Source organism: Paenibacillus sp. FSL H3-0469, assembly GCF_038051945.1.
In the GTDB taxonomy this organism is placed as follows: Bacteria; Bacillota; Bacilli; order Paenibacillales; family Paenibacillaceae; genus Paenibacillus_AQ.
Map to the genome: position 1 here is coordinate 979,386 of NZ_CP150302.1, position 57,527 is coordinate 1,036,912.

Here is a 57,527-nt window from a genome sequence, read left to right on the forward strand (position 1 = left end):
GCACGATCCGGGTTAGCGGCTTCTGAAGCTTCGCAGACTGTAGCAGAATCCCCTTCATACTATAGGACATGCCCGCATCAATAAGTGTAAGCTCCTCTTCTTCTTCGATCAAATAACAATTCACTGGAAAAATACTCGGCAGCCACGTTAACTGAAACAAATTGCCTTCTTGTGTTACTCTCATTGGTTCTCCCCCTCAAAACTAATCTTATTAGTTTAAATATAAACTAATAAGATTAGTTTTGCAAGAGGTATTTACTCTTACAAAATTGAAGTGATTTCATTTGATCCACTCGCCTTCGCAGTGCCCAATGTGATCGGTTTTTCGATTACATTCCGCCCACTCGCCTCCGCAGTGCCCAATGTAATCGGTTTTTCGATTACATTCTGCACACACGCCTCCGCCACGCCCAATGTAATCGGTTTTTCGATTACATTCCGCACACACGCCTCCGCAGCGCTCAATGTAATCGGTTTTTCGATTACATTCCGCCTAATCGCCTCCGCCTAGCCCAATGTGATCGGTTTTTCGATTATATTTCCCCCACGCATCCCTTTCCGGCCCATTATCCTTCAAATAGCAAAAACACCACCCGCAATGGATGGTGCCTCTCATCTAATATATATGTGTCAGCCAAACCGGCCCATAATATATTCCTGCGTCATCTGGTTCTCGGGGTTCGTGAAGACCTTCTCGGTCTTGTCGTATTCCACCAGGGAGCCGAGATAGAAGTAGGCGGTGTAGTCCGAGATCCGCGCGGCCTGCTGCATGTTGTGGGTGACGATCACGATGCGCAGCTCCTCCTTCAGCTCCTTGATCAGCTCCTCTACCTTACCGGTTGATACCGGGTCAAGAGCCGAAGCCGGCTCATCGAGCAGCAGGATCTGCGGGTTGACTGACAACGCCCGGGCGATACAGAGACGCTGCTGCTGTCCGCCGGACAATGCCAGAGCGGAATCCTTCAAGCGGTCTTTGACCTCGTCCCACAGGGCGGCGCGGCGCAGGCTGCTCTCTACGATTTCATCCAGTGCCTGCTTGCCCTTGATGCCATGATATTTCGGGCCGAAGGCGATATTGTCGTAGATCGATTTATAGAACGGATTAGGCTTCTGCCAGACCATGCCGATCTTTTGCCGCAGCTTGATTACATCCGTGCCTGTAGCATTGATATCCACACCGTCAATCCAGATGCTGCCTTTGGTGGTAGAGCCGGAGATATCGTCATTCATCCGGTTCAGTGAACGGAGAAAGGTTGATTTCCCGCAGCCCGACGGGCCGATCAAGGCGGTAACCGTATTCTGGGCAAAAGGAAGGCTAATCCCCTTCACCGCCTCATACGTACCATAATAAATACTCAGATCCTCCGTTTGAAATGATTCGCGCACCACTGGTTCCGCTATTCCCATCTCTTACTCCTCCTAAAAGTTCTGATAACATACACGTTCTGACTCTTCTGCGCAAAAATTCGCTTCGGAAGCCTGTGTCCTCTTCTGTCTAACAAGCCTAGCTCATTCTCTTGGATGCAGTAAGCTTGCGGTAGATGAATCTGCCGAAATAACGGGCAGCCAGATTGAAGATTAATACGGTCAGCACCAGAACGGCTGAAGCGCCCGCTGCAATCTGAAGTGCATCCGGTGCCAGGCCTTCACTGTTGACCTTCCAGATATGCACCGCCAGCGTCTCCGCCGGACGGAACGGATTGAGCGGTGAGGAAGGACTCAGCGGATTCCAGTTGCTGAAGTCCAGACGCGGACTGCTCATCCCTGCGGTGAACATCAGCGCAGCCGCTTCGCCGAACACACGGCCGGCCGACAGGATCGTGCCGGTGATGATGGTCGGCAACGCTACCGGGAGCAAGACTGATGTAACGATCTTCCACTTGGATAATCCAAGTGCGAAGCCTGCCTCCTTCTGCTGCTTAGGCACCGTGCGGAAGGCTTGCTCCGTAATACGCACCATCAGCGGAAGGTTGAAGAAGGTTAACGCGAGCGCACCCGAGATCAGGGAGAATCCGAGATTGAAGGTGTTGACGATCAGCAGGAGACCGAACAGACCCACGATGATCGACGGGAAGGAGGACAATACCTCCACGACCAGACGGATGAAGTTGGTCAGCTTGCCGGGGCGGGCATATTCCGCCATGAAGATTCCGGCACCCAGCCCCAGCGGGACCGTGATGATCAAGGTCAGCACGAGCAGGAACAGGGAGTTGAACAGCTGCGGCCCGACGCCTCCGCCTGCGCGGATCTTTTGCGGCGCCGAGGTCAGGAAGTCCCAGCTAATATGATTGAAACCGCGGATCAGGATATATCCGAGTAAGCTAACCAGGATGGCTACAATCAGCAATGCAAAGGTCACGATAACAACAGTGGCTATTTTATTCGCAGTTCTCGGCTTCAAATTTTATTTCTCCTTTCGAGCATTCTCACCAGCAGGACGAATACAAAGGTCATCAGCATCAGTACCAGCGCCATACTCCACAGCGCATTGTTCTGCGGTGAACCCATCGTTGTATTCCCCATGCCCAGCGTGATGACACTGGTAAGTGTGGACGCGGATTCGAACAGGGAGTGAGGCACGAACGGCGCGTTACCGATAACCATCTGCACGGCAAGAGCCTCGCCGAAGGCGCGGGCCATGCCAAGCACTACCCCCGTCATAATTGCCGGGAAGGTCGTCGGGAGAATAACCCGGGAGATCGTCTGCCAGCGTGTGGCACCGAGCGCAAAGGATGATTCTTTCAAGTTTTGCGGCAATGAAGCAAGCGCGTCTGCAGCCACGCTGGTAATCGTCGGCAGAATCATGACCGACAGCACTAGCGCGCCTGCAGCCACCCCGATGCCTTGTCCGGGCAGCGTATCCCGCAGAAATGGAACAATGACGCTTAAGCCTACGAAGCCGTAGACGACAGATGGAATGCCTGACAGCAGCTCAATGACCGGCTGCAGCAGCTTTTTACCCCAGCCCGGCACGATCTCTGTCATGAAGAGCGCCGCGCAGATGCTGAGCGGACTCGCGATCAGCGCAGCCAGCAGGGTAACCAGGAAGGAACCCGAGATGAACGGGAAGGCTCCATAGGAAGGTGTGTCTGCTTCTGGCGACCACTTCGTGCCGAACAGGAACTCTGAGACCTTGACCTCGCCATTCACGAAGTTGGCTACGCCTTTGGAGGCTACGAAATAAACCATGGATACAATGATGACAATGAGCAGCAGCACGCAAAAGGACATATAAATACGTCCGATTAAATTTTCTATATGATGTTTTTCCAGCCGCTTGTTAGTTGGTTGTCCCCTCAAGATGCTCCCTCTTTCTAAAGTGAAAAGAGAGGCAGAAGAACTCCGCCTCTAATCACATTAAAGTTTAAATCCAATCCTCACTTTGAACCGGTGAAGCTTATTTAGGTGTTACAGTACCTGCCACATCACGCGATACCTGCATTTTGGAAGCCGGGATGTAGCCAAGCTCTACAACGTCGCCAGTCTGTACTTCGTCCGTCAGGAAGTAATCCAGGAACGCTTTTACAGTCTCATTAGGTTCACCGTTAGTGTACATGTGCTCGTAAGCCCACACCGGATATTTACCGGCCACTACGTTGTCTACAGAAGGCTCAACGCCGTCATAGTTCAAGGTTTTAACAGAATCATCGAGATAGGACAGGGCCAGATAACCGATCGCTCCCGGTGTTTCGCCGATCATTTTCTTAACCGTACCGGAGGAATCCTCTTGAATCGAGCCCTTCAGGTCCTCTGTCTTGGTGCCAAGAGCAAAGCTCTCGAAGGTAGCACGGGTACCTGAGCTTGCCGGACGGTTGATGATCTGGATGGCCTGGTCTGCGCCGCCGACCTCTTTCCAGTTCGTGATTTTACCTGTGAAAATATCCACCAGCTGTTGCTTGGTCAAGCTGTCTACGCCTGCCTTCGGGTTGCTTACTGCCGCAATCGCTACAACCGCCACCTGGTGATCCACCAGTTCAGCCGCCTTCGCTGCATCCTTCAGCTTCTCTTCGGCGAATACGTCTGAGTTCCCGATATCGACTTGCTTCTCAGAGACCTGAGTCAAGCCCGTTCCGCTGCCGCCGCCTTGAACCTGAATGTCCACGCCAGCATTAGCATCCATGAATTTCTCAGCTACCTGCTCTACGAGCGGCTGAAGTGCTGTGGAGCCTGACGCCAGGACCGAACCGCTTAGCTTCGCACCGCTGCTGGATTCTGTGTTTGTAGCAGCCGGTGTATTCCCTCCGTTATTGGTTGTTGCATTATTTCCCCCGTTGTTTCCGTTGCCGCATGCTGAAATTGCCAGTACGCTTGTAAGAGCCAAAGCCATGATCCACGATTTTTTGAATTGCATTTGTTTTTTTCCTCCTAAAGGTTTTGTGAGTGTCTGCTGCGTTCCATCTGCTTCGTACAAAACTCACTTGGGAAGCATTATTGTGTCTATCAGCGTCTCTTCTGACTCTTCTTATTCTAGGACCCGTTCGTTAGATAAAAGTACTGAGTTTGTAAACCCAAGGATAAAAGTTATAATATAAATTGAGTAGTTGAATAGATAAAATCTATATCGAAACAACAATAGGGTTTTTTTTGCCCCATCCCCGGAGGAATCTTCATGAACCTTGTAAAGCTGCAAATCTTAGTTCTCATCGAAAAATATAAAAAGGTTACGGATGTAGCCGCCGAGATGAACCTTAAACAGCCTACCGTCTCCTTCCATATGAAAAGTCTGGAGAGTGAGCTTGGCGCTTCCCTCTTCCAGTACCGGAGCGGCCGGGTCCTGCTGACGGATGCCGGACGCGCCTTGTATCAATATGCGGTCCGCATTGTCTCGCTAAGCGCGGAGGCCGAGCGGACAGTCAAACAGTTCACCTCGCTTGCCTCGGGGAATCTGGAGCTTACCGCCAGCGATATCCCTGCCAGTTATCTTGTGCCCAAACTGCTGTCGCAATTCACACAGCATTATGACGGGATCGATGTCTATCTATCCGTACTTCCGGATGACGCCATCCGGGAACAGCTGCGCAGCCGGGAGATCCAGCTCGCCTTGCTGCACAGTGCAGAGGGCCAGGATGATACCTTCCATACGCAGGTGATTGCTGAAGAGGAGACGGTGCTGGTCTTTGCGCCGGAGCATCCGTTTGCCGGGGAGCAGGAGCTGACCGCCCAAGCCGTAGCCCGCGAACCCTGGGTGCAGCATGAGGCCGCCTCCTTCCTGCGCGGAATCTCTGACCAGTGGGCACAGCTTAATAATGTAAGGGTCTGGAACCATGCGGTGCTGGGCTCACCGGAGGCAGTCAAGGGGATGCTGTACACAGGCCGTATGGTAGGCGTGTTCTCCCGCTCAGGAATTGAGGCTGAAGTAGCGGCGGGCCGTCTGGCTTACGCCAAGCTGCCGGGAATACTTCCCGCTGACGGGTCTTTTGTGCTGGCTTGGCGCAAGGATTATACATTGTCTCCGCTCCAGCAGGCTTTCGCCGGGATGGCGGCGGGTTATGTACAAGTAGAAACGGCTTCGCCGTCCTTTTAAAGGACGGTACCGTTTCAGCGAGAAATAGAAGGATAAGTTATCGTGTGAAACCTATAAGTTCTTATATTTTGAAAAAACGGTATCCCCGGAGCGCCTGTGTAACTGCGCTAACGGGGATACCGTGTGGTGGTGAACCTTATTATCTTTTGACAGCGACCAGGGTGAAGGTCTTGGGAATTCCTTTATCGTACACATCCGACGACAGATTAGGCTCCTCCACCAGCTCTCTTATCACCAGTCCGCTGGCTGCGGCAGCCGTAACCAGCTCGCCCAGCGTCCAGCGCCGCCAGTAGACAACATTCGGCTTGTCCGCCTCTAAGGCTGCTCCTGAGGAAGGCATGTATTTGGAATAGGACACCTGCTTCTCTTCAAGCGCGGTATCAAAATAATCCCCGCTCACCTTATGCTTGCGGACCTTAGCCGTCGACCCCTTGGAGGAGATCAGCTTGGTCGTTACCGGATGGAAATCCCGCAGAACGAACGTCCCGCCCGGGGCCAGCAAGCGGTATGCTGTAGCCATGAACGGAGCCAAATCCGTAAAATAGTGAACAATCCCCATTTCGGCAAAAACCGTATCATAAGAGCCGTTAAGATACGCTTCCGGCAGCTCCAGGACATCCGACACGATATAGTCAAGCTGCACTCCGGCTGCCTGCGCGAGTTCACCGGCATAACGGGCATTGGCCTCCGAGAAATCTGCTACAGTCACCTCAGCGCCCAGCAGACCAAGCGCCACCGCTTTCATGCCGTTAGAGCCCATCAGGTTCATGATCCTCCGGCCCTTCACTTCACCGAGATAGGTATTCAGCGGATACAGCTTCCCCGCAGGGTCCCTGAGCAGCTTCTCCGCAGCCTCCGCAGGGGTTCCGAACCGGCTGGTCCAGGCCGCATAGGTATCCTCATTCCACAGCTCCTCGCTGGTAGGTGCCGCCTCCTTACTCAGGCCATCCGGTTCATTCTGATTCGGTTCATTCATTGCTTTCGTTACCCCTTTGTCTATGTTCTAAGAAATGTAATCAAAATCGCCTAGGAAGCGTTCGGCAGAGACTCCCGGAGCTTCAGCGCTTTCCTGCGCCCGGCATACAGATAGACGCCCAGTCCGGCCATGACCAGCACGCCGCCCGCCCATTGCAGGCCGCTAAGCTGCTCACCCAGCAGCAGGAACGCCAGAATACTCGCGCCGACAGGCTCTCCCAGGATATTCATCGACACAGTAGTCGCCGACGTAAATTGCAGCAGCCAGTTGAACAGGATATGTCCGAAGACGGTCGGCACCACCGCCAGCAGGACGAAGATCCCCCATTCCCGGGCCGGATAATCGAAGAACGGTGTGCCAGTCACGAGATTGTAGACGGCAAATACAGCGGCCGCAGCGATAAATACAATCAGGCTGTACAGATAGGACGGCATACGTGCCACCAGCTTTTGTCCAAGCAGCATATGTGCCGCCACTGCGACCGTTCCGCCAACCGACAGCAGGTCGCCCTTCAGATTCTCAGCAGACAAGCCAATGTCTCCCCAGCCGATAAAAGTAACGCCGAAGATGGCAATTGCCATCCCCATTATGGCAGAGATCGAGTTACGCTCTTTATACAGTATGTACGCACCGAGCATAATGAATAACGGCTCCAGCGCCATAATCATCGTCGAGCTGGCCACCGAGGTATAATTCAGCGAACCCATCCACAGCAGAAAATGCAGGGCAAGCATGACACCCGACACTCCCAGCAGCAGCCAGTCCTTGCGCCGCAGCTGAAAGAGTGCCCCGCTATAGGGACGGGCGAACGGCAGCATCAGCAGTGAGGTGAACAGCAGGCGGTACATCCCTTGGACCGATACGGGCGCGGAGGACCATTTAATGAAGATAGAAGAAAAAGAAATGGCCACAATTCCGATTACCATCAAGAGAGGCACGGGAACGGGCGGTTTATTGGTACGCATAACAGAACGCCCCTTCATAGGATGTAAGACTCATTATGTTAATTTAACGTAAATCGGTGAAAAATGCAGCTTTTTTTTGATATTCAGCACGTGAACAAAGGCAGAGAATCCGCCTCTGACGGGTTCCATGCCTTATACTTGTTCAAATATAAGAAATTATATGTTTCACACCATAGCTTATCCTTCTATTTCTCGCTGAAACGGTACCGTCCTATAAAAGGACGGCAAAGCCGTTTCCACTTGTCCTTATCCATGCAGCAGCGGAGAATACATCATCAGCGCGTGGTTCTCGGCCACCGCTTCGTCACCGGCCAGCTCTCCGCTATGCGTCAGCACTCTGCGCCGGATCGCGTTGCGCCGGATATACCCGCCCCACGGCTCCAGGCTGATGCGGTGCCCGTCTTCATACACTTCATAATGGTAGAGCTGTTGTCCTGCACAGCGCCATTCCCCGCGCAGATGAGTCTCATCCAGATGCAGCTTAAGCTGATAGGCATGCTCTGTATCATTGCGCAGCTGGAGATCCAGATAATTATAGGCACAGGTAGCCCCGCTGCCAAAGGGCTGGGTCCGCTGCTCATCGGGGAAGACATCATAGCTGTGCCGGTGCCGCTCGGTCACCGTCAGCGGGGTATGCAGCGTCATCCAGTAGATCAGATTGGACAGTTGGCAGAGCCCGCCGCCTGTGCCGGAACGGAACCCGCCGTAATGAAGCACCATTCCGTCCAGGTAGCCTTTTCTTCGTGTCGGTTTCCCGATCCTGCGCCAATACGAGAAGCTCTCGCCCGGTTGAATGACAAGCCCGTCCAGCTTCGCCACCGCGAGCCTCAGGTTCACGATTTTGTTGTGCTGAAGCTGCATATCCACATTACGCAATTTACGCAGCAGCGGAGTAGCATGACTGGCCGCTTCGTACGGCAGAGCTTCACTGCACTGTTCTGTAGCCAGGCGGCCGCTGGCTGTGATCCATTTCCAGTATCTTTTCCAGGTGAAATACCGCTTGCCTGCAAATAACCGCAGCTTGGAACGCCGGATGGGCTTCATAGCCTGCATCGTCATTGCTTATACCTCCCCCGTGTAGCTATTGTCCGATTCTATAATTATATTACCCTTCTACTCTGGAAGCTTCTCAGAGATTACCAGAATAAATGTAGCAAGCGGTCCGAGCAGCAACGACAACAGAAACCAGTTCATTCCGCTCCGGTTCTTTCCTTGCGCCAGTCCGGCATTAATCAGAGCCAGTGTACCCCAGCCTGCGTAATAACCATTCTCCATTATAATTCCTCCACTGTTTCCTGCAAATAGTAAAAGACCGGGCCTCCCTGCTCAGGAAGCCCAGTCTTAAGTATAGCTAATTTTTATGAGAAAATCTTACTTTCCACGCTTATTATGCCAGATCAGGGAATGCAGCTGCGGCAGCACCCGTGCACGGTTCATCTGCGGATCTGCAATGACTAGCTGGAACAGCCATTCCAGCCGCCCCAGCAGACGGCCTGAGATGTCGCCTTCCTCGGTGACGTTATCGTTGCCCGGCTGCAGGAACAGCGGAACCTCAGGGTACCTGAAATGTACCTTACGGGCATATTCATAATCCTCCTGGTTAAAAACAACCACCTTCAGACTGTGTGCAGCCTTGCCGTTATCAGCGACTCTACGCATAATTTCATCCAGCTGATCCCAGTCCGTCCGCATCCCGGAGCTGGGCGGCTTGGGGCTGATCGTCAGCACATCAACGTCGCTGAACCAGTCCTGCCACCTGCTGCCCTGCGTCTCAATCGCTGCCTGGATGCCGCGTTCGTGGAGCAGGGAGATGAACTCTCCCATGGCCTCCCCGATCAGCGCCGGGTTCCCGCCGGAGATGGTGACACAGCCGAAGTTCTCCCCGGCCAGCTCCAGCAGCCCGGAGAGAATCTCCTGCGGCGTAAGCATCGTCACTTTATCCTTGGCCGAGCCGTCCCAGGTGAAGGCGGAATCGCACCAGCCGCAGCGGTAGTCGCAGCCGTAGGTGCGGACGAACATCGTTTTGACGCCAATGACCGCGCCTTCCCCCTGAATCGTCGGGCCGAACATTTCAATCACAGGGATTCTACTCATGATCGCAGCCTCCATACAGACGGTAAGCCGGTCCCTCCTCAGGTATATCTGCCGCCAGCACTTCAGCCCAGGAGGTAGGAGTCTCCCATAGCTTCACCGAATACACCGGCAATGCCGCCCGTTTCAGCTCATAGGCAATGTAGGCTGACAGATTCTCCGCCGTGGTACGGAAGGAGAGCAGCGCGACTTTGGAGCCTGTCGAGAGTAGTGTCTCCAGCACAGGTTCATTGCCCATCGCCAGAAAAGCATGATCCAGCCGCCCAACTACCGCCTCCTGCACAGCCGCCTTAATATCGCTGAAATCGATCACGAAACCTTCATCCGACTGCCCTTCCTCAACGGACGGCACACCCTTCAGCACTACCTCAAGCTTGTAGGTATGCCCATGCAGATTGCTGCATTTCCCCTTGTGTCCGATGAGCTGATGGGCAGCATCGAAGGTAAAAATTTTGCAGACGGCTACTTCGCCCCGCATTATAGTCCCGCCTCCTGACGCTCTGCCTCATATTGCTCCAGACCGCGCTGACGCAGGAGACATGCCGGACAGGTGCCGCATCCGCTGCCAATGATCCCGTTATAGCAGGTCAAGGTCTGCTCCCGGACATAATCGAACTGGCCCAGCTCGTCTGCCAGCTTCCAGGTTTGCTTTTTGTCCAGCCACATCAGCGGGGTATGAATGACGAACTCCACATCCATCGACAGATTAAGCGTGACATTCAGCGACTTCACGAATACATCACGGCAGTCCGGGTACCCGCTGAAGTCCGTCTGGCAGACCCCGGTGATAATGTTGGAGTAGCCAAGCTGCTTGGCCAGAATGGCCGCAAAGGACAGGAACAGCAGATTACGTCCATCCACGAACGTACTGGGCAGCTCTTCTCCCTCACCTGCGGTAATGTCAATATCATCCCGGGTCAAGGCGTTGGGAGCAAGCTGGTTCAGCAGCCCCAGGTCCAGAATATGCTGCTTCACGCCGAACCTCGCGGCAATTGCCTTGGCGACTTCAATCTCGGCCGCATGGCGCTGATTATAATTGAACGTGACCACCTGAACCTCCTGGAACTCCTGCAATGCCCACGCCAGGCAGGTCGTGCTGTCTTGGCCGCCGCTGAAGACGACTAATGCCTTTTTATTTACCATAATGATCTCTCCTCCTGATGGCTCTGTGAAGCTGGTTCCTGCGATTAACGGTTGTCCACTTTCTCGGGATACAGATCATGATTCATCAGCCGGTGCCCGGCCATCGCCTCATATTTAGTTCCCGGACGCCCCCAGTTGCAGTAAGGATCGATGGAAATGCCGCCGCGCGGTGTGAATTTGCCCCACACTTCGATATAACGCGGCTCCATCAGCGAGATCAGATCATTCATAATAATGTTGACACAGTCCTCATGGAAATCCCCATGATTGCGGAAGCTGAACAGATAGAGCTTCAGTGACTTCGATTCTACCATTCGGATATCAGGAATGTACGAGATATACATCACCCCGAAATCCGGCTGACCGGTCACGGGACACAAGCTGGTGAACTCGGGACAGTTGAATTTGACAAAATAATCGCGGCCGGGATGCTTGTTATCGAACGCCTCCAGAATCCCCGGATCATAGCCGAACTTGTACTGCGTGCCTTGGTTGCCCAGCAGGGTAACCTCCTGCATTTCCTCTTGCGTTCTACCTTCTGACATGACAAAAAACCCCTCTCTTTTCCCTAGGCTCATAGCCTGAACTGGAAAGAAGAACGAGATTTCGAAAACCTGGCTCTACTAAGATAGCTTAGTTTTTTATAGAGGGAGTTCGCGAACCTCTCCTGCGCGCGGCGCAGATTCCTTCTTTATCTTGGTGCGTCTTGAACTATACCATGATTGCAGCGGGCTTGACAACCCTCACAGCTGATCCAGAATCAGCGAGCACAGCAGTCCCATAGCAGCGATGAACCCCGTGAGCGGTCCCCCTTCTTCATAGGCTTCGGGCATCATGCTGGAGGACACCATGGCAATAATTCCTCCTCCGGCAAAAGAGGCAATCACCGCTTCCGTATAACTGCTTGCGTGATCCATGAACGCATACCCCGCCCCTGAGGCCAGAGTGGAGATAGCGAGTACGCCGAGCCACAGCAGCATAATCTTGCCTTTGCCATAGCCGTCCTGCTTCAGTCCAGCCGTGCTGGATAAGCCCTCGGGAATATTGCTGATGAAGATGGCAATGACCAGCAGTACGCTAACGCCCTGACCCGCAATGAGACTTGCTCCGATCATGATCGATTCAGGAATTGCATCCAGTACCGTTCCGGCGAAAATAGCCAGACCTCCGCCCTTCGCGTCGCTCTTCCCTGATGTGGCTCTGGCTGAGCGCTTACGTCCGGCTCCGCCCTTGCGCGAGATCAGCCAGTCGAACACCGTGAACACCATTGCTCCGGCGGTGAACCCGATAATCGTCGGGGCCAGGCCGCCGTCACTGGCAGAATCCTCTAACAATTCATACGCCGCCGCGCCGATCAGCACCCCGGTACCGAACGCCATAATGAAGCCGATCAGCTTGCTTCGAATCTGCAGGAATAAGGCCAAGAGAGCCCCAATCAGAACTGCCGAGCCGGAGACTGCGCCCCATAACAATGCGTTTCCCATTCGATTCACCTTCTTGATAGGATATTGGCATCCTTACAATGCATAAGAATAGTTTACACACGAATGAAGGAAGGCAAACACCCTGCATAGTACCACTGATATATATATGGGCAGCAAATTGTACGGATTCATTTGCACTCAAAGGGGTAACTTAGAATTAACAATCTCTTATTAACCGAAGGATGGGATCATACTATGGAAGCAAACGTACAGAAGCTTATAGACTGGCTGGAAGCCCGCAAGGATACAACACTGGTCATCGAAAAACGGGAGCTGGACGATCTCGACACTGTCCATTTCAAGCTGGAGACCGTTGACTACCGGAACGCTGACGATGTCATTGATGATTATCTGGACAGTGCGGTCATTCTGCGCGGGACAGGCAATACCCTGAATGCAGATGGAGAGCTGGTGCCCCTGCCGCAGCCGGGCTATGAGCTGGCCGTAAGCGGGCTGCAGCTTCATGAAGTGTCCGAAGCCAAGGTGGATCTGCAGACGGGCCGGGCGAAATATTCGCTGGCCGTAAGCTGATTATACGGCGGCTAACGCCGTAAGAATCGAAAGAGGGTGCAGTGATAAGCCAACTTTCCGGCTTAGAACTGCACCCTCTTTTCAAGAAAACTATCGCCTATAATTCTTCCCCGATAATCTCCACTTCCGTCTCCAGCTCCACATCGAACTTGTGCTTCACCGCTGAGCGAACATGCTGGATTAATCCAATATAATCACTGGCCGTAGCATTGTCGGCGTTGATAATGAAGCCTGCATGCTTGCGTGACACCTCAGCACCTCCTATGCGCGTACCCTGGAGTCCGCTCTCCTGAATCAGCTGCCCCGCGAACCGGCCCGGCGGCCGCTTGAATACACTGCCGCAGGAAGGATATTCAAGCGGCTGCTTCGATTCCCGCAGATAGGTTAACTCATCCATAGACGCCTTAATCGCAGCAGGATCGCCTGGAAGCAGCTTGAATCTCGCCTCCAGTACAATATACTGTCCGCTGGCGAAGATGCTGCTGCGGTATCCCCATTCCAGCTGATCGCCGTGCAGGGTGAGGAGCTGGCCGTTCTGATCAATCACGAGCGCACTGTGCAGCACATCCTTCACTTCCCCGCCGTAGGCTCCCGCATTCATATACAGAGCCCCGCCTACCGTGCCGGGGATGCCGCAGGCGAATTCCAGACCGGTCAGCTTCTGCTCCAGCGCATAGCGCGAGACATCGATAATCTTCGCCCCGCACTGCGCATAGAGCAGCCCGTCACGGATGCCCATCTCTGACAGATCCGAGGTCTGGAGCACGATGCCGCGGATGCCTCCGTCCCGGATAATGACATTGGAGCCATTGCCGAGAATCGTAAGCGGGATCTGATGATTATGGGCATAGGCGTAGATGCTCTGGATCTCTTCATATGTAACTGGAACAGCCAAGATATCTGCTTCGCCGCCCATGCGGGTATAGACCAGATTCTTAAGGCTCTCCCGGCGTTTCAGTGAGCCTGCGGTAACCAGCGGCTGCAAATCCTCATATATGTTGTCAATATTCATTCTTCATGCTCCTACTCTATGAACAAGATAATGGTGGGGCTCATCGCCGGGCAATCACGCTTCAGCAACCACAACTTTATCAACGAACAGGCTCCCTTGTCAATGACAGGAGCCTGTTAAGAAGCTGCATACAGCATTATTATGTTTCGAAATTCCCAATTATACCCTATTCACCTGCTGCGCGCCCGGAACGGAATTCCTCCCGCCGTGCGGACCGCTCCTCCTCCTTCATCCGGGGACAGGTATAACACAGCCGCCCTCCCTCAGTCCGGTAATACATACAGCAGCGGTTACGCATCTGAACCGTCTGCTCCGGGTCCGTGAGCGATTCGATTCTCCGCACCTTCACCTGGAAAGGATTCCGCGGCATCCCGAATACGGCAGCGGGCAGATCATCCTTCAGATAGGCGTAATCCTCCTCCAGCCGGCGGAGAAGGAGCGGATCAGTAAGCTCAGCGGCGAAGGCTTCCGCATAATAATTGAATTTGGTCGGCATCTGTCCCCAGATCTCCCCAAGCGATAGGCCACTCACCTGTGAAGCCATACGGATCAGCGGTCCGGCTGTGCTCTGGTAGAAGCTGGCGAGCACCTCATTGCGCCAAGCCTTCCGGCCCGGCTCATCTGCCGGAGCTTGTACCATCCCCCATTCACGAAGCGAAAAGGCAACACGGCAGTAGCCGTCTGCCGGAACCAGATGCAGATGCAGATTCCGTAGACTGAAATCCGGTACGCACAAGAAGCCGGTCACGGAATACTGGACAGCGAGTGCAATTATGCTCAGATAACCGCCGAAATACGCACCGGCCGCTTTATCGTCGAGCGCCTTCATCAGCGGCCGGTAAGCCTCCATGAAGGCCCTCATCCCAGCCTCTTCTGCCAGTTCAGCAGCTGCGCAGGAATACACGGCTCCCTCTGGCACCTCAGAATGGAGATCAAACTTGGAGCTATATTCTTGCCTCAGGAATTCATTCATGCAGCCGTCCTACAGTCCTACTGCTTTGTATGCAGCCAGCTCATAAGGCAGACACAGCGGCACACCTGTACGCGGATCAGGTACAATATCCGCCTCAATACCGAATACCTCCCGCAGCACCGCCGGTGTCATTACCTCGTTCGGAGCGCCTTCGCTGATCACATTGCCGGATTTGATCGCTACCATATGCTGCGCATATCTGGAGGCATGATTCAAATCATGGACAACCATAATGATCGTCCGGCCTTCCTGCTCATTCAGCTTCTGCAGCAGCTGAAGCACCTCCAGCTGATGGGCCATATCCAGGAAGGTCGTCGGCTCATCAAGGAATAGAATATCTGTCTGCTGTGCCAGTGCCATGGCGATCCAGGCCCGTTGCCGCTGTCCGCCGGAGAGCCGGTCAATCGGCCGGTCACGGAATTCATTCATGCCGGTCAGCGCAATCGCACCGGCAATAATGCTGCGGTCTTCAGGCGTCAGGCTGCCGAAGCCCTTCTGATGCGGATACCGGCCATATCCTACCAGCTCAGACACCGTTAAGCCATCCGGGGCCGTAGGATTCTGCGGCAGAATCGCCAGCTGCCGGGCCACCTCCTTGGTAGACAGATTATGAATGGACTTCCCGTCCAGCATGACATTCCCGCTCTTCGGCTTCATGATCCGGGCCATCGTCTTCAGAATCGTGGACTTCCCCGAGCCGTTCGCCCCGACGAGCGCCGTAATCTTTCCTGTCGGAAGCGACAGATTCAGCCCCTTCACAATCATTGTCTCCGCATATCCGATGCTCAGCTGTTCTGTATTTAAACGTTCCGACATGATACACACTCCTTAGATTTTTATAATATACATCTCTGTATTACGCTTTCGACGTGGCCAAAAGATATAAAAAGTACGGTGCTCCAATAATCGCTACTACGATACCAGCAGGTACCTCCGCAGGCTGCATTACCCAGCGCCCGATCGTATCTGCCGTAAGCAGCAGCAGGGCTCCGATCAGGGCAGCCGCAGGCAGCAGGATCTGATGGCGCGGGCCGACCAGCCTGCGGGCCAGGTGCGGCGCGATCAGCCCGACAAAACCAATGCTGCCGCTTACCGATACACAGGCTCCTGCAAGTGCAACAGCCGCCGCCAGCAGCCACCGCCGTTCCCGTTCGAGCGGCAGGCCGAGTCCCTTGGAGAGCTCATCGCCCAGATTCAGTACGTTGAGCACCCGGGCTTTGTAGAATGCGAAGGGCAGCAGGATCAATATCCAGGGCAGCAAAGCCAGCACAAACCGCCAGTCTCCGCCCCAGATTTTGCCGGCCAGCCAGATGGCTACGAACTGATAATTCTGCGGATCGAGTCTTAATGACAAAATAAGCTGGAAAGCATATATCCCGGCACCCACAGCAATCCCGATCAGGATCAGCCGTGTCGGCGAGAGTCCATCCTCCCTCCTGTAAGACAGGAAGTAGATCAGTGTTGCAGTAAGCGAGGCCCCTGCCAGCGCCAGTAGCGGAAGCACAAGGATCGGAGCTGCTGTAGTAGCCGGTACAAAGGAGATAAAGATCAGTACGGCGAATCCGGCTCCGGCATTGATCCCCAGGGTGGAAGGCTCAGCGAGAGCATTACGCGACAAGCCTTGCAGAATTGCTCCGGCTACCGCGAAGCCTGCACCAATCAGCAAGGAAATCACGATCCGCGGCAGCCGGAAATCAAACAAAATCAGCTGCTGCTGCTTGGTGCCGTTGCCGGATAGGGTATGTAGAACTTCAAGCGGTGACAGACGCATGAAGCCGGTATTCATACTGACCAGAAACAGAATGACAATAAGCACTCCAAGCAGTGTCAGAATACCAGCCTCCCTGGAACGGCGCGGCTTGGCTGGAGGGAATGAGGCGGAACGGTTCATTTCAGCTCCCCCTTGCGTTTGCCGGCCAGATAGATGAAGAACGGTACGCCGAATACTGCAATTAAGGCACCTATCGGTGTTTCGTATGGCGCATTAATCATCCTGGCCGCAATATCGGCCACCAGGACCAGAATACTTCCAAGGACTGCGGAGCAGGGAATAATCCAGCGGTAGTCCACCCCAACGAGATAACGCGTGATATGCGGAACCATTAATCCGACAAAAGCGATCGGGCCTACAGTGGAGACCGCCGCTCCGGCGAGGATGACGACAATAATCATCCCTGCAGTCTGTACCAGACCGGTGCGCTGTCCGAGACCCGCTGCAACATCTCTGCCCAGGCTCAGTAGCGTAATCGAACGCGACAGCATCAGCGCACCGATCAGGGCCGCCGCGACCCAAGGTGAGATTACCTGCAGCTGCTTCCAGCTCGCTCCGCCAACCCCCCCGGCCATCCAGAAGGCAATATCCTGGGAGAGGCTGAATAGGATCGCAATGCCCTGACTGACCGCCAGCAGCATGGCGCTTACTGCCGCACCGGCCAGGGTCAGCCGAAGCGGGGTCAATCCGCTATGGGAGAGCGAACCGATCCCGAATACCAGCAGTGAGGCCACAGCCGCTCCAAGGAAGCAGTACAGCATGATGTACGCGAAGGATAAGGTTGGCGCGAAGGCAAAAGCCAGGGCCAGTCCAACACCCGCTCCTGCATTAAGCCCGAGCAGCCCTGAATCCGCCAGCGGGTTGCGGGTCATCCCCTGCATAATCGCACCGGCAACGGCAAAACATGCGCCGACCAGCGCCCCTGCGGCAGCCCGGGGAATCCGCAGCTCCCGGATGACCTGATGCTGGGGCAGCTCCGGATTGAACCGGAATACCGCCTCCCATACAGTAGCCAGCCGGATATCCGCCGCACCAACCGATACGGATACCATCAGGCCGAAGACAATTGCTGCTATTCCCAGCACCAGAATAACAGCAGCAGCAAGCGGCCGCGACCTGACAGATGTTTTCCCTTCATCAGAAGGAGCTTGTAAAGCAGAATCTGTGGATGAAGCCATATGCCGTCTCCTTATCAGGATTATTAGGGAAATATAAATGATTATGATTCTCATTATCGCAAATATATGAATATTGTTCAACTTAAAAAAGAGGCAGGCTTCTATATCCTGAGGACATAAAAGCCTGCACATTTCTCCGGCCGGTAAAGAACCTATTTGACAAAACTGCTCAGAATATCATCGATGGTCTTAGAATTGGCTATAGGACCGCTGTAAAGCCAGCTGGTATCTTTGCCGAATTCATGAACATTCCCTGCCTTAACGGCTGGAATTCCCTTCCAGACCGCCCCATCTGTAATTTCTGCTCCGTCCGCCTTATCACTGTTCACCAGAATGATATGCTCTGCAGTCAGCTCTGACAATTTCTCAAGTGAAATCGGGTTCCACGGTGCTCTGGACTCCGCAGGAATATCGGTCACGAGATTCGGGAGCTTCACTCCAAGATCGCCATATAATACTGCACCGCTGCTGCGGGTCTCGTCCACGATGAAGAAATTCTTGGACACCAGCCACAGAACAGCTACCGAATCATCACCAATTGCCGCTGACACAGCCGCTTTGGCCGAAGCCGCTTTCTGGTCATAGTCTGCAATAGCCTTCTCAGCTTCTGGTGTTTTATTAAGCAGCTCACCGATTTTGAGCGTAGCCGCGCGCCAGTCACTGCTGACTTCGTCGCCCAGTACATAGGTTGGTGCGATTTTGTTCAGCTGGTCATAAAGACCGTTCTGAACCGAGCCTTCCGACTGGACGATGTGGAAATCAGGAGTGAAGCTGGTGACGGCTTCCAGCGGCAGGTCATAGCTGATCGGCGGAACATCCTTAAGCTCAGCATCGAGGTATTTCTGAGTACCATTCTTCGTAGACCATTGGGCAACCGGAGTCACGCCGAGTGCTACCAGATAATCTTCCAGATAAGAAGCAATGACACGCTGTGGGTTAGCGGGAACAGTCACCTTATGCCCCATCGCATCCGTTACGGTCTTCTCCACCGCAGGTGCGGCAGTTGCTGCAGGCACCGCAGTGGCATCCGCAGTGGCATCCGCAGTGGCTTCCACGGTTGCTGCAGGTGCAGTGCTTGCTCCACCGTTACTGCCTGCATTGCTATTATTATTTCCGCAAGCGGATAGCAGCAGTGTTGTAGTCATAAGTCCGGCCACCGCCAGCTTCCCGCTTCTTGATCCTTGCAGGTTGAACGAAAACATTGAATACCCCTCCTGTATGTTACCCTCATGATTGGCAAAAGCTCTGTTACTTTCTTCTTGTCTATACTGATGATATTGATTCTCATTCTCTATGTCAACCAATAACTTATAGTAACGGCAAAACGGCCGCCTCCGCAATAAGCAGAAACAGCCGTCTTCCTATAATCCTCTATATTATTTATGCAAATGGAAAGGAACCGTGGCGATGACAATGTCCTTCTGATTCATTAAATAAGAGCGGATGAACAAGCTGGTCTGATTATGCAGCACTGCCTGCCACCAATGCTTGGTCACGAATTGCGGAATCAGGACAGTAATATGATCCGTTGAAGAGGTCTTCCACTCTACTGTATCGATGAACTTCACCAGCGGGCGGATAATACTGCGGTAACGGGAGCGCAGGACGATCAGGCGAACTCCGGGGTTCCACTCCTCCCACTTTTGCTCCATCTTGTGAATCTCTTCTTCATCGAAGCCTACATATACAGCGACCACATTATCGGTCAAAGACTTCGCATAGCTGATCGAATGCAGTACAGCGCGGGTCACACCGGCGACAGGAACGACTACGGTGCTTCCTTTGATACAAGGCTTATCTGTTGCCGGACAGATTCGCAGCTGATCGGCAATATTCATATAATGGCGGTGAATCCGGTGGAACACGATAATGACGACCGGCAGGAAGATGAAAGCCATCCACACGCTGGAGAATTTGGTGATGATGAAGATCATGGTGATCGTTAATGTAGTTAGCATCCCGACCGTATTCACGGCGAACTTGCTCTGCCAGCCTTGCGGCTTCGTTCTGTACCATTGGACCATCATGCCAAGCTGCGATAGCGTGAACGGAATGAATACCCCTACTGCATATAATGGAATAAGTCCTTCTGTATTCCCGTGAAACGCCGCTACCAGCACTGCCGACATGACGCCGAGGAAAATAATACCGTTGGAGAAGCCGAGCCGGTCGCCGCGCACCATGAAGGCATGGGGCAGATATTTGTCTTTGGCGAACATGAACGCCAGCAGCGGGAAGGCTGAGTATGCCGTATTGGCTGCCAGGAACAGGATAACCGCCGTAATCCCCTGAATGAAGAAGTACAGCCCGCCCCGGCCGAAGGTAGACTCGGTAATCTGTGAGACCACGGTAGCCTTCTCATCAGGCATGATGCCGTACCAGTAAGCGAGCAGCGTAATGCCTGTGAACATCACCCCGAGAATGAGGCCCATGAGCATCAGCGTTTTGGCTGCATTTTTCTCCGCCGGCGCTTTGAAGTTTGGAATGGCATTGGAGACAGCCTCAACCCCGGTCAGAGCCGAACAGCCGGAGCTGAATGCCTTCAGCAGCAGAAACATACTCACGTTCGACACCGCCGAGCCAATCTCAGGAACCTGGGCATGAGCCCCGCCGGTTACATATTTGAAGATCCCTGCGATAATCAGCACGAAGATGGAGACGACGAACAGATAGACCGGGATAGCGATGAACGAAGCCGATTCGGTCACCCCGCGCAGGTTAACAATCGTTAAGAGCAAGATAACAGATACCGCTATGAGGACACTATGATTATGCAGATTTGGAAAAGCTGAAGTGATCGCATCCGTCCCCGCCGAGGCGCTTACCGCCACCGTCAGAATGTAATCCACCAGCAGAGAGCCGCCGGCCAATAAGCCGGTATGCACCCCCAGATTGCTTTTGGCGACAATGTACGCGCCCCCGCCCTGGGGATAAGCGAAGATCGTCTGCCGGTAGGATAAAATCAGAATAGCCAGCAGGCCCAATACGGCTAATGCAATTGGCAATGAGTACCAGATGGCGGTGAACCCGGCGGCCACCAGTACGATTAGAATTTGTTCTGTTCCGTAGGCTACAGACGAGAGCGCATCAGAAGACAGGACAGCCAGTGCTTTCACCTTGGATAACTTTTCATGATCGAGTTCGTTCGACTTCATCGGACGCCCGATCAATAGTCGTTTTACCTTGCTTACCATTGTAGTAACAGTTCCTCTCTTGGTTAAGTTGAAACGGGTTTCCCTGCGCTGTTTTCATAAGTGGATTTCATAAATGCAGGCACCAAAATAAGCATACGGAAATGATCCGCATGCCTTAGAGTGCATGGTCATTATCCCACTGCTGGCTTACGAGGTTAGCTGGCGGATTCGGACTGTGGTAGCCCTACGGTTACAGGCCCTGGCGGCCCGCTCCGATTCACCCCTTTTGGCCTTGGCCAAAGTGTGGTTCCCCCGTTTTTCCATCCGGAAAATTCAGCGCATATTCAACTTCTCACAAGGACTAATATTAAGCTACAACGCGTCTTCCGTAAAGCGTGGAAACAAATGAAAAAAGAATGAAAAGCACTCAAAACAACCAAATTCATCATCCGGTATGTCTTGATCTTTCATTCTCTTTCATTATCCCTTTAACACGTGATTTTACAGGGTTTTTGTATAATATTTTTTGCTAAAATTAAGGGCATTCTCTTCTCTTCCTTCTGCCCGTCAGCTACTTACTCTGCAGGCTCCTCTTTGCGTCCTGTCCAGAGCAGAATGGAGATTAAGGCAAAGGCTATAAGTGCAAGCAGAGGGACCGTTACAAATCCGAACCAATTCAGATAATCCTTGTTGCACGGTACGCCAATGGTGCAGGGAAGCACCTTGCTGAGCGCCGGAATTTTCTGCTCTGCATAATGATAAATAGAGATGCAGCCGCCGATCAGACTAAGAGGAAGCACATAAGGAATGATCCGCTTGTCCGCCCGGTAGGTGGCGATCCCCAGCAGGAACAACTGCGGGTACATGAAGATCCGCTGGAACCAGCACAGCTTGCACGGCTCGTAATGCAGGACCTCACTGAGATACAGGCTGCCCGCTACAGCTACCACACAGACGAACCAGGCCAAGTAGAGACAATTACGCCGGCAGAAGGCAGAGAAGGCGGTCATTGGGCGGCCCCTGCTCCCGCTGCTGCTGTTGCTGCCTGAATCTGGGCGTCAATCGCCTCCATATTGAAGGGCTCGTTCACCTTGATGCCGTTCACGTACAAGGATGGCGTATTCGTTACGCCCGTATCGGAGCCAAGCTGAATATCCCGGTCCAGTTCCTTCGCATAGGTGCGGTCATCAATATCCTTGCGCAGCAGGTCATAATCCACCGGCAGCTCCAGCTGCTTGGCGAGACTCACCATGAAGTCGGGCGTAGCCCACTCCTTGTCTTCATTCCCCTGGTTGGCATAGATCGCATCGAAGTATTTCCAGAACGCTTCCTGGTTCTGATGATACACCGATAGCGCTGCCAGGGAGGCCGTTCTGGAATCCTTGCCGATGAAGGCCAGATTCACGAAATAGAAGGCTGCTTTATTCTGATCTACATAACCTTGAACGATCTGCGGTTTGATCACACCGGTGAACTGGGCGCAAGCCGGACATTTGAAATCACCGAATTCCACAATTTTGACCGGAGCATCCTCCTTGCCGAGCCGCATCATTTCACTGTAATTGAAGGCAACCGGCTTACTGTCTGTGCCTGCAGGCGAAGAGTCCTTCGAAGCAAGCATGAATAAGCCTACAAAAATAATAACGACGATGGCCACCGTACTCACGATCAGAATTCTCGTTTTCTGCTTCTGCTGTTCCTGCTCTGCCCTGCGCTTCTCCTGCTTACTCATCTGGGGAGCCATGACATTGTTCTTTTTTGTTTTGCTCAAAGAGAGTTCCTTTCCGTCCTCAGGACTGTCGTGATAAAAGAATAGTTACTTTCAAAGTATATAATGTTAACTCTCTTGTTGGCAATCGCTGTCTTATACGGCTTCATTCTCCTCTGCTGACTCCCCGCCTCCTGTATCCTTGCCGAAAAACACCTCCGGGGAATGCTCCTGTGACTGCAGCTTAATTCTGAAGAAGAACTGTGTGCCGCCCCCTTCTGCCGGTTCTGCCCAGATCTCTCCTTGCATCAGGTCTACGAGCTTCTTGCAGATCGCAAGGCCCAGACCCGTCCCGGGGTATTTGCGGGTATGCGACCCGTCCACCTGTGAGAAGGACTGGAAGAGCAGCTGCAGCTTATCCGGTGAGATGCCAATGCCCGTGTCGCGCACCATGAATTGCAGCGCCTGAGCAGCCTCCCTGACGCCATAGGACTCCACCTTAACCGTTACCGTGCCGGATGGCGTGAATTTCACCGCATTGCCGATCAGGTTGATCAGAATCTGACGGACACGCGCAGCATCTCCGGTGAACTTGTCGGGAAGCCCCTCTTCGATCTCAAGCTTCAGGGTTAATGGTTTGTCTTGTGTGCTCACCGTGAACAGGTCCATACAGCCCTGGAGAAGCGCCTTCAGCCCGAAAGTATCCTTGTTCAGCGTGAGGCCATCCGCTTCCAGCCGGGAGATATCGAGAATATCGCTCATCACATTCAGCAGAGCATGGCTGCTTGTACTCTGAAGCCGCAGGAGCTCCAGATGCTCAGGGTTGCTGATCTCCTCAGCCAGCAGCTGGTTGACGCCGATAATGCCGTTCAGCGGCGTGCGGATCTCATGGCTCATGGTGGCGAGGAACTCGCTTTTCATCGTCACAGCACTCTCCGCAGCATCCCTCGCCTCCAGCAGCTCATACTGATACTTCATCAGGGCGGTCACATCCTCGGCCACGATATAGACCCACTGCTCCGTATGATGCAGCAAAGGAAAGACGGTGACACTGCAGATCAGCTGCTCCCCGCCTTTGCTCCGGACCTTCAGCTCCAGCTTGGAGGGCTGCCCCCGTGAAGCGCGTGTTACGGCATCCCGCACGGCCGTTTCATCCCGTTCGCTGTACAGTATCGCCTTATAATTCCCCAGTTCTTCTCTGCTATATCCGGTAATGTCCCGCAGAGCAGGATTAGCACTGATAATCTTCTTGCGTGCAGGATCAATACAGATCACCATATCAGGGTTATGCTCGAACAGTGCGGTATACCGCTGCTCGTTGAAGGCTGCTGACTGGAGTATCCGCTGCCGGTCCCTGTACAGCAGAGCAAGGACGATCGACACAATGAACAGGAAAGAGCCGCAGAGGATCATTCCCAGTATGGAATCCTGCAAATAGAGCACTTGTCCGGCAGCACTGGAATGTTCTCCTATGGGGAATGAAGCGCCTGCCATGGCAGCGTAATGAATACCTGTGAACGCGCCGGTCAGGGTCAGGACAAGCAGCAGCTTTTTGAAGCTGAACATATTATAGGCCTGCTCCAGCCATTTCGGATCATAGGATGCGGTGACCACCGGGACGATCAAGGCGAACAGTACCGCCAGTGTAATAGAGAAGGCGCCTTGCTCATACGTTGCCGTAAGTCTCATCGACAGAATGCCGCTGAAATGCATAATCAGGATGCCGCTGCTGAACAGGAGTCCGCCCATGGCCAGATAGACCCTGCTGCGGGTGTGCGGGTTATTCAGCATAACTAACAGCATATAAGAGGCTGCGACGGGAATCACTAGAGAAAACGCCAGCAGAGGCAGATTATACGATACAGGAACGCCCATTTCCATTGCGCGCATCCCGATGAAATGCATGCTCCACAGGCCTGTGCCAAGCACCAGGGAGATGAGCAGGATGAACCGGGAGCTCCGATGGCCGCGAAGCAGACGTTCCGTCAGGTCCAGCGCCGTGAAGCAGGAGAGAAAGGCTATCGCAACCGACAAGAGGACAAGCAGATCATTGTAAGTGTTAAAAGGATGCTCCAACGCTCCCGCCCCTTTCTTGAATCGGATATATTACATGTATTTACACTTCCTTACCCGCCTTAAATCCGGCCGAATCTCAGTAACGCCAGAACCATCCATCCTTATAATGACAAAAAAGCACAGCGCTATAGTAGCGCCATGCTCATATTGTATGCAGCAGCTTATGCTCCGGCTTCTTCCGTCAATAACTGCAGCTTCAGCAGCTTAATCCGGGAAATCCGCTTATTATCGGTTTCTTCGACCACGAATAAATGATTGTCGAACTCAATGGACTGGTCCTTTTGCGGCGGATTGACCTCCAGCTTGGAATACAGCCAGCCGCCGATCGTATCATAATCATCAGTCTCCATATGGATTCCGAGCTTGTCGTTAATCTCTTCAATCAGCATTAGTCCGTCAACGGAGTACTCATCCTCTCCCAGCTGCTCAATGCCGGGACGCTCCTCGTCAAATTCATCCTGAATCTCACCGACAATCTCTTCCATAATATCCTCCAGTGTAACCATCCCCGAGGTACCGCCGTACTCATCAATAAGAATGGCGATCTGGGTCTTGGCACGCTGCATGACCTTCAGGAGACTGCTGATCTGAATCGATTCCGGTACCGTCAATATCGGACGGATCAGTTCATTATAGCTCAGTGCCTTCTCCCGGATCATATCCTTGATATGAATGAAACCAAGAATATGGTCCTTGTCACCGTCACAGACCGGATAACGGGTTCTCATGCCGTCGAAGGCAATCTCCAGATTCTCCTCCGTCTCCAGATGCGTGTTCAGACAGATCATCTCGGTACGCGGAATCATAATCTCCCGGGCCATCGTGTCGGCAAATCCAAAAATATTATCCACCAGTGTCATTTCTGTGTTGTCGATCAAGCCGCTTTTGTTACTCTCCTGCATCAGAATGCGGATTTCTTCCTCCGTATGCGCAGTAGCCAGCTCGGAAGCCGGTGTCAGACGGAAGATCCGCAGCAGTCCCCGGGCAAGCCCGTTAACCACCCAGATAAATGGAAACATGATCCGGTAGAAAACGTTCATCGGTCCCGCAGTTAACAGAAGCACCGCCTCAGCCTTGTTCACAGCAATGGTCTTCGGTGCAAGCTCGCCGAGTACGATATGGAGAACCGTGATAAACATGAAGGCAATAATCAGGGAGATGACAAATACAGTCGTTTCATCAAAGCCCAGACCTCTGACCAGCGGCCCCACAATCGTGGCCACGGCCGGTTCTCCCAGCCAGCCCAGTGCAAGTGAAGCAAGGGTTACCCCAAGCTGGCAGGCTGACAGAAATCCATCCAGATTATGGACAATGTTCCTTGCCGCCAGCGCTCTCTTGCTGCCTTCCTCAATCAGCGATTCAATGCGCCCGCTGCGCACCTTCACCATCGCGTACTCCACCGAAACGAAAAAACCGTTAAGCAGCACAAGCAAAATAATAAGTCCTACATGTAATATACCGGGTAAAGGGTCGCTCAATTTATACTCCTATCCACCGTAATCTGTACGGCTGGATAGGCCCACCTCCTTCGTTTGCTCAAAATGTCAGACTCGATTACGCGAAGAGAACCCTTGCGTATCAATTCCCCAATGCCCTCATCTCCTATACAAAATCACGGATTATAAATAATACTTTCATTATATAAATATATTAGGTGAAACAGCAAGCATGCGTGTCCCCTCGAAAAATACAGCATATGTACGTACGGGAGCATAAGTAACGGCTGACCGCCTCAAACCAAGGCGGACAGCCGTTTTTGGGCAATTCTATGGATAAATGGCCGGAAAAGCGGATTAACAGTTACGCACTCCCAGCGGATTCCCGACAACGCCCGGATATTGATAGACAAGCGGCTCTTCGAAAGTGGCGTAATCAAAGTTAACCATCAGCAGCACCACCCGCTGTCCGGTAGCCCGGTCGCTGATAATCAGGTGGTCACGGCCCGCAGCTTCAAGCACCCCGGTGTAGACCTTGGCATTCCAGTCCTTATTATTCTCATATGTGAAATAGAAGGTGCCCACCTTGCCAAGATTCAGGCGGAAAATATTCTCCACATAGGACTGTTCAAACACGGGGGCAGCTGTGGAGACCACCGTGCCGCCGGGCATCATGGGACTTCCGCTGCTTACCTGAGGCGGCATGGCGACCATGTTTCCCATGTTCCCCATGTTTCCCATTTTCCCCATATTTCCGATGTGCCCCATGTTGTTCATATTGTTCATGTTATTCATGTTCTCCATATTGTTCATATTGTTCATGTTGTTCATATTGTTCATGCTGCCTGCGGGATTGCTGCCCATCATATAAGGAACTGGGCGGTAGGGTTGAACGATCATGTACGGATTACCTCCTAAAGTGTAATAACTGCCTTGTCTTGCCTAGTATACTGCCGGACAATCTCCCTGTGTCGGAGTGAAGAAGCAGTGGGCCTTGTAGCGTCCGGTATTCTGCTGATTGTACCAGGTCGCCGGGCAATCGCCGACCGGGCGGAAGAACCAGAGCGCATTCGAGGCCGGCCAAGTTCGCTCCCCGTTAATCGCTCGTTTCGCCAGCCGGATATCGGCCTCCCGCGCCCGCTGATAGAAATATCCCTTTTGCGGGGCTTCGAAGCCGCCGGGGCTCTGATACACCATGTCGTTCACACTGCGGATGTTGTTGAAATCCAGACAGTTGCCAAGAATCCGGTTCACGCCGACATTGCCGACCATCAGCATGCCTGACTCCCCATCCTCTTCAGCCTCGGCCCGCATCAGCCGTGCAAGCACTCTTACGTCCTCCGAGTTAGTTTTGATGACAGCCACGCGTTCTCCTCCTTGCATTCATTTCATTAACAGGTGAAGCTGTGCAGACTATTGTTTTCTCCGTTGTTCTTTTGCTGCTCGCTGTATTGTATGTGTATTCGCCCAGGAGGTGACAGTCTGCACCCAATTTCCTGCCCCCTCTCCGTTCTTTCCCATGCTGGAGGCACGCCAAAAACCCCCTGGTTCCTGAGCCGGAACCAGGGGGTTACAATCACCATCTATAATGCATTGCCATCTTAGCTACTCTGCCGTGGAGTAATGAGGACGCCGTTGAAAGCCATGATACCGGGTCCCCTGATACGTCAGTATACCTTGGTCTCCCTCAGCGCTCATCCCGTATTCCTGTCCCTCCACCTTGAATTCCCTGCGCACCCCATCCTCAGCTTCATAGGTCAGATAGTAGGTGGTGCTGGTCCGGCTGGAGAGACTATCCTCCTGGGACTGCTGCTGGCGCACTTCGGTCCGCTTGCTCACGATACGGGCGGGAATGGACTGCAGGGGGGCTTTATTGTTCCGGCTCCACTGAAGCAATCCCCGGCCCGCAGACACAGCGATGATCCCCACGACCAGAGCGAGAAAGACCGGCAATACCGTTCCTGTAAAATCGAACAGCCAGGATGGATCACTCCCCGTTCCCATTGTCTCTTCCCCCTTATTCCCAAGTAGTTAGCACACCTGCCCATATAGGCTTCTCTACATGTATATGCCTCTTGTCTGCAAGACAGCACCGGCAGAAACGCAAGTAGAAACGGCTTCGCCGTCCTTTTATAGGACGGTACCGTTTCAGCGAGAAATAGAAAGGATAAGTTATCGTGTGAAACCTATAAGTTCTTATAATTGCAAAAAGACCATTCAGGTTCCGGTACTGCCTGGAACTTAAATGGCCTTCTATAATACCCGAGTGGCGGTTACATTAAGCATGTACGAGGTCTAACAGTTGTCTGGTTTCGTTCGTTTCTTCCGGCATCATGCCGTTGTCTGCCCAGCAGGCTTTGCATTGTTCTTCAGTCTGGCACAGGTGAGCGTCATCGCAGTTGTAGCACAGTTGCATCAGGTTTCTAGTCATATAATTCGTTTCAAAAGTTGTCATTGTAATCTCTCCTCTTCGGGTTGGAAGTTTGTTTGAAAGTTTGTGAAAAAAGTAACTTGTTCTCTATGTGTTAAATATATCACAGGATTCAGAATTTGTCATGTGATTTTTTTCACATTTTTAAAGAAAATTTTAAATAAGATTTTTCCTTATATTGTAGAGGCCTTTAGGCAGATTTAATGTGAAAAAAAGAGGCTATCCGTCAGAACGGACAACCTCTTGCAGAGTATTACATTACGCGCCAGCTCTCGCCGCCGTTGGTGGTCTGAAGCAGGATCGACCTGCGTTCCTCCTCCTTCGAGATCAGCAGCCAGCCGACATCGCTTGAAATGAATTGCAGCTTCACTACCTCCGGATACTCCAGAAGCTTGGACTGAAGCACCGTGCTGGCCGGAAGGGCCGTCCAGGTCACTCCCTGGTCCACCGTCTTATAGAGCAGGTTGCCTTCCAGCGACCAGCCCGTCATGGCATTCAGGAAGTCGGGTGCCACATTCCGGTTCATACCGGAGAGCGCCGGCCGCCCGAATGTGGTGAACTTCCAATTCTCTCCCCCATTGGCGGTAAAATAACCGTTAAAGCTCATGCTGCCTTCTTTGTCCTTCTGACAGCCGACCGGCATCCAGCCCCCGGCCGCATTCTTCCCGAAGAACTCAGGGACACCCGTAACCACCCGGTCACATCCTGCAAAGCTATCATTGACCAGGAATTCCGAACCGGGTACCCAGGTCGCCCCTCCATCTCTGGTCATATAGATCTTGGGCAGAGCGCCAGTCTGCAGCATAACAAACCCGCGGCTCTCATCATTAAAGATCATCCCTGTCGTGACACCGGCATGTGGAATCGAACTAGTCGGCAGATTCGGATTATACTGCTCATTCTGCATCACCAGATTCCAGGTGGCTCCGCCATCCTTGGTAGCATACAAAGCTTTGCTCTCTTTGGTGGCACTAGCATCCCACTTGGTCATCAGCCAGCCGTTCAGACCAGAGCTGAAGTATATAGAGGCCAGCTTGTTGGAGTCGGGGAACGCAGAGATCTGCCAGCTGTGTCCTCCGTCTGTGGTACGCAGCACCACGGTCTCGGTAGAGCCGAACGAGCTGCGGATAATCCAGCCATGCTCGGGGTCAGTGAAGAAAATCTCTTTGCCGTAGACCGGATTGCTCAGAAATTGTACATTCGTAGCTGGTGAAATATTCGCCCAGGTCTTGCCGTTATTCAGCGTCATGTACATTCGCAGCTCATTGCGCGTTACCCCCCAGGCCAGTCCTGCTGAAGCATTCAACAGCCGGAAGTCGGTCAGCCGCGTCTGAATCTGGTATTTCTTTGCATTTTCGGGTTCCACATTCTTGTTATCCGGGGTGATGACTGTAATCATCTGCCCTTCTTCCGGCGCTTCAGTCGGCTGAGGAGGCCGGGTAGCCTCCGGCGGAGGGGCGGACGAGCAGGCCGAGAGAACCAGCAGAGTCATAAGAAGCATCAACGCCACTCTTAGAATCTTGGAATATGAAGCTTTGGCTGACAATGCGCTCTCTCCTTTTCTTCATTCATGATTATTTAAAAAGATTATTTCTTCGTATTCAGATTACTGCGTTTGTAGCCATACAACGAGTAGATCACCAGCCCGATTGCAACCCAGATGATGAAGCCGATCCAGGTCTCTTTGCCGAGATTATACATTAAGTAGCCGCAGGTCGCCGCACTAAGGAGCGGAACCAGCGGAACCCATGGAACCCGGAAGCCTCTCTTAAGATCTGTCTTCGTCCGGCGGAGCATAATGACCCCGAGTGACACAACCAGGAAGGCAAATAAGGTGCCGATACTGGTCAGATTAGCCAGCCGGTCCAGTGGGACGAAGCCGGTAAGTACTGCAATAAGGCTGCCGACCATCCAAGTGCTGCGCACCGGTGTATGCGTCTTGGGGCTAACCTTGGACAAGCTCTGCGGCAGCAGCCCGTCACGCGAGATGGCGAACAGCAGCCGGGTCTGACCGAACAGCATGACCAGCAGTACGGTAGTCATCCCTGCAATAGCCCCGATAGAGATCAGTCCGGCAATCATATTCTGGCCAACGAAACGCAGAGCAAAGGACACCGGATCACTGACATTCAAGCTATGATAAGGCACAATGCCAGTCAGAACCAGGGAAACTGCGATATAGAGGACCGTACAAATAGCCAGGGATGAGATAATCCCAATCGGTAGGTCACGCTGAGGACGCTTCACCTCTTCTGCGGCTGTCGAGATGGCATCAAAGCCGATATAGGCAAAAAATACAGTGGCCGCGCCATTCATCACGCCATGAATCCCAAACGGCAGGAACGGAGTCCAGTTCTCGGGCTTCACATAGAATATGCCTGTGATAATAAACAACAGCACCACGCAGAGCTTAATGGCAACCATCACTGCGTTGAAGCGGGCAGTCTCCTTAACTCCGCGTGTCAGCAGATAGGAGATCAGCAGGATAATGATGACTGCGGGCAGATTAATGAACGTTCCCTTATCCGCATTATACGCTCCAGACAAAGCTGTGGGCAAATGTATCCCGAAGCCTTCCAGCAAGCCCTGGAAATATCCGGACCACCCGCTGCTTACCGCTGCTGCGGCAACCCCGTATTCCAGGACAAGGTCCCAGCCGAGAACCCAGGCGAGCAATTCGCCAAATGCTACATAGCTGTAGGCATAGGCACTGCCGGATACAGGCAGGGTGGACGCAAATTCAGAATAACACAAAGCGGATAACACACAGGCAATCCCCGCTATAATAAAGGAAAGAACAAGGCCCGGTCCGGCATGCTCCGCAGCAGCCACTCCCGTCATTACAAAGATCCCGGTGCCGATTATGGCTCCTACCCCAAGCATCGTCAAATCCAAGGCGCCCAGTGTCTTGCTAAGCTTCTCCGCTCCGGCATTCTGGGGAATAGCCAGCGGTTTTTTGCGGAATAAATCCATACTTCAGTTCGCTCCTGTCAAGTGGTTGAGTGGATAACAGAAAAATCGTTGTTAGCTTACCCTATTACGGGTAATGGATGAAAAACGGATAGCTTGAAAACACTATTCCTAGCGATTATGATGGATAAGATTGGACAGCAAGTGGAATGGCTCTGCCTTCCTTATACTACCAAAATACAAAAGCTGGAGGAGATTTAACATGGCCCCATTTAAGCCCAATCGTGTTGTAGTCATCGGTACCGGTGCAGTCGGAACCACTACAGCCTATACGCTGCTGCTGCGTAAGCGCATGCCCGAGCTTGTACTGATCGATGTGAACCACCAGAAGGCGCTTGGTGAAGCGCTGGATATGAACCATGGTATGCCTTTTGTAGGAGGCGTGAAGCTTTGGGCCGGTACCTATGAGGATTGCCGCGAAGCCGACATTATTATCGTCACTGCCGGAGCCTCCCAGAAGCCTGGTGAAACCCGGATCGACCTGCTCCGCAAGAACATCTCGATCTTCAAAGATATCATCCAGAAAATCACGAAATACAACCAGCACGCGATCCTGCTGATTGCGACCAATCCGGTCGATATCCTGGCGTACGCGACCCTGAAGATCAGCGGCTTCGACCGCAGACGGGTTATCGGCTCAGGAACGGTACTGGACAGCGCCCGCTTCCGTTACCTGATCGGGAAGCACAAGGAGATTGACCCGCGCAGCATCCATGGACAGATCATCGGGGAGCATGGCGATTCCGAGCTGCCGGTCTGGAGTCTCGCCAATGTCGCCGGGATTGATCTGGGCTTCGATGAAGCCGAACGCAAAGAAATCTTCGAGGATACGAAGAATGCCGCTTACGAGATTATCGATGCCAAGGGATCGACCTCCTACGCCATCGCGCTTGCACTGGACCGCATTGTAGCGTCCATCCTGAACAATGAAGGCTCCGTTCTGAATGTATCTACACTACTGAACAACTACAACGGCGTCTCCGATGTGTTCCTCGGCGCTCCGTGTGTTGTGGACCGCTCCGGTGTGCGTGAGGTGCTTGATCTTCCGCTCAGCGAAGAAGAACAGAGCTTATTCCAGCAGTCCGCTGACAAGCTCAAGAGTGAAATTACCAAGCTGGAGCTATAATTCCAGCCGGAACGAGCCGGCCGCCAATCCGCAGGGATTGGCGGCCTTTTTATGAAATCTAAGCATTGAAATCTAAGCATCCAAGCATTTACAAGCCGCGAAGACGCGTTAAGCGGCTAAAGCGAATGTTGCGGTTGATTTCTCATCTCCATTTTTCCCTTTCTCATGGTAGCAATTCATAGACAAGTTGTCATCCTAAAAAAGCACATTCCATGTAATTTATGCGTTAGGGTATGAACAAAAGTTCATAGTTCAAGTGATATGAATACTAGACAGGCCGATTACAGGCTGCCGCTCAGCTTATCAGCACTGCTGATTTGCAGTCGGGACATCGCCTCTTCCTTCTCCCGGCTCGTGATATGGGTATAGACTGTAGTTGTCTGAATGGAAGAGTGACCCAGCAGCTCCTGCACCGTCCGCAGATCCGCGCCCTTGCGCAGCAGCATAGTGGCGAACGAATGCCGCAGCTTATGGCTCGAATAGGCACGCTGCTGGGAAGAGGGCAGCTCACTCTGGAAGCGGCTGAAGGTATCCGCAGCAATGCCCTGAATTCCCCGGATCGACAGTCTGCGACCCTTCTGCGAGATGAACATGGCCTCTTCTTTGCTGCGCCAAGGAACCAGCCGGTCCGTAATCGCCTGATCGAGATACGGGGCTACATCCTCGGGAACCGGTATGCCCCGCCATTTGCGCCCTTTGCCGAAGACCCGCAGCGTGCGCCGGTCTACATTATAATCACTCAGATTCAGCGTATGTACTTCCCCTACCCGCAGCCCCATATAGGACATAAGCAGGAAGACCGCCAGATTGCGGCTTCTATACTTGCCGTCCACCGCCGAGAGGAACCGCTCCAGCTCTTGCTCCTCCAGATAGACCGGCTCACGGTTTTTGTCAGTTTTGGATTTCTTGATCCCTGCCGCCGGGTTAATAGATAACAGCTCCAGCTCGGACAGTGCCTTGAACAGACAGTTAACCGAGGCGTGCTTGCGGTTACGGGTGGCATCGCTGACTCCCCGCTCACGGACCGAGGTCAGGTAGGACACCACATGCAGCTTCTTAACCGTTCCCAGCTCCTTGCCGTTCAGTTGGTCCAGGAATTCCCGCACATCCGCAAGGTAGGATTTCTGGGTATGTGCTGTATAACCGGCATCCTTCATCCAGATCAGGAAGGCCTCCAGCTCTTCTTCGTATGTTAGTTCCAGCTCATTCATGATCTGTTCCCTCCCTCTTAAGTACAACTATTATATCATTTCCTCTGCAGTAGCTTCCCTCCATCCGGCAGCATGCTTCTCTACCATTCTGAGGAATTCGCTGAGCGCAGGAGACTTCCATTTCTTGTTATGGTAAGCGATCTGGGTGGCCACCCGCTGCGACTGGTCATTCCAGTTCAGCCGGCCCAGCTTGCCTTCCGCCAGCTCGCGCTTCACCGTAATCTGCGGCAGAAAAGAGAGACCGAGTCCGGCCATCACGCACTGCTTGATCGCTTCAATGCTCCAGAACTCCAGATTCGGATCAGGAAAGACACCGTGGCTGTTCAAATGACGTTCAAACAAGGTGCGGTAGGTGCAGCCCGCTTCGGTATGCAGAATCGTTACGTTCTTCAGCTGATGCGGCTCCACTTCAGCAAGCTCCAGCAGCGGGTGATCCAGCGGAGCCACCAGAGCCATGGCTTCATGGATCAGCGTCTCACAGTGCATATCCTTATACTCTGTTTCCGGCTGCAGCAGGAAGGCCAGATCCAGCTCCCCGGAGCGGATGAACTCGGTCAGCTCCCAGCAGGCCCCCGGCTTAAGGGTAATCTGCACCTGCGGATAACGGCTGCGGAAATCCTTGATTATTCCGGGAAGCCGGAAGGCCGCCAGGGATTCCGGTGCGCCAATCCGCAGTGAACCGGCGATTTCGGTCTCAGACCGGAGGGCATTCTCAGCCATCGTGTGCATCTTGGAGATTTCCTGGGCATACGGCAGCAGGCGGCGGCCTGCATCGGTAAGCATAATCTTTTTGCTGATCCGGTCGAACAGGGGCTGCCCCAGCTCTGCTTCCAGAGCCTGAATCTGTGCGGTAATGCTGGACTGGGCATAATCCAGCTTCTGCGCAGCGCGGGTGAAGCTGCCCGTCTCTACCACAACGAGAAAGGTGAACAGATGCTTCGATTCCATAGCAGACCTTCCTTTGATCCATCGGTTTTTTGAATGGATGTTATTTGATAATTCCGTTTTTCCAATGGATCTATTATCTGATACTCTAGAACTAAATACAAGGAAAGCGGGATTATACGTATGAAGAAACACACCTCGTTACAACGTACTATCGGCATGCCTCAGGCCGTTGCCTTATACATCGGGGCTGTCCTCGGTTCGGGGGTATTAATTGTCCCCGGACTGGCAGCCGAGATGGCTGGCCCGGCTTCGCTGCTGGCCTGGGGCTTCATGACCCTGCTCATTCTTCCGCTTGCCTTATCCATGGGCCTGCTCTCTGCCAAGTTCCCTAACGCCGGGGGCGTCTCCCACTTCGTTACTCTAGCCTTCGGGCCGAAGGCCGGGGCCCTTGTCGGCTGGTTCTTCCTGCTGTCCGTTCCGATCGGTGCGCCAGTCGCCGCATTGACCGGTGCAGGATACATGACCGCAGCGATGGGCTGGGGCGATCCGGCCAGAATCGCCCTTGCCGCCGGGATACTGGTCATTGGACTCCTAACGAACTGGATCGGCATGCAGGTCGCCGGTAAAGTGCAAATTGCTGTGGTGATCGCTATTGTTGCCGTACTGGTCTTCTCTTTTGCCGCTGCGCTTCCAAGGATGGAGCGTGCTCACTTCACTCCGTTTGCGCCGTATGGCTGGATGAGTGTCGGGCAGGCGGCCGCGATCCTCTTCTGGTGCTTCATCGGCTGGGAAGCAGTCTCGCATCTGTCGGAAGAGTTCAAGGAACCTGAACGGGCTGCGGTTAAGGGTGTGACCATCGCGGCCATCATTGTCGGTGTCCTGTATTTCCTCTCGGCACTTGCTACCGTAGGTACGCAGAGCTATCTGCACGGCGGGGCAGATAGCTCCCTGCTATGGATCATCAGCCAGCCGCTGGGGGCATGGGGAGGCTTCATCGCCGGACTCACCGGTCTCTTCATCTGCACGGCGACGATCATTGCCTATGCAGGTGCGGCTTCACGCGTGGCGTATGCCTTGTCCCGGCAAGGTTATGCTCCGGGCTGGATGGGCCTTTTATCCAATCGTTATCAGACGCCTGTGGGGGCCATCGGCTTCCTGGCGCTCTGCTTCACCTTGATATTATCGCTCTACGGCAGCGGGGCACTCTCGATAACCACACTGATCACCTTCCCCAACGCTACCTTCATTCTTACCTATATTGGGGGCTGTGCCGCCGGAATCCGCCTTCTGCGCGGCAGCCGTGCAGGCGTAACAATCAGTTGGATTTCTTTTGCCGCCACACTGGCCGTGTTCCCGTTCACAGGCTGGGCAATTCTCTACCCGCTGCTGATTACGGCGGCGTTTGCCGGGGTGGACTATTGGAGATCCGGCGCTAGGCGTGTGGGGGAGCGGTGAGGGGGACTTTACTGTTACACACTTGGAGTTGGACTCGAAGGTGCTATTAATGCTACATACTTAAGAGCTGGACTCGAAGCTTGGTCGTCGCTGCGGTGAACATTTGGCCCTCCGGCCGCTGCCCAATTTGGATTTCTTTATTACAACCGCTCTTCGCGGTAGAAATCCAAACCAAGCTTATGCTTACGATGCGAGCTTTCCTGCGGAAAGCTTTCAGGCGGATGCTATCGCTCCTCCAGTTCCAAATTTCCCCTCCGCTTCTTTTTGCTTTTCTTTTCGTTAATTTCTTAAGTGCATTAAACAAAGTCACCTGTGGTCTGTGCTTCCAGCCCTTGTACCTGCATTCCTGCAAATTGTATACTGTTTTTCGCATACATTTGGCCCACAAACAACCACCGCACCGATTGTATTCGGTTTGTCGCATATATCCGGCCCGCACAACCCCACAACTCCCATTGTATTCGGTTTTCCGCATACATTCGGCTCGCAGTATCCATATCAGCATATTGTATTCGGTTTTCCGCATACATTCGGACCAGGCTATCCAGCAGCAACAAAGCCATCATACGGAAGATTCAAAGTTACTTCCATCCAACTATAAACAGGCCACGCCATCCATAACAGGACGGCGCGGCCTTTCTTTTATAAGCGTTGAATTTCAGCAGCTATTTGGTCCACTGAACCGGAATCCGCAGACGGAATTGTTGTATATCCTTCGTATAAGTGAAGGAATTGGCCACAATTTCGAGCTGATCGGATGGTTGCACCGGCGGGAAAATCAGCTTAAACTCTAGTTTATCCCGGTTAATGCGCACCGGCTGTCCTTTGGGGAAGATCGGATGATCCTTGTTCTGCTCCTCTTCTAACCGAAGCGGGGTATTCTGGCTCATGACCTGACTGGCCTCATAGTACACAACGGTCTGCTTCTCCTCATAATCAACGGAAGTTATCTTCACTGTTCCTCCTTCATTGCCCTTCAACGTTATAGGAAATGATCCATTCAGGCGATGGCGGTCCTCCGCTTGCTTCACTGCTCCATTCTCCAGCGGTTCAGTAACGATCAAGGTTACATAGGCCGGCTTAGGATTGAGCGCTGTCAGCGGTGAGAAGTTGAAATAGTAGTAGTCATTGGTTGCACCTCCTCCCTGATCTGTATACAAGGTTCCTATATCATCCTGGAGTATAACGTTCAGCTTCTCACCGGGGTATATATTCCGCATAATCACTTGTGTATTGACTGGACCAAGAGTCAGCTTCTCAAGCGTATATAATGACTTCTTGTAAGTGAAATTCAGATCTTTCGGATACACCGTGGAAGTCAGCGCCTTACTCTTGCTTGCATCCAGCGGAATGGTGAGATCCCAAATTCCTTTGGTAGCTCCGATTGTATTAATGGTCATATCCAGTGTTAACTGACCGGGCAGATCCTTATCTCCAAAAGATTGCCGGGTGGTCCCTATAAAGGTGTGGTCTCCTGTAATCGTAAAATCATGTGTATAAATAGACTGCGGTTCATGGCCTCTCAGATGTAGTTCATAGTAGACCTCCGCGTCCTTCTCTGAAATCGGCGGTGAGGATGCCGGATAAGTCACTTCGTAATTAAGCACCAGTTGAATACCGTCATAATACACCTCTGCCATCTCAAAAGTGATCCCCTGATCCTTGGCCTCAAGGCCCACGGGACTGCTAAGCTGCTTCTGCTCAATAACTTTGAGGTTTGCTGTGTACACACCTTTAGCATACAAATAATCGAAGAACGGAATGACGCGCAGCGCCTCTGCAACCTGGGGCGAGATGAATCCGATCCCGGTAATGGATCCGGCTGTAACAGCCAGCGCAACTGTGGCGCCGATGACCCACTTCCTGTACGATGATAACCGGTGTCTGTCTCTTGGGGCTTTCCCTACTCCTCCAGTATGTAGCTGCCACAATTCATCAAAATCAACAGAAGAAGGCATACTGTGTATCATGTGTTCAGCTTCCTTTTGTAATTGTGCGGTTACTGCTCCGGATTCAACATCCAGCCTGTCCTTAGCTGTCGTCATTTAAGTCCCTCCTTCATCATCAGCACACCGGGGTCAAGCTCGCCGCATTCTCTCAGCTTGCGCAGTGCCGCATGAAGCCTGGATTTGCAGGTTCCCAGCGGAATGCTCAATACCTCTGCGGTCTCTGGCAGCGATAATCCGGCATAATAGTGCAGGGTGATCACTTCGCGCAGCTTCGCGGACAGATGGCTGACCGCCTGCCATAATTCCAGCTGATTCTCACTATGCAGGGCGAAGCTCTCGGCGGAGTGCTCTTTTCCCTCTACTGGAACGCCCGCCAGTAATTGTATCCAGGTCTTCCTGCGTAACAGATTACGGGACGTATTGACGGCAATCCGGTACAGCCAAGGCCGAAGCGGCCTGGATGGATCGTACAAATGATATTTTGCAAAGGCACGCAGAAAAGTCTCCTGGGTAATATCATCGGCCAGCACCCGCTGCTTGGTCATCATAAGGGCAATCCCATAAATATAAGCGGAGTGTGCTTCAAACATGTCCTTGGCCTGCTGCTCTGTAATGGGATAATTCTTCAACGCTCGCTTCCCCCCTTTCTCTACTTGGTATACGCTTTGACCCGGGCGATCCGTTCGCTTTACGTTTCAGAAACTTGTCAGGCGGTTATGGATGAGGAGAGCTTGACCTAATCTGCTAGAAGAAGGAGACTGTAACCTATGTCTGATCATAAAAGAGTGATTCTTGAACCTGCAGCTCAGAAATTCGCCGATGATAATGCCAAGCCTCCCTTCCTGCCCGATCTGGGTCCGGAAAAAGGCCGCGAAACGGTCAACACCGTCCAGGCTGGCGATATCGAAAAACCCGAGGCAGATCTTCAGGATCTGACCGTAGCCGGCGGCCCCGGCGGTGAAGTGAAGGTCCGCATTGTCCGTCCGGTAGGCACCTCCGGCACTTCCTTGCCGGTCATTCTCTACATTCATGGAGCAGGCTGGGTTTTCGGCAACAGTCACACGCATGACCGGCTCATCCGCGAGCTGACTGTGGGTACAGGCGCTGCCGTGGTATTTCCAGAATACAGCCTGTCCCCGGAAGCCAAATATCCTACGGCCATTGAAGAAATCTATGCGGTACTGGAATGGATCGCCAGTGAGGGCTCCACGTATGGACTCGACGCCTCCAGGCTGAGTGTCGCTGGGGACAGTGTCGGCGGTAACATGACTGCTGCCATCACCCTAATGGCCAAAGAACGCAGTGGTCCGGCCATCTCCAAGCAATTGCTTTTCTATCCGGTTACAGATGCTTCCTTCGATACCGAATCGTATCATCAGTTCGCAGAAGGATATTTCCTCCAGCGCGAAGGCATGAAATGGTTCTGGGATCAATATACCACCGATCCTGAGGAGCGGGCACAGATTACGGCCTCTCCGCTGCGCGCCAGTCTGGACCAGCTTAGCGGTCTGCCGGAAGCCCTGATTATCACCGGTGAAGCCGATGTGCTTCGTGATGAAGGAGAGGCCTATGCGAATAAGCTTCGCGAAGCAGGCGTTCCCGTTACGGCTGTGCGCTTCCAGGGCATTATCCACGATTTCGTGATGCTCAACGCGCTGGCAGACACTAAGGCTAACCAAGGAGCTTTGCTGCTGGCAACGGCTTGGTTGAAGCACTAAGTCCCTGGAATATAACTATGTAAAAATAATACAAGCCCGTACCGGTGAATTCCAGTGCGGGCTTGCTTACATATATGAGGTTGCCAGAACCGGCAGCAGTGCGGTTTAGACTACCTACCTCAAACCAACCTGCGGTCCATCTATTTCCGCTGGGAATAGAACTCCGCTGCTTTGATCAGCATATCCTTCAGTGAACCGAAGGAAGTAGTCTTCGCTACATGCTCATCAAGCTGATCCGACGGGAGCGATTTTATCTCCTCTGCTGATCCGGCAGAGAACCCCCCTTTTTGCAGCAGATCCTTCAAGGACTCGAACGGAGTGAACTTTTGCAGAAAAGAACTAGATAGCAGTTGCTCCAGCGGCAGCTTCTGCAGCAGTTGCTCGACAGGCAGCTTGTCTAGCGGTAATTTCTGCAGCAGCTCGTAGGCACGGCCTTCTTTGAGGGAACCGACTACTCCTTGTATTTTATCGCCTAATCCTCCAATGTTAAATCCCATAAGGTCAACCTCCTGAAAATCTGTAGTTGATCCTTATTACCCCGAATTCAGATCAGCGAATTACATTGGTTGACATAATGTTGATTATGTTACTCAGTAGCACTTCTCACATCCTCATCTCCCCGAACGCAGAAACTTCCCGATCCTCCGGGCAGCTTCCAGCAGACGTTCTTCCTCCTCTACCAGTGCAATTCGCACATCCCCTTCCCCCTGGCTGCCAAAAGCATCTCCCGGAATGACCGCTACACCGGTTCTCAGCAGCAGGTCATGCGCGAAGCGGCGCGAACTTCCGGCTTCACCCCTACTCCCATAGGCATCCGGCAGCCTCGCCCAAATAAACATAGTAGCTTCCGGCGAGGGCACCGCCCACCCTTCAAGATGCAGCGCCTCTACCACAAGATTCCGCCGCCGCTCATACAGCTCAGCCACCCCTTGGTCCGGCCCGGAGTTCATCGCTTGCTCCAGCGCCACAACCGCCGCTTCTTGAATCGGCTCGAAGACGCCGTAATCGACATTGCTTTTCAGCTCCCGCAGCGCCCCGACGGCCTGAGCATTGCCCGTCATGAAGCCGATGCGGCATCCGGCCATGTTGAAGCTTTTGGAGAAGGAATGAAATTCAACGGCGGTGTCCCGCGCCCCAGGTACCTGGAGAATGCTGATCGGCCGGTACCCATCGAAGCCCATCTCTGAATACGCCAGATCATGCACGACCAGCACCTCCCACTTACGGGCAAGCTCCACGAGCCGCTCCATATAAGCCAGATCCACAGTAACCGAAATCGGATTGCCGGGAAAGCTGAGCAGGATAAAAGATGCTTCGCGCCAGACCTCATCAGGAATACTCTCCAGATCCGGCCGGAAAGCATTCTCCTCTAGGAGCGGCAGCGGCCAAGACCTAACCCCTGCTATTGCGAGCGCCCCTGAATAAATGGGATAACCGGGGTCCGGCACAATCGCCAGATCACCGGGATTGCAGATGGCCAGGGCCAGATGCGCCAGCCCGTCCTGCGAACCCATCAGGGACACGATTTCCTCCTCCGGATCTACCTCCGCGCCGAAACGCCACTGCATCCATCTCGCCGCCTGGTTGCGCAGCGCTGCACTCCCCTTGGACGAAGGATAAGCATAGCTATCCTCCCGCAGCACCGCATCACTTAATGCCTGACGAATCTCGGGCAGAGGCGCCCGGTCCGGACTGCCGATTCCAAGATCGATAATGTTAAGTCCCGCTTGCCGGGCTTCTAACTTCCATACCGCCACCTCGGCGAAGATCGATGACCCCAGATGAGACAGCTTGTCTGATCTCCATTTATGCTGCTTGCTGCTATGAATCAATGGACTCCCTCCAGCTTATGTTTTTTCCAATAGTATAGCATGGGTTCCGCAATCCGAAGAGTTGAAAGAACAGACACATTCTCTGCTACGCTCTCCACATGGGCATTAATTCCATCATTGATATATTATTCTACTAAAATCACTCTATTTAAGGTGACAACTAGTGCGGGAAGTGATATAGAAATCGATATGAAGCGAAACAGCGTATAATTTAAGTTATACGCTGTTTTTTGGAGGCGATTTTGTTTGTTATTAAGGAATATATGCCTCCGTCGAATCGCCGCTGCCACCCGGGCATAGGATAGAGTATTACAGATGAAAGTGGGAATATACATGTCCAAGAATAAGCGCGGTAAAGCACTTTACACTACCCCCTCCCGGGCCAGGGGTACCTGTCCGATCTGCGGGAGCACCCGGATCAAGCTTTTGTATTTCGGTAAAGGCCCGGAGGGTGAGAAGCTGACGGTCTGCAAGAAATGTGACGGCAAGCAGCAGCAAGCGGTCTGAATTAAGTTGTAAGGTTATTGCACAAAAAAACGGCCTGCTTCCCCCTTCAGGAGAGCAACCGTTTCTTTGTGCCTACTCAAACCCCGATTTCACCCACAGCTTGGAGATATCCAAAAATCCGAAGGAGCCGGGCTCCAGTCCGAACAAATTCTGACTTAATTGCGCTTTTTTATTCATGTGACAGCCATACAGTACCCAACCGTTATCTCTCAGCTTGCCTTCGGCCAGTTCCAGTACCTCTGCCCTCTCCCCGGCGGCCAGCCGGGCGAAAGGCTTCAGCACCTCTGTGAGCTCAGATTTCTGGCTGTCCAGCAAGAGGTGATGCAGATAATTCGACTCATTGCGAAAATAATTAATCATCCCCCACTGCCAGTCATCCTCCAGTACTTCTTCGCAGATCACAAGATCCGCTTGGTTTATCAGGTCCGGCAGGTCATATTCGGATACGGGGCACAGCTCAAGCAGTAGCCCAATCTTCCTGCAGCGCTCCTGTAGCCAGAATGCCTCATCCCGCTCCTCTTGGTGGGTGCGGTAGGCCAGCTTCACCGCCTCTCCTTTGTATCCGTCTGCCTCAAGCAGTGCCCGCGCTTCCTCCAATAGCGGCTCTTCAAACTCCCGCTTACTACTCTGCCAGGGAAGGAAGCTATCCGCCGGCATAATCCGGTTGCCTCCCAGCTCACGGATCAGAGCAAGCTGATTATAGAGGATACGCATGGCCTGCCGGAGCGCGGGATGATGGTGTATGCCTTCTTTTCTAAAATTAAACAGAATGTATCTGCACCCGACAGCCGGATAATCGATATTGTGACTCCTCCCGTCCTCCGCTGCCGGTAAGCTGTTCAGGCTGGTACTGGCATGGGTCAGCTGATATTGACGTACCCCCGAGGCCAAATGCGGCAGGTACCAGATCTCGACCCGGTCCAGCAAAGGGCGTATTCCATAGTAGAGATCGTAAGCGCTGAGTACAAGCACATCCTGGCTCAGATCCACTACCTGATAGGGCCCCGTGCCGACCGGATTCGCTGCGAAATCCATATCATACGGAACAATCGACATATAGATCGAGCTGAACAGATGCAGGAAGAAGAAATTAGGCTGCACCAGATCGAACCGTATAACGTAGTCCCCCTCCAGCTCCACATGAATGATATCCTCAAAATGACAGATCGCCGGACTTTTAAGCCGGATCAGACGCTGTAGGGTTTCTTTTACATCCCGAGAAGTCATCATGCGGCCGTGGTGGAATCGCACCCCCTTGCGCAGATAGAACAGGTAGCTTGTACTGCTCTCGTTCGCCTCCCACGTGTGGGCCAGCCCCGGCAGGAAAATCTCGTTCTGTGCATCATAGGTAATCAGGGTACTGCAAATATGCCCCAGCAAATAGGTCTCAAAAGCGGTGTATACGGTGGCCGGGTCCAGCTTCTCCATCGCACGGTTACGGGAGATTCGGAGCACCTCCTGCCCGGATGTGGAGCCGGGTTCGCTCCAGAAGCCCATTTGCTTATCGAGAACCGCCAGCAGGCGTTCTTTGAGCGGCTCGTTAACCGGGTATTGACCAATCAATTCGATGGCAGGCTTAATCCGGCCTTTGCTGACCAGCTCTTGAAATCTCTCCTCCAGTACCTCATCTATATGACGCAAAAAAGTCATCTGCGAGCGATTTCCTCTCCCTCTTCCGGGTATCCAGGCAATTAGCTGCTGCTCCTCCAGCTTCCGCAGAATAAACTTCACATTGCGCGGTGTGCAGCACAGGATACCGGTCAACTGCTCAATCGTCACCGGAACCGGCTGCTGGAGGCTATATGCCGGAGCCAAGGCTGCGGCCAAACAGAGATAATGCGTGCTGCTGGTGTCCATATGATCAAGCTCCTTTTAAAAGGTGAAAAGTGACATATGATTCTTACACTTTTATTTCCCCCTTTGTTCTATACAATTATACATAATCATTCGATAAGAAGCATGCTTCAAATTCAAACTATTGATTAGGAGACAGGGATTCAAATGAAACAACATCTGCGCCATATTCACCCGCTGGCCTGGACCATCATCATCGGAACGATGTTCGGCCGGCTGGTTACTTCAATGAGCATTCCTTTTCTCTCTATTTATCTCACGCAGGTGCTTGGCGCATCCGCTACCCAGACCGGGTTCACCGTGGCCGTCAGCTCGCTGGCAGGGGTAATGATCAGCTTCTACGGCGGTTATATCTCGGATGTGATCGGGCGCCGGATCGTCATGCTGGTCTCCGTGTTCGGCTGGGCCTGCGTATTCTTCGGCTTCGCTGCAGCGCAGCATTTATGGGTCTTCTTCCTGGTGAACACGCTCAACGGACTGTGCCGCGCCGTATTTGAACCAACTTCACGGGCATTATTGTCAGATATCACCCCGCCGGAGCAAAAGCTGCTGGTCTTCAATCTGCGGTATGCGGCGGTGAATCTGGGTGTGGTCTTCGGTCCGATTATCGGCCTCCAGCTCGGCTCCGCCAAGTCCACCTTCCCGTTCGTAATCGCAGGGATCGTCTATATCGCCTATGGACTTGTTCTGTTCCTGCAATTCTCGGTGCACCGTGCCAGCCTGCCTGTGCATGGAGAAGCCCGGACGCCGAAGCTGCTCGATGCGCTCGCGGTCACCGGAAGGGATAAGGTATTTCTGCCCGTTCTGCTGGGAACCATCTTCTGCGTCCTCGGGTATGGCCACTTCAGCTCTACACTGGCGCAATTTCTGGCGATGAACACCCATTTCAGCAATGGCAGCCAAGTCTTCTCTTATATGCTGTCGCTTAATGCAGTGACGGTGCTGGTCGTACAGTATCCTATCGTGCGTGCAGCCAGCAAGTTCGCGCCGATTATCCCGCTCATTCTGGGCAATGTCTGCGTAGCCCTTAGTCTGCTGCTGTTCGGAATGCCTGGAGGGGTGCCCCTGCTGATGTTCAGCGTGGTTCTGTTCACTGTCGGGGAAGTCCTGCTCTTCACGATGATGGATATGCTGATTGACCGAATCGCCAAGCCGGAATGGAAAGGCACCTACTTCGGTACGATTGGCTTCAATAATCTGGGCAGTGTAATGGCTCCTATCCTTGGAGGACTGCTGCTGGATCAGTTCGGCGCTCTGAATGGCCCTGCGGTGTTCGTACCGCTTGCGCTGACTACGGCGCTCGGCCTTCCTTTCCTGATTACCGCGCATAAAAGACTCCGCATCCGCGAGGCCGCCGAAGCCACTGAAGCAAGGCGGGTTGGCGCTTGAGACGTTGAACACATTAATAAACCCCAGACCTGCGTAAAGCGGATTTGGGGTTTATTAATATATACTTATCATTGTTTTTAACTCTTGTGATCGTTAATAAGTTAACATAATAATTGTTATGTTGAAAAATAATGATTATACTGCAACTAAACGCCGCTGCACTAGCCTAATGTAATCGGTTTTCCGACTACATTCCGCCTACGAACCATCCCAGTGCCCAATGTAATCGGTTTTCCGATTACATTCCGCCCACGGACCCTCCCAGTGCCCAATGTGGTCGGTTTTCCGACTATATTCCGCCTACGAACCCTCCTAGTGCCTAATGTAATCGGTTTTCCGACTATATTCCGCCTACGAACCCTCCTAGTGACTATGTCTCCACAGCCCCCTAATGAAGTTGGAGTCCTCCCCCACAAAAATGTAGACTAGAGATAGGAGGAGGAGGAACGGTATGGGACACTTAACAGGAACAAGAGAGAAGGCAGCGCAAGAGGTGTTATCTGGCATTAAGGCGGCGGTGGTTGCCCGAAAGTATGGGGTGACTCCGTCCACGGTGAATCAGTGGGTGAGGGATTACCGGGAAGCCCATGGAGAACAAGATCATCCGTACCCCCAGGAGCAGGTAGAGGAACTGAAGCGCCTGGTAGAGGTCGAGCAGAAATATGAGAAGGCGGTCAAGATGCTCGGTGAAAAGGAGTTAGAGATTGAGATTCTGCGTGAACTGCTAAAAAAGCCAACCCCTGCTTATCCGAAAAAATCGAGGTAGCCGAGATGTTCATTAAGCAGGGATATTCCGCAGCGTTGGTACTACGTCTCATCGGGCTCGCAGAGTCCACGTACTACGACCGTAAGAAACGCAAGTCACAGGATGCACAGGCCGTACTCCAGGGGCGCGGAAGACCCGTACCCGGCTACTCTCTGACCGAGTCTGGAGCGAAAATTAGCGACGAGGAAATCCAGGAATGGCTGCTGGAATTAATCGCTGGAGAAGAGCACGTGTACGGATACAAACTGCTGGCCAAGTGCTTGTGGAACCAGCACCGTTTAAAGCTCAATCACAAGAAAAGTTACCGGCTGTGTCAGGCGCTGGATATCCTGCAGCCGCAGCGTCACAAGCGTTTTAAGCATCCCCGGAAGCTGCCGGAGAACCGGGTCATTACCGGAGCAGGCCAGCTCTGGCAGATGGACATTAAGTACGGGTACGTGGCGGGCCGGGACCGGCATTTCTTTGTCCTGAGCATTATCGATGTGTTTACCCGTGTCATCGTCGGCTACCACCGCGGATCGTCGTGTGAGGCCAAGCACGCCTGCCAGACGCTGGGACGCGCCATGGAGCAACACTGCGCCCCTGGCAGCGTACGCCCGGTGATCCGCACCGACAACGGCCCACAGTTCGTCAGCCACCTGTTTGGCGACATGTGTGAAAGCTGGGAAATGACCCATGAACGCATTCCGCCTCGAACGCCGGATTTAAACGCTTTTATTGAATCGTTCCACAGTAATATTGACCGGGATTTGTTCCGCAAAGAGGCATTCGACACGTTCGAAGAGGCCTATGAAGCGGTGGACCGGTACATGGACTTTTACAACAACCGCAGAATGCATACGAGCCTTCGGAACATGCCGCCAGCTACGTTTGCGGAGTGGGTCCTGACCCAAGAAGACCGCTCCCGCTTCTTCTGGCCGAGAGAAAAAGCGAAATAAAGAGCATATCTACGATAAGTACTGATTTGATACGGAGGACTCCGGGATAAGGGGGTCGCACCGATGTAATCGGTTTTCCGACTACATTCCGCCTACGAACCCTCCCAGTGCCTAATGTAATCGGTTTTCCGACTACATTCCGCCTACGAACCATCCCAGTGCCCAATGTAATCGGTTTTTCGATTACATTCCGCCCACGAACCATCCCAGTGCCCGATGTAATCGGTTTTCCGACTACATTCCGCTCCGCAGCTCTATAATACTACCCCATCCCGCTTCAGCTGCTCCTGCAACTGCGGGATATCGAGCGCCTGCGGCTTCACCCCTGCGGCCGCCGCGAGCGCCGCTGCCGTCCCGGCCGCCTGGCCTGTGGCCATGCAGCTTGGCGTCAGGCGGGTCGTGGCCAACGCTTCGTGCGAGGTCGAGATGCATCTGCCTGCAGCCAGCAGATTGGACACATTGGCGGATAGCAGACAGCCGTACGGAATGTCGTAAGCGCCGTCTCCGGCAATGAAGGAAGCCGTTACCCCCTTGCCGGACGGATCGTGAATGTCGATCGGGTAGCCGCTGCGGGCAATGACATCACTGAACTTTCGGCCTTCTATGACATCTTCTTGGATCAGCTGGTAATAGCCTTTAATCCGCCGCGATTCGCGGATGCCGATCTGCGGTGCAACCGCTGAGATCGAGGCCCGTTCGAAGCCCGGAACGTCGCGCTTCAGAAACTCGGCCATGAGCAGCACCTGCTTGCGCCCCTCCTGCTCCGCCAAGGTCAGATCCTCCGCATTCGTTGCGTCCAGTCCCTGGACGCGGGTGCAGTTGATCAGCACCTCATCATCTGCCGGACCGGCAAAGAACAAGACCTGATCGCGGTTAATCGGCACCTCGGCCCGCTTCCATTGCGAGTAGAATCCGCTTACCCCGGTGAGCGGCAGGTCCGGCAGTTCAGCGATCGGCGTTTTGCTGTAGAACTCTTCGGGATGGCTGATCATATATGCTTTGACCTTGTGCAAATCAACGCCGCGCATTCTGAACTTCATCGTCATCGGCTGGGAACGGTTATCCCCCTCCCGGCCCTGCAGCGTTTCAGCCCCGGACAGCTTCGCTACATCGGCATCTCCGCTGCAATCCACGAAGATGCGCCCCGTTACAGGCGTACGCCCGGATTTATTGGTCACCACGACATGTTCAATTGCGCCGTCACTGACCAGCACCTCATCCACAAAGCTGTGCAGAAGCAGCTTCACCCCAGCTTCATGCAGCATATCTGTAGCTACCACTTGATAAATCTCAGGATGGTACGGCGTCAACGTATGCACGAAGCCTACCGTATCCCGGAGATGGCCCGGCGAACCACCGCTGGCCTGCAGCCGGTCTACGATTTCCTGGGCGATGCCCTTGATCACCTGCTCGCCGCTATCGGTGTGAAAGGTCATCCAAGGATAGACCATAGCAGCGGTGGACATCCCGCCCACGAACCCGTAACGTTCAATGAGCACGGTCTGTGCTCCCAGCCGTCCGGCGGCGATGGCCGCCGTGATTCCTGCCGGGCCGCCCCCCACGATAACGACATCTGCCTCTATTGCAGGATTCATATCATCTACTCCTTTTCGGTGTGTGCTATTCCTTCAGCCCTGTCATGGCTACGCCCTCGATGAACCGCTTCTGCGCCATGAAGAAGACGATCAGCAGCGGCACGGTTGCCATGACGGTGGCGCTCATCAGATAATGCCAGGAAGTGCCCACTTCATCTGTAAACAACGATAATCCCAGCGGCAAAGTCATCAGCTCACGCGTATTAATGAAAATAAGCGGGTCGAAGAACTCATTCCAGATGGACACGAACGTGAAGATCGTCAGTGTCGCCATGCCGGGACGGGCAATCGGCAGCATAATTGTCCAGTAAATGCGGAACCGGCTGCAGCCGTCGATCATCGCCGCCTCCTCAAGCTCCGTGGGTACAGTAATGAAGAATTGCCGCATGACGAAGATTCCGAACACGCCGCTTGCGCCGAAGATCGGCAGCAGAATCAGCGGCAGATGCGTATCAATCCAGCCCAGGTCACGCATGAACAGGAACATCGGGATCGCCGTCACTTCATGCGGAATCATCATGGCGCTGAGCAGCACCAGAAACACGGCATTTCTTCCGGTAAAGGGAATTTTGGCAAATGCATAACCAGCCAGCGAAGCGAAAAACACGGTTCCCGCCACGACGACAAACGAAATGTAGACGCTGTTAAAATAGAAGCGGTGAAACGGGATCAGCGTAAAGACATCCACATAATTCTGAAACTGGAATACCGGCGGAATCAGCTGCGGCGGGTAGGTGAAAATATCCTGCGGCCGTTTGAAGGAAGTGGACAGCATCCACAGGAACGGAACAAGCATAATCAGCGATACCGCCGTTAATGCGGCATACACTCCTGCTACTGACAGCCTTTTGCTGGTGTTAGGCGTCGCCTTCATTGAATACCCACCTCTTTCGCAGCTGCCACTGCAGCAGAGTCAAGATCAACACGACAAAGAACAACACAAATGCCAGCGCCGAAGCGTAGCCCATCTGGAACAGCTTGAACGCTTTTTCCCAGATGTAATAGACCAGCACCTTGGTGCTGTTACTCGGTCCGCCCTGGGTCATGACATAGATCTGGCCGAACACCTTCAGCGAGCCGATTACGGTCATCACCACGGTCAGAAATACGGTGGGCGTAATCATAGGCAGGGTCACGTTGAAAAAGGTTTTGGTCTTGCCTGCCCCGTCCAGCTCAGCTGCCTCGTACAATGAACGCGATACCTGCTGGATCGCAGCGATGAAGAGCACCATGTTCAGCCCCACGTTCTTTAGCACACTTGTCACAATAACGGCTGGCATCGCCAGCCTCTCGTCATACAACCAGGCGGCCCCTTTAATGTTGAACAGCATCAGCAGCTGATTGATCAGCCCGGAATCGGTGGCGAACATATACTTCCAGACGATGGACCATACGATCAGCGAAGTCATCACGGGAACGAAGATCGCGGTGCGGAAGACGCCGATGCCCTTCAAGCTTCTGGATAACAGCAGCGCCAGCATCAGAGCCAGCACAATGTTAAACGGCACCAGACCCAGCGTGAAATAAGCCGTGTTGCCGAAGACCTTCCAGAACAGCGGGTCCACCGCAATATCCTTGTAATTATCCAGACCGACGAACCGGTGCTCACCAAGCAGCGGCCAGTCATTTAGGCTCATATAGAGCGCTTTCCCCATCGGAAATAACAATAATAACGTGAAACCAAGCAGCATTGGCGATATAAAAAGCCATCCGGTCACCTGTGCCTCGCGGGCAAGCGGACCCTTGTTTCGTCTCTTGACCTTTCTGTTCATGCCGGAATTCACCGCCCCCCTAGCTCAATTTGTCTATTGCACCACGGAACGAGCTAACCGCACGCCGCAGCTCATCTTCTGTCTTGCCCGTCACCACCGCACCTAACATGATCGCCTTCACTCCGGCACGCTGCAAGGCAGGAACATCTCCCTCTACCAGCTTGCGCTGGGAAGGCACCAGCACGGGAAGACCGGAATGGTCAGCCAGATACCGGTATTTCAGCAGGTCTGCGAAGCTGAGGGCCGTACCGTATTCGCTGCCAGGCACAATGGAAGCTTCAAGCGCCGTGATCCCGAATTGCGCCCCCGCCTGAACCTGACTGAGATCATAGGTGTCATTAATGGCAAAGGTCCGGTCCAATCCATGGTCCTCCAGCATAAAGGATGGCAGATGATGGGCATAGATCGAATAGAAATCGAACCCGAGCGGAGCAAGCCGCCTGATCTCTTCTTCCGCCACACCCTCTAAGCTGCCGGAGGGCACTACCCCAAAGGGACCGTCAAAGGCAGACCGGATGTCACTAAAAATATCCTCATAGCTGTCAAGCGGACCGAAATGAGTACCACTGGCCCGGTGGCCGACATTAAAATGAACCTTCAAAGCATCCGCGCCTTCCTCAAGCGCTGCCTTCGCCAGTCTTACATCATTGGCAGGAAGGCTGATGATCAAGGACAGGGCGTTTTGCTCCAATCTTTGCTTCAATTTACCCATTGTATTTCGCTCCCTGTTTCGGGCAGTCCGTCAAGCCGGACGCTGCTCTCTGCTGAACGCCGGTTGACGGTCCCTTGCCCGGAGTCTTATTTCAAAATAGCCTCGACATCAGTCTGCATCTTCGCCATATTGTCCTTGGCGGACGCCGATTGGCCGAACAGGCGGTCAAAGCCTTGCAGCACAGCATTGTCGATATCCTGCCAGCGGATGTGGCCCGGAATGATGCGCGCCTTCGGCATTTCATCGATAACAGCTTGCACGATGTGCTCGGCTGGCGGGTTGTTCGGCTGATTCAGGAACGCATCGGAACTCAGCACCGATGTACGCGGCGGCACGAAATAAGTGGATGTCGCTTCGATCCCCGACTGGCTGGCGAACAGTTTGAGCAGCTTTTTGGCTTCCTCCGGATGCTTGCTGTCCTTGAACAGCGTATAGCCTGCTTGACCCAGCATCGGAACACTGCCTGCGGAGCCGGACGGCATCGGCGCAATGCTCCATTCAAATCCTGTAATCTCACGCGCTTTCGAGACATAGCTGTAGTTGTCGAAGAACATGCCCAGATTCCCTGCATCGAAGCTAATCTGTTCGCCTGCTTTCGGGTGGGATTCGTCCTCATACATCATCCGCTCCAGCAGCTCCATGGTCTCCACGCCATACTGGTCATTCCAGGTGAACGCGGTCAGATCCTCATTGAACGGGCCGCTTCCATAAGACCACGAGTACGAGGACAGAATGGCCCAGGTCTTCCAGTCACGGAAGAAGTTCGCGCCATACACCCGCCCCCCAGCATCTTTGACAGCAATCGCTTTGGCCGATTCCTCAAAGGTCTTCCAGGTCCATTTCCCTGCGGAAGCCAGCGTATTCGGGTCCGTCAGATTCGCCTTGTCGAACAGCGTCTTGTTGTAGAACATGACCACCGGCGGTGTCGAGAACGGCAGGCCCAGCAATTGATCCCCGTCCCGGAACAAATCTAGCGTGCTCGGAATATAATCGTCCAGGTTAAAGGAAGCATCGTCCTTGAAGGAGGAGACATCCGCCAGAATGCCGTTGGCCTTGAACTGCGGGATCATCCGCTCCGAGACCCAGGCGATATCCGGAAGGGATTTCCCTGCGGCCAGCACGGATATTTTCTGCTGATAATCCGTGAATGGCACCGAATCCATAGTCACCTTAATGCCCGGATTGTCTGCTTCAAATTGGCTGATCAGCTTGTTGTACACATCCATATGCCCTTGATTGCCCCACATTAGAAACTTTAACTCCACATCTTCCTGTTTCCCGGGACTCTCGGCATTTCCGCTTGCTGCGGGCTTGGCACAACCTGCCGTCAAGCCCAGCAGCATGGCTGAAAGAAGCACTGCTCCTGCTTTTTTCATGAACATCCCCCTTTGATATGTTAGTTTTAATGACTCTTTTAGTATAAAGGAGACGTATTCGGTGTAGAAATCATCCAAAATACAGGAATGGTTCGTTATATTTATGTTTTACGTTAGATTAACTAACACTTCATTCTTGATTATTAAATTGATTACGGTATTCTCCCCCCGTCATCCCCGTCTGCTGCTTGAACACCAGCATGAAATGCTTCGGGCTTTGATGGCCGGATAACCGGGCCACATCATATATTTTGAGCTGGGTATGGCTGAGCAGCCATTTCGCACGTTCCATCCGGGAATCGGTTACATAGTCTGAATAATTGCAGCCCGCCTCTCCCTTGAACAGCTGGCTCAGATACGTAGCGTTCAGATTGACATGGGAAGCTACCGTCTGCAGCCGCAGATCACCGTCAATATGCAGTCTGACATATTCCTTAACATCCCGTATGATCTTGCGTGTATCTCCTCCGCTGTCCACCCGCAGCGGGCCTGGCGTCTGTTCCAGGGAAGTTATGCCATGACGCTTATCGAGCAGCAGCCGTGCTTTTTCCATCACGCTAACCAGCTCATGGCGTTCTACGGGCTTTAACAGGTAATGAAGAACTCCGTATTCTATGGCTTTTTGGGCATATTCAAATTCGCCGTATCCGCTCACAATGATGACCAGCAGCCCGGGATACATCGACTTCACCTTCCCGGCCAGCGCCAGTCCGTCCATTTCCTTCATGCGGATATCGGTAATCATTACGTCCGGCAGCTCGGACTTTAAGTACAGGAGCGCCTCCCGTCCGCCCGGCATTTCAGCGGTCACCTCGAAAAAGGGCGCCGACCTGCTAATTAGCTCGCGCATCCCTTGTCTAATCACGATCTCGTCCTCTACGAGCAGCACTTTATACATTCTCTTCTCCCCCTGATTCCGGTATCGTTATCGTAATAGTCACAGCCAGCCCTTGTCCCGGACTTCCGTCAACCGTGAGGCTCCCGCCTTCCCCGTACAGCAGCTTGATCCGCTGGCCGATATTGCGCAGCCCCAGACTCTCCTCCTCGCTGCGCCGGAGCGAATCCATGGAAGGATCTTGTTCGATCTCCCGGTTCAGCGCCGTGAGTTCCTCCTCCTCTAAGCCGTTCCCGTCGTCACGCACCGTAATCAATAGCTCGTTGTCAAAACGCAGCGCTGACACCCAGATCGTCCCTTCTTCTCGCCCGGCGATCCCGTGATCGATGGCATTCTCCACAAGCGGCTGAATGGTGAGCTTCGGAATGCGCAAATGCTGCACATCCTCTTCAATCTCGTTATGCACCGTCAGCTTACCGCCAAAGCGGATCTGCTGGATACGGACATAGGAGTCCACGAACGCGATTTCCTCTCCCAGCGATACGAGCCGGCCGGCCTTGTCAATCGTATAGCGAAGCAGCTTGCCCAGTGCGGATACCATATCCGATACCTCATCATGCCTGCGCTGGACGGCCATCATATTGATCGATTCCAGCGTATTATAGATAAAATGCGGGTTAATCTGACTCTGCAGGGCGGACAGCTCAGCCTCCTTTTCCCGGAGTCCAATCACGAGTACCTCATGAAACAGGCGGTTGATTTCCTCCATCATCTTATTAAATCCGCGCCCGAGCTGCCCGAATTCATCTCCCCCCAGCGGACTGACCCGCATGTTGAAATCGCCCCGCTCCACCCTGGACATATTGCTCTTGAGCTCCACCAGCGGGAGGGTGATCCGGTACGATACCGCATAAGCGAGCAACAGCACCGTCACCAGGCAAAAAAGGGCAAGCCATAACGTGAAAATCATCATCGCGCGCGATTCCTTCAGCATCACTCCAATGGGAGTCAGGCCGATGACGGACAAGCCCGAATACGGGGACTTATGGCTGACAAACAAATAATCTGTGCCTCCCAGCCTCTCCCGCTCCCCGCCTTGCAGCTCCTTGATCCGCCCGGAGTGAATCAGCTCGCCGTATGCCGACTGCCCGTTTCCCGGCTTTTGCTCATACAGCAAGCGCTGGTCTCCGTCAATGATCATCAGGTTCGTGGATTGTTCAATCTTCAGCTTAGAGAAGACGGAGCCGAAGGCTGACTGCTTAGCGTCGATGAGTATGTAGCCCAGACGCCTCAGTGTTCTGGGTTCCTTGATCACCCTGGCTACCGAAATATAGGCTGAGGGGTCGGTTCCGGCATAATAAGAGGGATGATGCGGGGGAAGAATGATCCACTCGCCGTCCGACTGCTCCAAGGCGCTGAACCATTCGTCATGCCTGCCATCCCATGAGGTGTTGACCGCCAGCGGCTCCACGTTGGAGAACAGGGTTCCGCTGTTGCTCAGCAGATGGATGCCCCGGATTTCCGGACGATCGTATGCCTGTGCGGAGGTATATAGCTTCATTTTCTGATAATCATCAGACAGCGCCCATGTGCCTGAGCCCATAGGACCATCGTATTTAGCCAGAATAGATAACACCTGCTCGTCATACAGAGGCATCAGCGACAACCGCTCCAGATCCTTCAGCAGCCTGTCCAGATTGGCGTTGGCCTGTCCGGCGACATCCACCGTATATTGCTTTGTTTTCTCGTTCAGGGTGGAGGAGAAATGACGGTACGTCACCATTCCCTGCACACTTAACGGCAGCAGCGTCAGCATGGTGAACAGGAGCAGCAATCTGGTGCGCATTTTACTTCTTCTCAACCGTAGGATCAGCCCCCGCAGCATCTCAAGTCCTCCTTTTGTTAAGTAAGCTGACATCTAAACCTCTTTACAGTTTATCGTATAATGTTCTGTAATTGAATTCTATCCTCTTATGTTTGGAAAAGGTACGGTTCAACAAAGTCAATAAACCCCAAACCTGCTGACAAGCAAGGTCTGGGGTTTATTATTGTCACTCTTGGATCACCAGTTAGGTTAACATAATATTTATTATGTTGAACTAACTGTGATTATACATTTTATCCCACATTCGTACTTGATTGCTGAAATACTCTCTCAGCTCCGGCGGTCCCACAATTTCAGCATGAACCAATAGCGGCAGCACCCTCGCACAGGCTGAGCTATAATCATACATATTCACCGTAACCAGCTGAGCTTCTCCATCAGATTGGGTATTCATGACCTCCAGCCCCTGCAATATCTGCTCATTCTTAACGCGAGTACGGATGACCACCGGATAGAACTCCCGCGCTCTGCTGGTCAGAACGAAGGCTTGCTCTGCTTGACTCCAGTAGCCTTGGAGAGAGAACTGCTCAGGGATGGCATAGGTCTCGTCCAACAAGGTAACGGCTGTGAACCTTTCGCATTTGAATGTTCGCAGATCACCTGCCCGCTCGCAATAGGCCGCAAGATACCACTCCCCCTGCTTCACGATCAGTCCATAGGGCTGCAGCTTCCGCAGCGATTTCTCCCCATTCACCTTAAGATAATCTGCCGTAATCTTCAGCTCCCGCCACACCGCAGTGCGCAGAGTCTCAAGATACGGCACTGTTGCCTGAGCGCTCCACCACGGCGTAGCATCGAACAGGAACCGGCGCTGCGCGGTACGTATATCCTCCTGGTAAGGTGCGGGCAAACTTGCTTCCAGCTTCAAAAGCACACTCTTGAGCAGCAGACTCGTCTCTCCTGAACCGCTGGCCGGCATGCCCATCCCTGTCAAAAAGAGCTGGACCACCTCTTCCCCATGCAGCCTCCGCAGATTGACCGTATAGCCTTCCATCAGCGAAATCCCGCCGTTCGGCCCGGTGGCCGACACAAGTGGAATGCCCGATTCCGCCAGGACATCAATATCCCTGTAGATCGAACGGACAGAAGTTTCCAGCGCTTCGGCCAGCTCCTTGGCCTTCATTTTGCCCCGGGATTCAAGCAGTAAAAGTATAGCAATCAGTCGGTGCAGCCGCATGCGTCTCCCCCAATTCAAATGATTCGTCAGCTATTCTTGCCACTCTGTTGTCAACAATACTGCGTTAAGATGAATGTATCAAAATCAAGGAGCTGCTGCAAATGAACATTGGCATATTGGGAACTGGATTCGGGGCGTATCACGCCTCTCTGCTGAAGCAAATGGAGTTCGTGAACCAGATCGTGGTCTTCGGGAGGAATGAGGCCAAGCTGCTGAAGCTGAAGGAAGAGCTCGGGGTAGAGATTACGATGAATGCTGAGGACATTCTGTCTGATCCCGCGATTGACGTAGTGGATATCTGTCTGCCGTCTGCGTTACATAAGACCTATGCGGTAGAGGCGCTGAGACGGGGCAAACATGTTTTTTGTGAGACGCCAGTTGTTCTGGAGCCTGAAGAAGGGCGGGAGCTAATGGACGCTGAACAGCGGTATGGCCGCAGCATCCTCGTTAACCAATTCATCAAATTCGATTATGCCTATGAATACCTGGAACAGGCGGTTCGTGAGCAGACCTACGGGAAGCTACTGCATCTGAGTATGCGCCGGGAGACTGCTCCGCTCTGGGGAGATCTGGGCCTCCCGGCCATCGCTGCCAATCTGATGATTCATGAGCTGGATTTCGTCGCCTGGCTGATGGATTCACCTGAACCTTCTGCGGTCTGGGGGACCTCCGGGGGCAAGGATGGACAGGCGCTGGTCCTGGCCTCCTTCCTGCAGCCCGAGTGGAGTGCACAGCTCACCGTTTCTTCGCAGATGCCGGGGAGTTATCCTTTTACTATCGGGTATGAAGCCTATTTCGCGCAGGCGAAGCTGGAGTTCCGTGAGTGCAGTGGTGCGAATGGGGTGATCCAGGCGAGCCTTGCCGCGTACACTTCCGAGGGACAAGTGTCCATCCCGCTGATTCCGAGTAATACCTATGCCAAAAGCTTGCGCCACGCCCTCTTGAGCCTCAGGGACGGGACAAATTCTACGCTGTCGCTGCGACATGCGCTGAAGTCTCTGAACATGGCCTTCCAAATGACGGATCAGCTTACAGCGGGCACAGTAGCTTTGTGATTCTGCCGGCCAGAAACTGGCCAATACAGGCTTCAAGTATCGGGCCGCCCGGTACTAAGCGAAGTTTGGGGAACGGAAGTTGTT

General features: G+C 53.2%; 55 protein-coding genes, 1 pseudogene and 2 riboswitches (1 of these 58 only partly in view). Of the genes and pseudogenes, 10 read left to right on the forward strand and 46 right to left on the reverse strand.

Translation table 11 applies throughout. The annotated features are described in order from the left end of the window. The 5 genes from NSS83_RS04140 to NSS83_RS04160 form a co-directional block, all read right to left on the reverse strand. On the reverse strand, window positions 1-184 hold the 5' portion of the coding sequence (locus NSS83_RS04140) for an MBL fold metallo-hydrolase (RefSeq protein WP_341185607.1). It extends 545 nt beyond the left edge of the window; only the first 184 of its 729 coding nucleotides appear in the window; it begins with the start codon at window positions 182-184; its stop codon lies off the left edge, out of view. 446 nt (window positions 185-630) lie between these two features. Beyond that, a complete protein-coding gene (pstB, locus tag NSS83_RS04145) occupies window positions 631-1,407 on the reverse strand; it encodes a phosphate ABC transporter ATP-binding protein PstB (RefSeq protein WP_036695365.1) in 777 nt (258 codons plus the stop codon). Window positions 1,408-1,504: 97 nt separating this feature from the next. Then, window positions 1,505-2,401, reverse strand: coding sequence for a phosphate ABC transporter permease PstA (gene pstA / locus NSS83_RS04150; RefSeq protein ID WP_036726586.1), 897 nt, complete (start codon window positions 2,399-2,401; stop codon window positions 1,505-1,507). Beyond that, window positions 2,398-3,300: a phosphate ABC transporter permease subunit PstC gene (gene pstC, locus NSS83_RS04155; protein ID WP_341185605.1), complete on the reverse strand. Its 903-nt coding sequence runs from the start codon at window positions 3,298-3,300 to the stop codon at window positions 2,398-2,400. The genes pstA and pstC overlap by 4 nt, the downstream gene beginning before the upstream one ends. A 97-nt stretch (window positions 3,301-3,397) precedes the next feature. Then, on the reverse strand, window positions 3,398-4,351 hold the full coding sequence (locus NSS83_RS04160) for a phosphate ABC transporter substrate-binding protein PstS family protein (protein ID WP_341185604.1): 954 nt from the start codon (window positions 4,349-4,351) through the stop codon (window positions 3,398-3,400). Window positions 4,352-4,609: 258 nt separating this feature from the next. Here NSS83_RS04160 and NSS83_RS04165 point away from each other — a divergent pair, with 258 nt between their 5' ends. After that, window positions 4,610-5,524, forward strand: coding sequence for a LysR family transcriptional regulator (locus NSS83_RS04165; protein WP_341185603.1), 915 nt, complete (start codon window positions 4,610-4,612; stop codon window positions 5,522-5,524). Window positions 5,525-5,663: 139 nt separating this feature from the next. On the opposite strand, the gene NSS83_RS04170 is transcribed toward NSS83_RS04165, so the two are convergent. The 9 genes from NSS83_RS04170 to NSS83_RS04210 all read right to left on the reverse strand — a co-directional run bounded on the left by NSS83_RS04170 (window position 5,664) and on the right by NSS83_RS04210 (window position 12,183). Next, complete coding sequence (locus NSS83_RS04170; RefSeq protein ID WP_341185602.1) at window positions 5,664-6,500, reverse strand: class I SAM-dependent methyltransferase; 837 nt, start codon at window positions 6,498-6,500, stop codon at window positions 5,664-5,666. A 50-nt stretch (window positions 6,501-6,550) separates the two neighbouring features. Next, window positions 6,551-7,465, reverse strand: coding sequence for a DMT family transporter (locus NSS83_RS04175; RefSeq protein WP_341347745.1), 915 nt, complete (start codon window positions 7,463-7,465; stop codon window positions 6,551-6,553). 246 nt (window positions 7,466-7,711) lie between these two features. Beyond that, window positions 7,712-8,524 carry a VanW family protein gene (locus NSS83_RS04180; protein ID WP_341347746.1) on the reverse strand — a complete coding sequence of 271 codons (813 nt, stop codon included), beginning with the start codon at window positions 8,522-8,524 and terminating at the stop codon, window positions 7,712-7,714. 54 nt (window positions 8,525-8,578) lie between these two features. Further along, on the reverse strand, window positions 8,579-8,740 hold the full coding sequence (locus tag NSS83_RS04185; protein WP_179090458.1) for a hypothetical protein: 162 nt from the start codon (window positions 8,738-8,740) through the stop codon (window positions 8,579-8,581). Window positions 8,741-8,836: 96 nt separating this feature from the next. Continuing rightward, entirely contained in the window at window positions 8,837-9,559 is a 723-nt protein-coding gene (gene queE, locus NSS83_RS04190; protein WP_341347747.1) for a 7-carboxy-7-deazaguanine synthase QueE, read from the reverse strand. Beyond that, on the reverse strand, window positions 9,552-10,034 hold the full coding sequence (locus NSS83_RS04195; RefSeq protein WP_341185598.1) for a 6-carboxytetrahydropterin synthase: 483 nt from the start codon (window positions 10,032-10,034) through the stop codon (window positions 9,552-9,554). The genes queE and NSS83_RS04195 overlap by 8 nt, the downstream gene beginning before the upstream one ends. Next, on the reverse strand, window positions 10,034-10,699 hold the full coding sequence (gene queC, locus NSS83_RS04200) for a 7-cyano-7-deazaguanine synthase QueC (RefSeq protein ID WP_341185597.1): 666 nt from the start codon (window positions 10,697-10,699) through the stop codon (window positions 10,034-10,036). Before queC ends, NSS83_RS04195 begins: the two co-directional genes overlap by 1 nt. A gap of 44 nt (window positions 10,700-10,743) precedes the next feature. Next, complete coding sequence (gene queF / locus NSS83_RS04205; RefSeq protein ID WP_341185596.1) at window positions 10,744-11,244, reverse strand: preQ(1) synthase; 501 nt, start codon at window positions 11,242-11,244, stop codon at window positions 10,744-10,746. An 82-nt stretch (window positions 11,245-11,326) separates the two neighbouring features. Further along, window positions 11,327-11,370, reverse strand: a riboswitch (PreQ1 riboswitch). A gap of 72 nt (window positions 11,371-11,442) precedes the next feature. Continuing rightward, window positions 11,443-12,183 (reverse strand): ZIP family metal transporter, encoded by a 741-nt coding sequence (locus NSS83_RS04210; RefSeq protein ID WP_341347748.1) that lies wholly within the window; start codon window positions 12,181-12,183, stop codon window positions 11,443-11,445. A 195-nt stretch (window positions 12,184-12,378) separates the two neighbouring features. On the opposite strand from NSS83_RS04210, the gene NSS83_RS04215 reads away from it, so the two are divergent. Further along, on the forward strand, window positions 12,379-12,714 hold the full coding sequence (locus NSS83_RS04215) for a hypothetical protein (protein WP_341347749.1): 336 nt from the start codon (window positions 12,379-12,381) through the stop codon (window positions 12,712-12,714). 97 nt (window positions 12,715-12,811) lie between these two features. On the opposite strand, the gene murB is transcribed toward NSS83_RS04215, so the two are convergent. The 17 genes from murB to NSS83_RS04300 form a co-directional block, all read right to left on the reverse strand. Then, window positions 12,812-13,726 (reverse strand): UDP-N-acetylmuramate dehydrogenase, encoded by a 915-nt coding sequence (gene murB, locus NSS83_RS04220; protein ID WP_341347750.1) that lies wholly within the window; start codon window positions 13,724-13,726, stop codon window positions 12,812-12,814. Between the two features lie 166 nt (window positions 13,727-13,892). Next, window positions 13,893-14,699, reverse strand: coding sequence for a (2Fe-2S)-binding protein (locus NSS83_RS04225; protein ID WP_341185592.1), 807 nt, complete (start codon window positions 14,697-14,699; stop codon window positions 13,893-13,895). Between the two features lie 9 nt (window positions 14,700-14,708). Next, the gene (locus tag NSS83_RS04230) at window positions 14,709-15,515 is read right to left on the reverse strand and encodes an ABC transporter ATP-binding protein (protein WP_341185591.1); all 807 of its coding nucleotides are present in this window, start codon (window positions 15,513-15,515) and stop codon (window positions 14,709-14,711) included. 40 nt (window positions 15,516-15,555) lie between these two features. After that, a complete protein-coding gene (locus tag NSS83_RS04235; RefSeq protein ID WP_341347751.1) occupies window positions 15,556-16,590 on the reverse strand; it encodes an iron ABC transporter permease in 1,035 nt (344 codons plus the stop codon). Further along, on the reverse strand, window positions 16,587-17,648 hold the full coding sequence (locus NSS83_RS04240) for an iron ABC transporter permease (RefSeq protein ID WP_341347752.1): 1,062 nt from the start codon (window positions 17,646-17,648) through the stop codon (window positions 16,587-16,589). The genes NSS83_RS04235 and NSS83_RS04240 overlap by 4 nt, the downstream gene beginning before the upstream one ends. A 152-nt stretch (window positions 17,649-17,800) precedes the next feature. Next, entirely contained in the window at window positions 17,801-18,850 is a 1,050-nt protein-coding gene (locus tag NSS83_RS04245; RefSeq protein ID WP_341185588.1) for an ABC transporter substrate-binding protein, read from the reverse strand. A 174-nt stretch (window positions 18,851-19,024) separates the two neighbouring features. Continuing rightward, window positions 19,025-20,842 carry an APC family permease gene (locus NSS83_RS04250; RefSeq protein ID WP_341347753.1) on the reverse strand — a complete coding sequence of 606 codons (1,818 nt, stop codon included), beginning with the start codon at window positions 20,840-20,842 and terminating at the stop codon, window positions 19,025-19,027. Window positions 20,843-20,970: 128 nt separating this feature from the next. Further along, window positions 20,971-21,131: riboswitch (cyclic di-AMP (ydaO/yuaA leader) on the reverse strand. Between the two features lie 226 nt (window positions 21,132-21,357). After that, on the reverse strand, window positions 21,358-21,792 hold the full coding sequence (locus tag NSS83_RS04255) for a disulfide oxidoreductase (RefSeq protein ID WP_340753415.1): 435 nt from the start codon (window positions 21,790-21,792) through the stop codon (window positions 21,358-21,360). Further along, the gene (locus tag NSS83_RS04260; protein ID WP_341185586.1) at window positions 21,789-22,553 is read right to left on the reverse strand and encodes a DsbA family protein; all 765 of its coding nucleotides are present in this window, start codon (window positions 22,551-22,553) and stop codon (window positions 21,789-21,791) included. The genes NSS83_RS04255 and NSS83_RS04260 overlap by 4 nt, the downstream gene beginning before the upstream one ends. 93 nt (window positions 22,554-22,646) lie before the next feature. After that, window positions 22,647-24,566, reverse strand: coding sequence for an ATP-binding protein (locus NSS83_RS04265; protein ID WP_341347754.1), 1,920 nt, complete (start codon window positions 24,564-24,566; stop codon window positions 22,647-22,649). 161 nt (window positions 24,567-24,727) lie between these two features. Next, a complete protein-coding gene (locus tag NSS83_RS04270) occupies window positions 24,728-26,044 on the reverse strand; it encodes a hemolysin family protein (RefSeq protein WP_341347755.1) in 1,317 nt (438 codons plus the stop codon). Window positions 26,045-26,359: 315 nt separating this feature from the next. Continuing rightward, window positions 26,360-26,752 (reverse strand): spore coat protein GerQ, encoded by a 393-nt coding sequence (gene gerQ / locus NSS83_RS04275; protein WP_339257508.1) that lies wholly within the window; start codon window positions 26,750-26,752, stop codon window positions 26,360-26,362. 192 nt (window positions 26,753-26,944) lie between these two features. Further along, window positions 26,945-27,367, reverse strand: a complete 423-nt coding sequence (locus NSS83_RS04280) for a cell wall hydrolase (protein WP_036695386.1) — start codon at window positions 27,365-27,367, stop codon at window positions 26,945-26,947. A gap of 240 nt (window positions 27,368-27,607) precedes the next feature. Further along, window positions 27,608-28,006 (reverse strand): DUF2500 domain-containing protein, encoded by a 399-nt coding sequence (locus tag NSS83_RS04285; protein ID WP_036695387.1) that lies wholly within the window; start codon window positions 28,004-28,006, stop codon window positions 27,608-27,610. A gap of 274 nt (window positions 28,007-28,280) precedes the next feature. Beyond that, the gene (locus tag NSS83_RS04290) at window positions 28,281-28,457 is read right to left on the reverse strand and encodes a hypothetical protein (protein ID WP_340753410.1); all 177 of its coding nucleotides are present in this window, start codon (window positions 28,455-28,457) and stop codon (window positions 28,281-28,283) included. Between the two features lie 229 nt (window positions 28,458-28,686). Continuing rightward, window positions 28,687-29,934 (reverse strand): hypothetical protein, encoded by a 1,248-nt coding sequence (locus NSS83_RS04295; protein WP_341347756.1) that lies wholly within the window; start codon window positions 29,932-29,934, stop codon window positions 28,687-28,689. A gap of 86 nt (window positions 29,935-30,020) precedes the next feature. Then, complete coding sequence (locus NSS83_RS04300) at window positions 30,021-31,406, reverse strand: amino acid permease (RefSeq protein ID WP_341347757.1); 1,386 nt, start codon at window positions 31,404-31,406, stop codon at window positions 30,021-30,023. 199 nt (window positions 31,407-31,605) lie between these two features. Between NSS83_RS04300 and NSS83_RS04305 the strand changes: the two genes are divergently transcribed. Next, window positions 31,606-32,529 carry an L-lactate dehydrogenase gene (locus NSS83_RS04305; RefSeq protein WP_036726543.1) on the forward strand — a complete coding sequence of 308 codons (924 nt, stop codon included), beginning with the start codon at window positions 31,606-31,608 and terminating at the stop codon, window positions 32,527-32,529. A gap of 281 nt (window positions 32,530-32,810) precedes the next feature. Here NSS83_RS04305 and NSS83_RS04310 read toward each other — a convergent pair whose 3' ends face one another. Both NSS83_RS04310 and NSS83_RS04315 read right to left on the reverse strand, forming a co-directional pair. After that, on the reverse strand, window positions 32,811-33,740 hold the full coding sequence (locus NSS83_RS04310) for a tyrosine-type recombinase/integrase (RefSeq protein WP_341347758.1): 930 nt from the start codon (window positions 33,738-33,740) through the stop codon (window positions 32,811-32,813). Between the two features lie 30 nt (window positions 33,741-33,770). Next, window positions 33,771-34,688 carry a LysR family transcriptional regulator gene (locus tag NSS83_RS04315; RefSeq protein ID WP_341347759.1) on the reverse strand — a complete coding sequence of 306 codons (918 nt, stop codon included), beginning with the start codon at window positions 34,686-34,688 and terminating at the stop codon, window positions 33,771-33,773. A gap of 120 nt (window positions 34,689-34,808) precedes the next feature. On the opposite strand from NSS83_RS04315, the gene NSS83_RS04320 reads away from it, so the two are divergent. Continuing rightward, entirely contained in the window at window positions 34,809-36,083 is a 1,275-nt protein-coding gene (locus NSS83_RS04320) for an amino acid permease (RefSeq protein ID WP_341347760.1), read from the forward strand. Window positions 36,084-36,748: 665 nt separating this feature from the next. On the opposite strand, the gene NSS83_RS04325 is transcribed toward NSS83_RS04320, so the two are convergent. Together NSS83_RS04325 and NSS83_RS04330 are read right to left on the reverse strand one after the other, a co-directional pair. Further along, window positions 36,749-38,128 carry a DUF4179 domain-containing protein gene (locus NSS83_RS04325; protein WP_341347761.1) on the reverse strand — a complete coding sequence of 460 codons (1,380 nt, stop codon included), beginning with the start codon at window positions 38,126-38,128 and terminating at the stop codon, window positions 36,749-36,751. Then, window positions 38,125-38,661, reverse strand: coding sequence for a sigma-70 family RNA polymerase sigma factor (locus NSS83_RS04330; RefSeq protein ID WP_341347762.1), 537 nt, complete (start codon window positions 38,659-38,661; stop codon window positions 38,125-38,127). Before NSS83_RS04330 ends, NSS83_RS04325 begins: the two co-directional genes overlap by 4 nt. Window positions 38,662-38,799: 138 nt before the next feature. Here NSS83_RS04330 and NSS83_RS04335 point away from each other — a divergent pair, with 138 nt between their 5' ends. After that, window positions 38,800-39,750, forward strand: a complete 951-nt coding sequence (locus NSS83_RS04335) for an alpha/beta hydrolase (RefSeq protein WP_340940368.1) — start codon at window positions 38,800-38,802, stop codon at window positions 39,748-39,750. A 140-nt stretch (window positions 39,751-39,890) separates the two neighbouring features. Here the strand turns inward: NSS83_RS04335 and NSS83_RS04340 are convergent, their stop codons facing one another. After that, complete coding sequence (locus NSS83_RS04340; RefSeq protein ID WP_051478104.1) at window positions 39,891-40,247, reverse strand: hypothetical protein; 357 nt, start codon at window positions 40,245-40,247, stop codon at window positions 39,891-39,893. A gap of 114 nt (window positions 40,248-40,361) precedes the next feature. Further along, window positions 40,362-41,582, reverse strand: a complete 1,221-nt coding sequence (locus NSS83_RS04345) for an aminotransferase class I/II-fold pyridoxal phosphate-dependent enzyme (RefSeq protein ID WP_341347763.1) — start codon at window positions 41,580-41,582, stop codon at window positions 40,362-40,364. A 333-nt stretch (window positions 41,583-41,915) separates the two neighbouring features. Here NSS83_RS04345 and NSS83_RS04350 point away from each other — a divergent pair, with 333 nt between their 5' ends. Further along, window positions 41,916-42,089: a hypothetical protein gene (locus tag NSS83_RS04350; RefSeq protein WP_200869554.1), complete on the forward strand. Its 174-nt coding sequence runs from the start codon at window positions 41,916-41,918 to the stop codon at window positions 42,087-42,089. Window positions 42,090-42,161: 72 nt separating this feature from the next. Here the strand turns inward: NSS83_RS04350 and NSS83_RS04355 are convergent, their stop codons facing one another. Further along, on the reverse strand, window positions 42,162-43,946 hold the full coding sequence (locus NSS83_RS04355) for an ABC transporter substrate-binding protein (protein WP_341347764.1): 1,785 nt from the start codon (window positions 43,944-43,946) through the stop codon (window positions 42,162-42,164). A 144-nt stretch (window positions 43,947-44,090) separates the two neighbouring features. On the opposite strand from NSS83_RS04355, the gene NSS83_RS04360 reads away from it, so the two are divergent. The 3 genes from NSS83_RS04360 (at window position 44,091) to NSS83_RS04370 (ending at window position 47,036) form a co-directional block, all read left to right on the forward strand. Next, entirely contained in the window at window positions 44,091-45,332 is a 1,242-nt protein-coding gene (locus tag NSS83_RS04360) for an MFS transporter (protein ID WP_340993147.1), read from the forward strand. Window positions 45,333-45,783: 451 nt separating this feature from the next. Next, window positions 45,784-46,098, forward strand: coding sequence for a helix-turn-helix domain-containing protein (locus NSS83_RS04365; protein ID WP_340750738.1), 315 nt, complete (start codon window positions 45,784-45,786; stop codon window positions 46,096-46,098). Between the two features lie 5 nt (window positions 46,099-46,103). Next, window positions 46,104-47,036: an IS3 family transposase gene (locus NSS83_RS04370; RefSeq protein ID WP_341182892.1), complete on the forward strand. Its 933-nt coding sequence runs from the start codon at window positions 46,104-46,106 to the stop codon at window positions 47,034-47,036. Between the two features lie 254 nt (window positions 47,037-47,290). Here NSS83_RS04370 and NSS83_RS04375 read toward each other — a convergent pair. The 8 genes and pseudogenes from NSS83_RS04375 to NSS83_RS04410 all read right to left on the reverse strand — a co-directional run. Continuing rightward, window positions 47,291-48,634, reverse strand: a pseudogene (locus tag NSS83_RS04375) (FAD-dependent oxidoreductase); the annotation flags it as partial. Between the two features lie 22 nt (window positions 48,635-48,656). Then, window positions 48,657-49,505, reverse strand: coding sequence for a carbohydrate ABC transporter permease (locus NSS83_RS04380; RefSeq protein ID WP_076079291.1), 849 nt, complete (start codon window positions 49,503-49,505; stop codon window positions 48,657-48,659). Then, window positions 49,489-50,403 carry a sugar ABC transporter permease gene (locus NSS83_RS04385; RefSeq protein WP_340940359.1) on the reverse strand — a complete coding sequence of 305 codons (915 nt, stop codon included), beginning with the start codon at window positions 50,401-50,403 and terminating at the stop codon, window positions 49,489-49,491. The genes NSS83_RS04380 and NSS83_RS04385 overlap by 17 nt, the downstream gene beginning before the upstream one ends. A gap of 19 nt (window positions 50,404-50,422) precedes the next feature. Further along, window positions 50,423-51,115, reverse strand: a complete 693-nt coding sequence (locus NSS83_RS04390) for a hypothetical protein (RefSeq protein WP_340993151.1) — start codon at window positions 51,113-51,115, stop codon at window positions 50,423-50,425. An 86-nt stretch (window positions 51,116-51,201) separates the two neighbouring features. Further along, window positions 51,202-52,491, reverse strand: a complete 1,290-nt coding sequence (locus tag NSS83_RS04395) for a sugar ABC transporter substrate-binding protein (RefSeq protein WP_340940357.1) — start codon at window positions 52,489-52,491, stop codon at window positions 51,202-51,204. Between the two features lie 130 nt (window positions 52,492-52,621). After that, on the reverse strand, window positions 52,622-53,389 hold the full coding sequence (locus tag NSS83_RS04400) for a response regulator (RefSeq protein WP_341347765.1): 768 nt from the start codon (window positions 53,387-53,389) through the stop codon (window positions 52,622-52,624). Beyond that, window positions 53,382-55,172, reverse strand: a complete 1,791-nt coding sequence (locus NSS83_RS04405) for a sensor histidine kinase (RefSeq protein ID WP_341347766.1) — start codon at window positions 55,170-55,172, stop codon at window positions 53,382-53,384. Before NSS83_RS04405 ends, NSS83_RS04400 begins: the two co-directional genes overlap by 8 nt. Window positions 55,173-55,425: 253 nt before the next feature. Then, a complete protein-coding gene (locus tag NSS83_RS04410) occupies window positions 55,426-56,388 on the reverse strand; it encodes a YafY family protein (RefSeq protein WP_341347767.1) in 963 nt (320 codons plus the stop codon). Window positions 56,389-56,489: 101 nt separating this feature from the next. Between NSS83_RS04410 and NSS83_RS04415 the strand changes: the two genes are divergently transcribed. Then, complete coding sequence (locus NSS83_RS04415) at window positions 56,490-57,443, forward strand: Gfo/Idh/MocA family oxidoreductase (RefSeq protein WP_341185558.1); 954 nt, start codon at window positions 56,490-56,492, stop codon at window positions 57,441-57,443. The last annotated feature ends 84 nt before the right edge of the window (window positions 57,444-57,527 follow it).

Bases quoted from the DNA above. Each gene is read 5' to 3' on its own strand.
- pstB (WP_036695365.1), bottom strand. From the start codon at position 1,407: ATGGGAATAGCGGAACCAGTGGTGCGCGAATCATTTCAAACGGAGGAT.
- NSS83_RS04160 (WP_341185604.1), bottom strand. From the start codon at position 4,351: ATGCAATTCAAAAAATCGTGGATCATGGCTTTGGCTCTTACAAGCGTA.
- NSS83_RS04165 (WP_341185603.1), top strand. From the start codon at position 4,610: ATGAACCTTGTAAAGCTGCAAATCTTAGTTCTCATCGAAAAATATAAA.
- NSS83_RS04170 (WP_341185602.1), bottom strand. From the start codon at position 6,500: ATGAATGAACCGAATCAGAATGAACCGGATGGCCTGAGTAAGGAGGCG.
- NSS83_RS04175 (WP_341347745.1), bottom strand. From the start codon at position 7,465: ATGCGTACCAATAAACCGCCCGTTCCCGTGCCTCTCTTGATGGTAATC.
- NSS83_RS04180 (WP_341347746.1), bottom strand. From the start codon at position 8,524: ATGACGATGCAGGCTATGAAGCCCATCCGGCGTTCCAAGCTGCGGTTA.
- NSS83_RS04185 (WP_179090458.1), bottom strand. From the start codon at position 8,740: ATGGAGAATGGTTATTACGCAGGCTGGGGTACACTGGCTCTGATTAAT.
- queE (WP_341347747.1), bottom strand. From the start codon at position 9,559: ATGAGTAGAATCCCTGTGATTGAAATGTTCGGCCCGACGATTCAGGGG.
- NSS83_RS04195 (WP_341185598.1), bottom strand. From the start codon at position 10,034: ATGCGGGGCGAAGTAGCCGTCTGCAAAATTTTTACCTTCGATGCTGCC.
- queC (WP_341185597.1), bottom strand. From the start codon at position 10,699: ATGGTAAATAAAAAGGCATTAGTCGTCTTCAGCGGCGGCCAAGACAGC.
- queF (WP_341185596.1), bottom strand. From the start codon at position 11,244: ATGTCAGAAGGTAGAACGCAAGAGGAAATGCAGGAGGTTACCCTGCTG.
- NSS83_RS04210 (WP_341347748.1), bottom strand. From the start codon at position 12,183: ATGGGAAACGCATTGTTATGGGGCGCAGTCTCCGGCTCGGCAGTTCTG.
- NSS83_RS04215 (WP_341347749.1), top strand. From the start codon at position 12,379: ATGGAAGCAAACGTACAGAAGCTTATAGACTGGCTGGAAGCCCGCAAG.
- murB (WP_341347750.1), bottom strand. From the start codon at position 13,726: ATGAATATTGACAACATATATGAGGATTTGCAGCCGCTGGTTACCGCA.
- NSS83_RS04225 (WP_341185592.1), bottom strand. From the start codon at position 14,699: ATGAATGAATTCCTGAGGCAAGAATATAGCTCCAAGTTTGATCTCCAT.
- NSS83_RS04230 (WP_341185591.1), bottom strand. From the start codon at position 15,515: ATGTCGGAACGTTTAAATACAGAACAGCTGAGCATCGGATATGCGGAG.
- NSS83_RS04235 (WP_341347751.1), bottom strand. From the start codon at position 16,590: ATGAACCGTTCCGCCTCATTCCCTCCAGCCAAGCCGCGCCGTTCCAGG.
- NSS83_RS04240 (WP_341347752.1), bottom strand. From the start codon at position 17,648: ATGGCTTCATCCACAGATTCTGCTTTACAAGCTCCTTCTGATGAAGGG.
- NSS83_RS04245 (WP_341185588.1), bottom strand. From the start codon at position 18,850: ATGTTTTCGTTCAACCTGCAAGGATCAAGAAGCGGGAAGCTGGCGGTG.
- NSS83_RS04250 (WP_341347753.1), bottom strand. From the start codon at position 20,842: ATGGTAAGCAAGGTAAAACGACTATTGATCGGGCGTCCGATGAAGTCG.
- NSS83_RS04255 (WP_340753415.1), bottom strand. From the start codon at position 21,792: ATGACCGCCTTCTCTGCCTTCTGCCGGCGTAATTGTCTCTACTTGGCC.
- gerQ (WP_339257508.1), bottom strand. From the start codon at position 26,752: ATGGGGAAAATGGGAAACATGGGGAACATGGGAAACATGGTCGCCATG.
- NSS83_RS04285 (WP_036695387.1), bottom strand. From the start codon at position 28,006: ATGGGAACGGGGAGTGATCCATCCTGGCTGTTCGATTTTACAGGAACG.
- NSS83_RS04290 (WP_340753410.1), bottom strand. From the start codon at position 28,457: ATGACAACTTTTGAAACGAATTATATGACTAGAAACCTGATGCAACTG.
- NSS83_RS04295 (WP_341347756.1), bottom strand. From the start codon at position 29,934: ATGCTTCTTATGACTCTGCTGGTTCTCTCGGCCTGCTCGTCCGCCCCT.
- NSS83_RS04300 (WP_341347757.1), bottom strand. From the start codon at position 31,406: ATGGATTTATTCCGCAAAAAACCGCTGGCTATTCCCCAGAATGCCGGA.
- NSS83_RS04305 (WP_036726543.1), top strand. From the start codon at position 31,606: ATGGCCCCATTTAAGCCCAATCGTGTTGTAGTCATCGGTACCGGTGCA.
- NSS83_RS04310 (WP_341347758.1), bottom strand. From the start codon at position 33,740: ATGAATGAGCTGGAACTAACATACGAAGAAGAGCTGGAGGCCTTCCTG.
- NSS83_RS04315 (WP_341347759.1), bottom strand. From the start codon at position 34,688: ATGGAATCGAAGCATCTGTTCACCTTTCTCGTTGTGGTAGAGACGGGC.
- NSS83_RS04320 (WP_341347760.1), top strand. From the start codon at position 34,809: ATGAAGAAACACACCTCGTTACAACGTACTATCGGCATGCCTCAGGCC.
- NSS83_RS04325 (WP_341347761.1), bottom strand. From the start codon at position 38,128: ATGACGACAGCTAAGGACAGGCTGGATGTTGAATCCGGAGCAGTAACC.
- NSS83_RS04335 (WP_340940368.1), top strand. From the start codon at position 38,800: ATGTCTGATCATAAAAGAGTGATTCTTGAACCTGCAGCTCAGAAATTC.
- NSS83_RS04340 (WP_051478104.1), bottom strand. From the start codon at position 40,247: ATGGGATTTAACATTGGAGGATTAGGCGATAAAATACAAGGAGTAGTC.
- NSS83_RS04350 (WP_200869554.1), top strand. From the start codon at position 41,916: ATGTCCAAGAATAAGCGCGGTAAAGCACTTTACACTACCCCCTCCCGG.
- NSS83_RS04355 (WP_341347764.1), bottom strand. From the start codon at position 43,946: ATGGACACCAGCAGCACGCATTATCTCTGTTTGGCCGCAGCCTTGGCT.
- NSS83_RS04360 (WP_340993147.1), top strand. From the start codon at position 44,091: ATGAAACAACATCTGCGCCATATTCACCCGCTGGCCTGGACCATCATC.
- NSS83_RS04365 (WP_340750738.1), top strand. From the start codon at position 45,784: ATGGGACACTTAACAGGAACAAGAGAGAAGGCAGCGCAAGAGGTGTTA.
- NSS83_RS04370 (WP_341182892.1), top strand. From the start codon at position 46,104: ATGTTCATTAAGCAGGGATATTCCGCAGCGTTGGTACTACGTCTCATC.
- NSS83_RS04380 (WP_076079291.1), bottom strand. From the start codon at position 49,505: ATGAAGGCGACGCCTAACACCAGCAAAAGGCTGTCAGTAGCAGGAGTG.
- NSS83_RS04385 (WP_340940359.1), bottom strand. From the start codon at position 50,403: ATGAACAGAAAGGTCAAGAGACGAAACAAGGGTCCGCTTGCCCGCGAG.
- NSS83_RS04390 (WP_340993151.1), bottom strand. From the start codon at position 51,115: ATGGGTAAATTGAAGCAAAGATTGGAGCAAAACGCCCTGTCCTTGATC.
- NSS83_RS04395 (WP_340940357.1), bottom strand. From the start codon at position 52,491: ATGAAAAAAGCAGGAGCAGTGCTTCTTTCAGCCATGCTGCTGGGCTTG.
- NSS83_RS04400 (WP_341347765.1), bottom strand. From the start codon at position 53,389: ATGTATAAAGTGCTGCTCGTAGAGGACGAGATCGTGATTAGACAAGGG.
- NSS83_RS04405 (WP_341347766.1), bottom strand. From the start codon at position 55,172: ATGCGCACCAGATTGCTGCTCCTGTTCACCATGCTGACGCTGCTGCCG.
- NSS83_RS04410 (WP_341347767.1), bottom strand. From the start codon at position 56,388: ATGCGGCTGCACCGACTGATTGCTATACTTTTACTGCTTGAATCCCGG.
- NSS83_RS04415 (WP_341185558.1), top strand. From the start codon at position 56,490: ATGAACATTGGCATATTGGGAACTGGATTCGGGGCGTATCACGCCTCT.